Consider the following 57,671-nt stretch of genomic DNA (forward strand, 5'->3'; position numbering starts at 1 on the left):
CAGGTGGCTGAAAAGCCGTGGCACCAGACTCCAGGATGGCTGCTGTACCAAATGCCTGATCTGGCCGCTCCGCTGCAAAGCCAGCAGTTCTCTGTAGCGATGGGCAGGTGCTCCGGTGATCGCCTGATGCACCTCTTGATGACGCCGTCTTGTCAGATCCATGGCTGGTTCACTCCTTGCCCAAGGCTGCTTTGGCCATCTTCAGCACAGCCAGGGAACACGCTTCCGGGCGGGCCAAGATCCGATTCGCCCAGACTCGCGGGTCCTTGTCGGTGTCGCCCGAAATCACCTGAGCCAGGTCGCGCACGCGTCGTTGCCCTTCCCGGCGCCCTTGCTCCCAGTCTTGCGGGGAGGTCAGGGCCAATCGAGGCGGCGGGATTTCTGCCCACTGTCCTTTGGCCAGGTGATCTCCCAGCACTTTGTGCCAGCGTTGTTCCAGCTGCGTGTAGGCCTGATTCAGCATGTCAAACTGTCCAATGCTGATTGCTGCGTGATAGATAGCCGGGTGTGACCACTCGCCCATTTCTCCTCGCACTCGTGCCTGCATGCCACGCACGGCCTGGAAAAAGGCGGTTTCTGGCTCCAGTTGAGGGCGGCACGCACGCAAGAACTCCGGCAAGCTGGGGGGCCAATCAAACATGCGACGGCAATTCTTGATGCCTAGTGCCACGTCATTGGGCGAGACACCTTCCTCGTCAAAAGCTTCGGCCCAGGCCTGTTTCCAGTCTTCAATGGCTTGCTTGTCCCGAAAGTTGGAGCGGAACTTGTTCGGATAAATGCCATTGAGCCGGTTGTACAAATGGTCCATCAGGCTGATGCCTTCCAGCTTGGTATGACGCAGCAGCCAGGGGTTGGAAAAATCAGATATCGATGACATCGTCTATCTCCTCGCGTTGCCGATGACGGTTCACATAAGCCAGGGGATCAAAGCCCGACGCCTGACCTGCACGGGGCTCGTTGCGTCCTTCCAGCCAGCTGGCCTTGCCCCCGCGCCAGCCACGCAACATGCACTCGGCCAGAAAGTCGTCCACGCTGTAGCCCATTTCCAAAGCACGGTGGGCTTCGGTGCCCAGGCGGTTCAGGGCGGTTTGCGTCAAGGGTGCTTTGATCTCGCGGCGATGGCGCAGATAATCTGCGATCACTTCGGCACGGGGTTCAGCAGGCCAGGCAGAGAACTCCAGCGCCGGAGCCTTGCGACGCACGTTTGTTTTTTCTTTATCTTTTTCCGTATCTGTATCTCCTTCTTTATCTGTCTCTTTATCTAGCGCGTTACCCGGCCGTTTCGGTAACGTTACGGACGCGTTACTGCCTTCGTTACCGTCTTGTTCCTGTTTTTTTCTGGCCCGAAACCGCGCCACCCGCTCCGCGCTGCTGTCGGATTTCATCTGGCGTTTGTCCCACGCCAGAGGCTGCAAAGTTTCCTGGTCGATCAGGCCCACTTCGCTTAAGCGGCGCACCACATCGTCCAAGGTACGCAGGTCCAGGCCCAGCTTGACGGCCACCTTGCGCAGCATCAGCGTGTCTTCGCTGTCTAGCACGCCCTGCCCTTTAAGGCAGAGCAAGGCCACGTAATGCCATCTGTCCTCGAAAGCCAGCAGACGCAACTTCTCGTCGTCCACCATCTCGGTATAGGCGCGAAACCACGGCATATTGCTCATAGGCACGCTCCTGACTGTGTGAGCCATCGACAAGCAAACTCGTGTCGATGGTTGTGAATACGTGTTTTCATGGCACCCCCGCCTGAAAAACCGCACGCCTCTGATGTATTTGCAAAAATATGACGCGCAGCAGGACCCCTGGCCCAAACAGGCCACGAACATCCGATTGATAGGCAATGCCCAAAGGGCACAAGAACTGCGTCACCCCATGACGCAATCGAACTGTCAGGCATGGCTTGCAAGCCAAACCCGTCGTAAATGCTTAGATATTTCTAGAGCTTTCTTTGGGTGCTGGGGCGGGCACCACCGGGTTCATGTGATGGAAGACCAGTTGCCAGACGCGCGGTATGACACCAGCCTTCTCCCATTGAGATATGCGGCCTTTGCTCAAGCCCGTGATACGCAATACGGCTCGGCGACCGCCCATTTCTTCGATGATGTGTTTAGCATTCATGCATTGAGTATAGATAGTTCTAAACGTAAAGAAAAGAAATATCTAAACCTATGTTTAGTTTTTTCTTGTTTTAATGTCGGGTATGGATATTTACTCGATTCGCCGCAGAAACCTGCAACGCCTGATTGAAGACCGCGCTCACGGCAACGCGGCTGACTTTGCGCGCTCTATTGGGCGCACACGGGCGCAACTGGCCCAGTACCTGTCATCCACCTACAACGGTGGGCGCAGCATTGGCGAACGAGTGGCGCGAGCCATAGAAAAAGAAGTGGGTCTGGAAGCGCATAGCCTGGATCAGCAAGGCTATGGTTTTGGGGCCAAGCACGGTTTTGACTCCAACGTGCAAGACGCCATGATGGGCGAGCGGCGTATCCCCCTGCTGAACTATGTACAGGCAGGTGTGTTTAGGGATCCCGGTCAGAACTTCACATTTGAAGAAGTGGAATATCTGCTGACAGACCTGTGTCTGTCCGAGCGTTCCTTTGCCTTGCAGATCAAGGGCGATTCCATGTTGCCGGACTTCAAGGAAGGCGACCGGATTATTGTGGATTGCGAGCTTACGCCCCGCCCCGGTGATTATGTGGTCGCCAAAAACAGCGAAGAAGAAGCCACCTTCAAGAAGTACCGGCTCTTGTGCATAGATGAAGGTGGGCAAGAAATCTTTGAGCTGGTGCCGCTGAACGAAGACTATCCTTCCATTCGCAGCGACCAGCATGCTATTGAAATCATCGGCACCATGGTGGAGCACCGGAAATACTATCGGCGTTCGTAAAAAGCTGGCAGCGCAGGCTGCCTTGCATGATGCGGCTTAACGCTTTTTCATTTCCTGATCGACCTTCTCCATCCAGGCCTGATCACAAGGGACGGGCTGTGCTGAGCGCTGACCATACAAACGGATATGCACCACGTTGCACCACTCCTGCGAGCCATAGTCAGGGCCATGCCCTTGTCCATCGGAGACAGCCAATTGACGATCCACCTTTTCCAGCCAGGCCTCACTGCCGACTTTCTCTGTGGGCACCGTAGTTTGGCAAGCGGCTAACAATAAAGCGGGGGCAAGCATCAAGATTCGCATGACAATATCCAAATAAAACCTCTGCTATAACAGAGCATCAAAAAACTATTATTTTTCAATGCCCCTTTTATAACAAGACCATTGGGGACTCAAGCTCGTCCCTGGCATGTGAGACAAGAATGAAATGGCTGTTCCTATGCCTGATCATGGCATTGCTACCTCTGAGCACGCAGGCAAGAAACACTCCCTGCTCAGGCAAAAAAGGTGGCATTTCCCACTGCGAGGGGGAAATCTTTGTATGCCGTGATGGTTCAGCCAGCGGCAGCAAGCGGTCGTGTCCTGCGTACACCGGCACTGCAGGACAACGTTCGCAGTCCAGGCCACAGGCGCTGCAATCCAGCAGCGTTTGCCCCTGCTCCAGTGGAACCTATTGCACCGGCCCTCGTGGAGGGCGCTATTGCGAAACCAGCACAGGTAGCAAACGCTATCAGCGCAAATAAGGGGGCAGCCTGCGGTACTTGCTTAGCAATTGCCCTTTTTAGCCTGGCCGGGTGGACAGTGACGCTGCCCATATCCACCGTAACCATCCGGATCCACAATCACCGAACCCCTGGGAGTATGGACGGCACAGGCGGAAAGAATAGCTGTCATGGTCAAAGCCAAAATAAGTGTTTTCATCATTATTCTCTGGGTTTTAGACGCGCTCATTGTGCTCCAAGGATAAACAACAAGGTGCTACCAATCGCGAGCAAATACAGTTGGGCCTCCAGATGCTTGAATCTCTTGCTCTAGCCGTGGCTACGCTAGGCACAAACACAGACTTTATGTAATAATTGCGGACTTGTTGCCCCTCTAGCTCATGCTTGGTTAGAGCAGCGGACTCATAATCCGTTGGTGCCGTGTTCGACTCACGGGGGGGGCACCATTTCATTCCTCTTTCAAGCATCGGCCCGTACTAATAATAGCAATGCCGAACTCGCTTGTTCCCTGCCGTTTGGCTTGCACCCAGCAACAAACCTGAAGCCCGGGCTTCTTGCTGTTTGAGCAAGTTACCCAGGCCTGAAAAGCGCTTATTTATCCGCCGGCAAGAGCGAAGAATGGTGGCTGACAATCAGCCAATCCCCCCCGTTCCATTGATAGGTATAGGTGTAACGCGCGCCTACGTCCTTGCCGCTGCTGCCCATATGAAAGGTATACAGCCCCGAGTCCACTGCCATATTGCAGCCTAGGGTGATCTGTCGTTGCGTTACCCTGCCCTGCGGCTTGCCAGCCAGAAAGTGGTCGAAATAATCTTCTTTCTCTGCCTTGGTGATGCGGTTTACCCCAGACAGCGTGGGTAGCAGAATCGAGCGCTCTGCATAGTTGTTAACGACGACCTCGGGTTTGCCGGTTTGTAGCGACTGGTTCCAACGCTCAAACAAAACGGCAACACCAGCCTCGTCTATCGGTGCACAGCTTGGTGAAGATTGGGCACTCAGGCTGCGTTCTCCCTGGGTCTGTGCCGCGCAACCCGCCAGCACCAGCGTTCCCAACAACACCATGATTTTCTTGCTCATTTCCCTTACCTCCCTCTCGTTTTTATGAGGCGGATAGTAGCATCGGTGCCTAATCATTAGCGTTTAACGCTGGTCGAGGCGACGTACTACAAACGTTCGGGAATGAGTGGGACATTGTGGGGCTGAACCTCCTTACTTAGTCTTGATCGTGCCCGCCCAGGCCTTTTATCTATGTGTAAGTGCACCAACAACAATTGTTAAAGTTTGTTTTATACAGGAACCCTTCGCTGCCTAGTCATTAAAATCGCTTCTCTTTATATAAGTAGAAGGGGAAGTTCATGACTTTTCGTATGGGTGCATTGGCCGCTATGCTGGCCGTCGCTGGCCTGACTGCAGGCTGTCAGACAATGGATGTGGGTGGCATGGTCGGTGCCGGCAGCAAGGCTGTCCAGGCGTTCAATTTGTCCGATCAGGAAGTGATTGCTCTGTCGGATCAGTCCTGCAAGCAGATGGATGCTGAAAACAAAGTGGCCAGCCCCAACAGCAAGTACAACAAGCGCCTGCAACGTGTCGTCAAGCCATTGGCGAAACAGTTGAACGGTCAAACACCGAACTTCAAGGTTTACCAGACTCAGGAAGTGAACGCCTGGGCCATGGCTAACGGTTGTATCCGTGTGTATGCCGGTCTGATGGACAAGATGAACGACGACGAACTGCGCGGCGTGATCGGTCACGAAATGGGCCACGTTGAACTGGGCCACAGCAAGAAAGCCATGCAAACCGCCTACGGCCTGTCCGCTGCTCGTGACGCTGCTGCCGCCACCGGTAACGGTGTGGTTGCTCAGTTGAACTCCAGCCAATTGGGCGAGCTGTCCGAAGCCTTCCTGAACGCTCAGTTCTCGCAATCGCAAGAATCCGACGCTGACGACTACTCCTTTGACCTGCTGACCGAGCGCAAGCTCAAGACCCAGGGTCTGGTTTCTGCCTTTGAAAAACTGGCAGCTCTGGACGGCGGCGAAAGCAGCGTGATGAGCTCGCACCCCGGTTCCAAAGAACGCGCCCAGCGTATGCAACAGCGCATCGACGCGGCTAAATAAGCCCCTCCGACGCAGCGAATCGCATGCCGCTAACCCGTCCGCTTTTGCGGGCGGGTTTTTTTATGGGGATTCCAGGGATCACAAGTCAGGATGCAGCACAGCATCGGGCCGCCGCTACCAAACGCTGTATGCTCGGCCAGGAACTTTTTACCCGTACGATGAACCAATCAGACATTATCAACACCCGTACTCCCTCGAACGCCCCTGCCTGACAAGCAGTCCAGCTACAGCAAAGCCTGGTCTGTAAATCCTTACTTTTCGTCGCGGCAGCGCCATAAACCAATACCTGCTTTCAGGTATGCTTGTGCCATTCTTTGGTCTTGGCAGTTACGCTCTTGAAAAAGTCTTCCTCTTCAAAAAATTCCTGTCCCTGCGGCAATCCCAAAACCTACGAAGTTTGTTGCGGCCCTTGGCACCAAGGCCCGCAGTACTTGCAAGCCCCCGATGCGGCTACCCTGATGCGCTCGCGGTACAGCGCTTTTGTGCGCGACGATCTGGACTATCTGCTGGCCACCTGGCATAGCTCCACCCGCCCTCATTCGCTGGAACCCAATCCGGAAGGTTTGCAATGGCTGGGCCTGGATGTGCGACGTCATGAACGTGTTTCCGACACGGAAGCGATTGTGGAATTTGTCGCTCGCAACCGTCTGAATGGCCGGGCGAACCGTCTGCATGAAGTCAGCCGTTTTGTCCTTGAACAAGGCCAATGGTTTTACGTGGACGGAGATTTCTCATGAGCCAAAGCAACGATTTTGGGCAAGCGGAACAGGTCCATGGCTCCAGCCTGCCCATGGCTTTGCTTCTGGAAGCTGATCCCAGCACAAGTCTGATTGAAAGCTACAAAGACACACCGCACGCCTGGTGCATTAAAGATCAGGAACACATCGTGGCGGCTGCTATTTTGCAGCGCAGGAACGCCCAGGATTGGGAGCTGATGAACATCGCCGTTCAGCCCTCGCACCAGGGTCATGGGTTGGGTGCCAAGCTGCTGTCTGCCCTGATTAGCTATGTACGCGAACAAGGTGGTCAAACCTTATATGTGGCCACCGGCACCATTGGCTACCCCCTGTTTTTCTATCAGCGCGCCGGCTTTCGAGTGGTGGCGGTAGAGCCCGATTATTTCCTGCACCATTACGACGAGGCCCTGTTTGAGGACGGCTTGCAGCACAAGGACCGCCTGATTCTGAGCCTTGCCCTGAACTAAAAGACTGCAATGATGCTGTCCCTTCCTTCTGGTTGATATGCTGAGCACCCTAAGCAATTTTGCAGAACAGGCCACAGCCCTGATCAGCGCCAACCCCCAATGGGTGGCCCCCGCTGTATTCGCTTTGTGCCTGGTCGAGTCCCTGCCCTTTCTGGCCCTGATCATACCGGGTACAGCCATCCTTTTATCCGTCGGTGCCCTGGTCGGCGCCGGGGAAATGAGCTTGCTGCCGATCTGGCTGTCCGTGACACTGGGCGCCGGCCTGGGCAATGCCATCTCGTTTTTTCTGGGCCAGCGTTACGGCGGCAATCTGTTTCACTTCGAGTGGGCCCGCAAGCGCTTGCATCTGTATGCAAAAGCGCAGGCTTTTTTTGCACGCTGGGGATGGTTTAGTATTGTGGCCTGCCGCTTTGTTGGTCCCTTGCGCTCAACTGTCCCCTTGATTGCGGGCACCTGTGCCATGTCGCCTCTGAGTTTTCATATCTCATCCTGGGCCTCGGCCGCCTTGTGGGCCAGTGTCTTGCTGCTACCTGGCTGGTTCAGTTTCCAACCCTGATTTTCAATGACCCCTGTAAGCCTCGCCTACCTGCATTTATTCATCGCGATTCTCTTCGAGATCATCGCCACCAGCTTGCTGCAGCGCTCCGAACAGTTCACGCGCCTGATGCCCAGCGCCTTCACCATCATGTTCTACGCAGGTGCGTTTTACTTCCTGTCGCTCAGCCTGCGCGTCATGCCGGTTGGGGTGGCCTATGCCATCTGGAGTGGCGTGGGCATTGTGCTGATTTCCTTGATTGGCTGGGTGGTCTTCAAGCAGAAGCTGGATTTGGCCGCTATGATTGGCATCGGTTTTATTGTGGTGGGTGTGCTGATTGTGAATCTGTTCTCCAAATCTGTCGGCCACTGATTTTAGTGAATAAATATGATTGCCTTGATTCAACGGGTACGCCAGGCCCAGGTCGATATTGAAAACCAAACTGTCGCAAAAATTGGCGCAGGCATGGCCGTTCTGGTCTGTGCCGAGCACGGTGACACCCGCGAGCAAGCCACACGCTTGCTGGATAAATTGCTGGCCCTGCGCATTTTCTCGGACGAGCAAGGCAAGATGAACCTGAACTTGCAGCAAGCCGGTGGTCAGCTATTACTGGTTAGCCAGTTCACCCTGGCAGCCGATACGCGCAAGGGCAACCGTCCAGGATTCAGCCGCGCTGCGCCCCCTGCAATCAGCCAGCCCTTGTTTGACGAGCTGGTAGCCATGGCCCGCACCCGGCTGCCTGATACCCAGTGCGGCGTATTTGGTGCCGATATGCAATTGAGCCTGACCAACGATGGGCCAGTCACGATTCCCATACATATTGCGCCCGACACAGACCCAAGCTGACGATTGCCTTAAAGAGGCTCCATCCCTATAATTGCGCAGGGTGTTTTGCTGGCATGGTGCAGCAAGGCAGGTTAATTACATACGCAAGGTCGGGCCGCCTTGTGGAGATTTGCCGACCATGTCCCACCCTTCTTCCGGTGCGCCTTTGCCGCGCGCCCATGTTCTGACCCGCCAGTTGCAAGCCCAATTGCAACGCCTCCTGCATATCGAGGCCCTGGGCGGTGTGGTCTTGTTGATGGCTGCCGCCATAGCCCTGATCTGGGCCAACTCTTCATTTGCCGATAGCTATTCTGCCCTGTGGCACACCCAAGTGACCTTGGAGCTGGGCTCCTGGCGTTTCTCGCAAGATCTGCATTTTTGGGTCAACGATATTCTGATGACCTTGTTCTTCCTGGTTGTCGGGATGGAGATCCGCCGCGAGATCCATGACGGTGCCCTGTCCGACTGGCGCTCGGCCATGCTGCCTATCTGTGCTGCCCTGTCCGCCATCACCCTGCCCGCGCTGATCTACGCCGCCATGAATCCCGACCCGAAGGTGCTGATGGGTTGGGCCATTCCGACTGCCACCGATATTGCCTTTGCAGTGGGTGTGCTGGCCTTGCTGGGCCGCTCCCTGCCCCCCAGCTTGCGGGTGTTTTTGTTGGCGCTGGCCATTATTGATGACCTGGTCGCCATCCTGATCATTGCCTTCTTCTACTCGGGTGGCCTGGACTACAGCGCCTTCCTGATTGCAGCCGTTGGTATTGTGGCCGTCCTGAGTCTGCAAAAAATGGGCATAGGCTCGGCCTGGGCCTATGTCGTTCCCGGTGCGATCCTGTGGTTTGGCTTGTTGAAGACAGGTGCTCACCCCACACTGGCCGGTGTGGTTCTGGGCATGATGAGCCCTGTGCGCGCCCTGCCCTTGCCTCGCAAGGCCCGTCACCTGAATCTGGAACTGGCCACCAAACTGGAAAGCCAGCATGACACCCACGAAGTCATGCACACGCTGCAGAAAATGCAGTTGGCTCAACGCGAGATTCTGCCTCCGGTCCAGCGTATTCCTGCACTGCTGCACCCCTGGGTAGCGTTCATCATCATGCCGGTGTTTGCGCTGGCCAATGCCGGTGTCAGCCTGAATGGTCTGGACCTGAATGCCGCCGGTGCACAAAGCGCCCTGTTTGGTGTGGCGATTGCCCTGATTGTGGGCAAGCCCCTGGGCGTCTTGCTGGGCACCTGGTTGCCCGTACGCTTGGGGCTATGTACCCTGCCTGCCGGCATGGATTGGGCCGGCGTCACCCTGATTGGTTTGCTGGCCGGTATTGGCTTTACCATGTCCATCTTTGTGGCCAACCTGGCCTTTGCCGAGCCCGTTTTGCTGGATGCTGCCAAGCTGGGCGTTCTGTGCGGCTCTTTGGCGTCCGCCGTTCTGGGCTTGGCGTGGGGCCTGATTGTGCGTCGTCGCTATCAGCAGTCTGCCAGCCAGGCAGCTTATAGCCAGGCATAAACAGCCAGACATCAAACAAACAGGCCCACGCTAGCGTGGGCCTGTTTGTTTTAGGGGCTGATCAATTAATCAATGGTCAGCACGCGTTCGTTCAGGATACGGCGGCAATCCATTTCAAACTCCAGATCCTTGACGGGAGGACGGGCCAGGTGCCAGCCCAAGCCATGGTTGATCGCACCGCGTTGAGCCAGTTCAGTAGCCATGAAAGGATGCAGATTGTGCACCGTGTACGCATGGGTGGCCGTCGTGTCAGCCCACTCATGGCCCAACACTTCCAGACGACGCTCCATTTCACCCAGAACCCATTGCGCCTTCTGCAACAGCCCTTCAGGCGACACGTCCTGGTAGGCCACAATGCTCTCTATATAGTCGTCGGGCGTTTCGGGGACTTCGCAGCTGCCTGCGATCACAAAGGTGGCTTCTTCAATATCGGTTTCCACCGTGTAGCTGAAAGCGTAAAAACTGGGCTCGGCAGGTGCGCCTACCAGCGGCGACACGTTGCTGCGGGCGACCGGATTATGCTTGCCTTTGACCAGGCCCCACTCTTTCAGCGTTTCCAGATACAGCTCATTGAACTTGTTGAAGTCGCTGTCGCTAACTGGCTCGGGCGAGCGCAGCTCGCAGGCGCACAAGGCTGTCAAGGGACGCTCTTCTGCTTCCAGCACGGCCTGAATCAAGTCAAAACCTTCTTTCAGTGGCACGGGGGCAGAAAACACGACCCGGCAGATCTCGTAACCGGGCTGAGCGGCCACCCCGCCCGAAAAGCGGTTCACGCCGGTCGGAATGAAGCGGTAGTTGCCTTTGTCAAAATTAATCGCATTGCTCATGGTTGTTCCTGATCGTGTAGTGGGCCTTGGCCCGCCGGGGTCGAGTCGCCGTTATGCGGCAAAGCGGGCACTATAGCACCCTCTGAACCGTCTCGAGTTCGGTGCAGGGGCACAAGCCTCACCTTAACAGCACAAATCATTTTTTTGCGCATCATTGCAATCGCTTTGACTTCCAGCGCAGACCTCCCTACGATGGCGATATTCTTCATCACGCTGAGTTTCAGCTTGGTAGTGCACTGAGCGGTTCTATGGGTAAATCATGGATCGATTCACAGACATACTTAGACCACAGCATCAGCAATTTCCCAGACAAAATGCAGCGGCTTGGCGTTTCCTGCGCCCGGCTTGGGAAGCACGTATCCGCAAAGAACGCTATCCTAGCGAGTTTCGTGCGAACTGAGCCGGTTCGCTTTACGGTCTGTTGGCCCGGTGCCAACCTCCTGAACTCAAGACCCTGTACCTGCACGCCCACTGGAGTATTGCATGTCCACGCATCCATCAACTGAGCTACTTGGCCCCCAAACCCCGATTGCCGATATTGTTCTGGCCCTGAATCAGCTGGAGCAACGCCCCGCGCTGCTCGCTGCCCAGGAGCTGGATAACGAACGTCTGCAAGCCTTGCTGGAAGTGCCGGAGTTGCGTTGGGCCAGTGCGCTCTTGATGGAGCTGACACGTCCCGAACGCCTGCCAGTGCTGGAGCAACTGGCCGAAGACCGAATGGCCGACTTGCTGCAAGACCTGGACCATGAAGACCAGGAGCAGATTCTTGGCCGCCTGACCCAGCGCACCCGCACCTCCATCATGCGTCTGATGCACTATCCGGCAGACACAGCCGGCGGCATCATGACTACCGAGTTTCTGCAAGTGCCCATGAGCTGGAATGTGGCACAAACCTTGCAGCACATTCGGGAAGTGGAAAGTACCCGCGAAACGGTCTATGCCATCTATGTGGTCAACGACAAGCAACAACTGCAATTTGTGGTGCCTTTGCGCAAGCTGGTGTGCGCCGACCCGCAGGCGGCCCTGACCGAGTTGTGGAGTGGCGACAGCCCCATTGCCGTGCAGGCCCTGACGGACAAGGAGGCCGTGGCCCAACTGATACGCCGCCACGACTTTCTGGCCATTCCAGTGGTGGACGAGGCCAATGCCATCATCGGCATTGTGACGGTAGACGACGTGATCGACGCCCTGATGGACGAGGCCGCCGAAGACATGAACCGCTTCGGGGGTGCCGAACATATTGGCAAACCCTATCTGCAAGCGGGCTTTAGCACCATGATTCGCAAACGGGGAGGCTGGCTGGCCATTCTGTTCCTGGGTGAAATGCTGACCGCCAGTGCCATGCAGTACTACGAAATACAGCTGGAAAAGGCCGTGGTCCTGGCCATGTTCATTCCCTTGATCATGAGCTCCGGCGGTAACTCCGGCTCGCAGGCCACTTCCTTGCTGATTCGCGGTCTGGCCCTGGGTGAAGTCCGGGTGCGCGACTGGTGGCGTGTCCTGCTGCGCGAATTACCCGTGGGTCTGGTGCTGGGCACCATGTTGGGGGCGATCGGCTTTATTCGTATCGAAATCTGGCAACACCTGGGCCTGTACGACTATGGCGAGCACTCCTTGCTGATTGCCTTCACCATCTGGCTGGCTCTGGTGGGCATTGTGACGTTCGGTTCTTGTATTGGCTCCATGCTGCCCTTCATCTTGCAGCGCGTCGGTTTTGACCCGGCCAGTGCCTCGGCACCCCTGGTGGCCACGCTGGTAGACGTGCTCGGTTTGGTGATTTACTTCTCCGTGGCCGCGATGTTGCTGACAGGAACCTTGCTCTAGCCATGAATTTTTTTGTTGAATCCATACAAAAAAGCGCACAGTAAGAGACAAACTCGGTAACCTATCCGAATTTCACCGTTACATTCCCTCTGGCAGGCAGGGGGAGCCTGACACATTTCGTCTAACTTGGCCCCCTATGGGCCGCTTCGGACATCAGCACCTATGCGGATACTCGACCAGTTCTTCATCAGTGCAGACCAGATGGCTCCCTTTTTGGTTGGCAGCTATAACAGTGGTCTGGTCATCCTGTCGCTACTGGTTGCCATCTTCTCCTCGGGCATGGCCTTGCAAACGGCCCATATTGCTCGCATGGCTGATTTGCGCATACACCGCCAGATTGCCATCTGTACGGGTGCCATCGCCCTGGGCGGTGGCATCTGGACCATGCACTTTATTGGCATGTTGGCGTTTGAACTTTGCACCAGCGTCCATTACGACCCGGCCATCACCATGTTGTCGGTTCTGCCCAGCGTAGGGGCATCCTGGGTCGCCCTGCAAATTCTCTCGCAAGCCCGTGTACAACGCTCGCACCTGATTGTGGGCGGTATTTTGGTAGGTTTGGGTATAGGCACCATGCATTACAGTGGCATGGCTGCCATGCGTATGGCGCCGGTGCTGCGCTATGAACCCATCACCTTCTTCCTGTCGATTGTGCTGGCCGTGGTACTGGCCACGCTGGCCTTGTGGATACGTTTTCGCCTGCATCGCACCCGCCTGACCTTGCTGCAACGCGTGGTCATCAGCGGCATTGTGCTGGGCCTGGCCATTTCCGGCATGCACTATACCGGCATGGCGGCCGCCCGCTTTATAGGCCAGACCACACCGCCCGATGACATGATCATCTTCAACAGCACCTTTGCCTCCATGGTGCTGTCCACCTTCACCATTACGGTGACGGTACTGGTGACCGCGGCCAACGGCCTGCTGCGCTACCGCCAGTTGTTCTTGAAGATGGAAGAAAGCGAATCGCATAACCGGGCCATTGTGGATACCGCGATTGACGGCATTATTACCATCAACAGCCACGGCACCATTCTGGACTTCAACCATTCAGCCGAACGCCTGTTTGGCTGGAAGGCTGGCGAGGTGCTGGGGCGCAATGTGAACATGCTGATGCCCGAGCCGGACCGCTCGCGCCACGACAGCTATCTGTCCAACTATTTACGCACCAACGACCCAAAAATTATTGGCGTAGGCCGGGATGTCACCGGTTTGCGCAAGGATGGCAGCTTGATGCCGATGCGCCTGGCCGTGGGCAAGGTACGCCAGCCGGGTGACCCGCTGTTTGTCGGTTTTGTCACTGACATGAGCCGCTACAAGGCACTGACCGAATCCCTGCGTCAAAGTGCGGAAAAAGCCGAGCAGGCAGCCCAGGCCAAGACGGCTTTTCTGGCCAATATGAGCCATGAAATCCGTACCCCACTCAACGCGATTATTGGCTTTAGCGACTTGATGCTGAATGATCAGATCAATGCGCAGCAAAACAAGCACCTTGCCATCATCAACCAGTCCGCCCACTCCTTGCTGGCCTTGCTGAACGACATTCTGGATACCACCAAGCTGGAACGCGGCTCGGTCGAGCTGGAGCAAGTGGATTTTTCGCTGATTGAATTGTGCAATCAGGTCGTGGCCTCCTTGCGTTTGGCAGCGGATGCCAAGAACCTGGAGTTCCGTCTGAACCATGCGCCCGAGCTGCATCAGTTTTACAAGGGCGACCCGATGCGGATTCAGCAGGTGCTGAACAACCTGATCGGCAATGCCATCAAGTTCACCCAAAGCGGAGCGGTGCATGTGGATGTCAATCCCGAACCAGGGCGCAATACCGTCTCCATCCGCGTCACGGACACCGGCATTGGCATGACTCCTGAGCAGTTACGCCATGTGTTCACCCCCTTTACACAGGCCGATGTATCCATCAGCCGCCGTTTTGGCGGTACCGGCCTGGGCGTATCCATTGCCCGCCAGTTGGTGGATCTGATGGGCGGCACGCTGAAGGTTGAAAGTACCCTGGGTGTGGGCAGCGTCTTTGAAGTCCGTATTCCCCTGGAACCGGGCAAAGAACCCAGCCTGAGCCCGGACGATCAGACCGTGCCCCGCCTGCCGCCGCTGCGCATTCTGGTGGCCGATGACATCAGCCTGAATCAGGAACTGCTGACCTTGGCCCTGGAGCAGCACGGACATTCCGTGACAGCGGCCGACAACGGTCACAAAGTGCTGGAGCTGCTGTCCAAAGAAGATTTTGATGTGGCCTTGCTGGATGTGCACATGCCCGAGATGGACGGTCTGGAAACCGCCCGCCGGTGGCGCGAACAGGAACGCCGCGAAGCGCGTCTGCCTTTGCCACTGATTGCGCTGACTGCCAGTGTCATGGAGTCCGACCGTCATGCGGCCCAGGAGGCTGGCATGAATGGTTTTGCCACCAAACCGCTGGATCTGCCTTCTTTGCTGCAGGAGATTGCCATGGTGATGGGTCTGCCCCCCACTGGCCCCCTGGAGCACAGCGTCGAACCACAAGAGAGCAGCCTGATCGATTGGGAGTTGGGCCTGAACCTGTGGGGTTCCCAGGTCCGTCTGCGCCGCGCTCTGCTGAGCTTTCTGTCTGACCTGCATACCCGCTACCCACTCGATGAAATCAAGCAGGCATCCCCGAACTGGGAAATTGTGCTGGGCAGCCTGCATGGCATTCGCGGCACCGCCGGCAATCTGGGCCTGCCCCAGGTGTCTGCCCTCAGCGCCGAGCTGGAAGAAAAAATTCGTCGTGGTCAAACTCGCCAGATGCGTCGCCGTATTGAACAGTTGCAGGAAATGTTCAACCGCATCGCTCAAGAACTTAGCCACAACGGCCCACCGACTCCTTATTCAGACCCTCAACACGTGGTGGTGCATACCCCAGACGTTGCCTTGAACCATCTCCACATTCTGCATAGCAGCGTCTTGCTCAACGAGCTGGACGAACCTGCCTTGCAAGTGGTCTGTCAGTATCTGGAAAGCACAGGGCAAACCGATACCCTGAATGATCTTAATAAAACCATCGACGTGTTCGACTTTGCTCAAGCCAGCCTGATCCTGTCCAAGCTGATCAAAGACCTGAATGCGAGCTTGGCCAAGGATCCGCCACGCCATGAATGAATTTACCTCACCGCGCCCCACCCTCTTGCTCATCGATGACGAGCCCGCCAATCTGCAGATTCTGCGCCATACGCTGCAACAGGATTTCCGGCTGCTCTTTGCAAAAGATGGCATCAAGGCGCTGGAGCTGGCACAACGGGATCTACCGGACCTGATCTTGCTGGACATCATGATGCCGCAAATGTCGGGTTACGAAGTCTGTCGGGCCTTGAAGGCGGACCTTAAAACCCGCCACATCCCCGTTGTTTTTGTAACCGCGCTCTCGCAGCCGCAGGATGAGCAAATGGGGCTGGACATGGGGGCGGTGGACTACATCTCCAAACCCTTTAACCCGGCAATTCTGAAGGCACGCATACGCAACCATCTGTCCTTGGTACAAATGCAGGAACTGCGCGACAGCCGCCTGCAGATTATCCGTTGCCTGGGGACAGCGGCCGAATACAAGGACAACGAAGTTGGCCGCCACGTCATCCGCATGAGCCACTACACGCGTATTCTGGCCCATTGGCTGGGTTACTCCAGCGAAGCGGCCGACGAACTGCTGCACGCCGCGCCCATGCACGATATTGGCAAAATCGGCATCCCGGATTCCATCCTGCAAAAACCCGGCAAGCTAACACCCGAAGAATGGGAAATCATGCGTACGCACACCTTGATTGGCGCCCGCATTATTGGCCAGCACTCGCATGGTTTGTTAAAACTGGCACGCACGATCGCGCTGTATCACCATGAAAAATGGGATGGCAGTGGCTATCCCTATGGTTTAAAAGGCGAGAATATCCCCCTGCCCGCCCGCATCGTGGCGGTGGCCGATGTGTTTGATGCCTTGGCCAGTGAGCGGCCCTATAAGAAAGCCTGGAGTGTAGAGCGCTGCATCAACTATCTGCGCGAACAATCCGGCCAGCACTTTGACCCGCAACTGATCGCCCTGCTGGACAAATGCCTGCCTGAAATGCTGCATATCAAAGAAAAATGGGCCGACGATCCCCAACTGATGGCAAAGACTTGAACCGATTGGCCCGATAAGCAGCAGGTGGGCCAGGTCCCGCGCTCCTCAGCCCTGCGGGCTTGTCTTACAATGACGGCTTTACTATCTATCCCCGCTTCTACATGGCCGCTTTGCGTATTCGCCAAGTCCGACTTCATAAAAAACTGTCTCTGCGCAAGCTGGCCGAGCTTGCCCAAGTCTCCCCCGGCCTGATCAGCCAGGTGGAACGCGGTTTGACCCAACCCAGTCTGGATACCCTGCGCCAAATTGCACGTGCGCTGGATACGCCCTTGTTTTCCCTGCTGGATGACAATGTGGAGCAAGTGGCGGTGGTGCGCCAGAACGAGCGCATGAGCATTCAATCCGCTTCGGGCGTGCAGTACCAGCGGGTGTCACCGGGCTTTGGCAGTATTGAAATGCTGGCGGGCTTCTTGCCGCCGGGAGGAAGCTCAGTCGGGCAACGCTGGAGCCACCCTGCCGAGGAATGTGTGCTGGTGACCGAAGGCCAGCTGCTGGTCGATGTAGGGGATGATCAGCACTGTCTGCAAACGGGCGATAGCTGTTATTTCAACTCCAGCCTGCCCCATGCCTACCGCAATCCTTACGACACGGATGTGCGCTTTATTGTGGCGATCACCCCACCCAGCTATTAAGCACGAGCAGCACTAGGCGGCGCTGTGCAACTGGGCCTGGATCAGATCCAGCTCGGTTTCATGGCAACGCTGCAAACGTAGCCAGCGGTTTTCATCCATGTCTGCACCGCGTGTCGCCAGCATGATCAAAATGCAGGAATTCTGATCCAGCGGCTGCACCATGGCGCTGATGCGCGGGGTACGTTGCGTGGCGCTACCTACCCAATAGCGAATCAGCCCTTGCTCGGCCAGAATCTCCACGCTGACATGGGTTTGGCCACCATCAAACAAGGACGTCCCCACCACCAGGCCAGGCTCCACCGTTTCGGTGTCAAAGCAGCCCAGAGACCAGCGTCCCAGCGCATCCAGATCTGCCATATAGTCCATCACGACCTTGGCGGATCGTTCGATACGACGGCTGGCCTGATGAGCCCAGGTTTGGCTATCCATATCCCCTCCTCCTTTACCAGCCGGTTTGCAAGGTGTCGCACAAGCGCAGTACATCCTGCTCGGTGCAGACATTACCGGGCGACAGACGCAATACGCCATCACGCTGATCGCAATAGAGTTCCTGCTCACGCAGCTGATCCACCATAGCCTGAGCGCGCTGGGCACTGCTGGCGCGCAACATGATGCTGCCGCCGCGCTCGTTCTCGGCCAATGGGGTCAGCACGGGCCAATTGGCTTTGGCCGCACGATCCAGCAAGACCGCCGTCAATGCCCGGTTTTGCTCCAGCAGTTTTTCCACGCCGGTTTCCAGCACGAAACGCATGCCAGGCAGGGACGCAATACTTCCCAAAATAGCCGGTGTGCCGTGGTCGAAACGACGCGCGCCGTCAGCATAGCTGAACTGGTCCAGATTCCAGTTAAAGGGGTTTTCCTGGCTGAACCAGCCGCGAAACTCCGGCTCGCACTGCTCGATCAAATCTGCACGCACATGCAAGAGGCTGGCACCGGACACGCCGCATGCCCACTTCAAGGAGGCCGACAAGGTAAAGGCCACACCTTCATGCACGGTGAACGGCACCAGCCCGGCAGCTTGTGTCAAATCCAGCGCCATCAGGCTGCCGTGCTCCGTCGCACATTGCGCCATGCGATCCACATCCACCCGGTGCGAGGACGTAGAGCTGACCCAGGTCACCAGGGCCAAACCCACACTGTCATCCCAGGCATTGATGAAATCATCGTCCGTCACATAGGACAGGCCCGCACTCAAAGGTACGGTGCGCAAGGTGAAGCCCAGGCGCAAGGCCAGTTTTTGCAACAGGAAATGCAGGCTGGGAAAGCAATCGGCCGCAACCAGCAAGGTACGTCCTTTAAGCACATGCGAAGGCAAAGAACCCAGAATGCTGTAGAGGCCGCCAGTGACGTTTTCACTTAGCGCAATATCCTTGGAATCAGCACCAATCAAACGGGCCCAGGCATCCATGAAAGCCTGTTTCTGGCCCAGAGCGTACCCCCACTGGGCATCGTCCTGCGCCGACCAGACCTGGCTGAACTGATCCAGCTCGGCGCGCATGGCCGCTTCCTTGCCCTCGAACATGCCAATGGAGTGATAAAGAAAATATCCGGACATCATTTACTTCCTTGAAAATCAATCGGCCAACTGACGGCCAGAGGTTTCCTGCACCGTGCTCAAAGCCACAATCCCGATCAGCGCCACTACCATCACGTAAAAGGCAGGTGCCATGCTCGAACCGGTCAGGCCCGTCAGCCAGGACGCCACGAATGGCGCCGTCGCTCCACCCAGAATGGTGGCGATGTTAAAGCCCAGCGACACGCCGCTATAGCGCACTCGCGTAGGGAACAATTCGGCATACAAGGGGTAGCCCACGGCCTGCACTACGATGAACGGCAAAATGGACACGGCCACCGCGATCACCGCCAGCGGGAAACTGCCCCAGGAGGCGACCCACATCGTCAGCGGCACCAGCACCAGATAGCCCAGCAAGCCAATCGTCAGCAAGGGTTTGCGGCCAAAGCGATCAGACAGGCCACCGGCAAAAGGCATGATGAAAGCCGAGCACAAGGTGACCAGGGAAATCAGCCAGAACACCGCCGTGCCGTCGTATTTCAGGGTGTGAATCAAATGGGTACTCAGATAGACCACGCCCACGTAGCCTGCTGCATTCTGCGCAAATCCAATGGCAATGACTTGCAAAAGGGGACGGCGGTAATCACGCACAATCAAGGACAGGGGCGAGTGCTCGGGATGATGGCTTTTGAGCATTTCCTTAAAGCGCGGCGAATCCTCGATACGTGAACGAGCCCAGACACACAGAATGATCAGGGGAATGGACAGCAGAAAGGGAATACGCCAGCCCCAATCCAGCATGGCTTCCTTACCCACCAGCGCCGTCACCAACCCCGCGACGCCGGTGGCCAGGGACAAGCCCAAAGTGGCGGCGGCCGGGTTGAACGCGCCAAAGAAACCGCGCTTGCCGGGGGGCGAGCATTCCGCCACATAGGTAGCTGCGCCCGTAATTTCACCACCGGCAAAAAAGCCCTGCAGCAAACGACACAGCAATAGCAAGGCCGGTGCAGCCAGGCCCAGCGTGGCGTAGGTAGGCAACATGCCCATCAAGGCGCTGGCCACTCCAATGCCCACAATCGTGAACATCAAGGCAGCGGTACGGCCATGCTTGTCGCCAAACCAGCCAAAGAAAATACCGCCCAAGGGGCGTGCCAGAAAGGCGCCGCCAAACACGGCCAATGTGGACAGCAAGGCCGCGTTCTCATTGCCGGCGTGAAAAAACAGCACACTTAGCGTCACAGCCAGGACGCCGTACAGCTGAAAGTCGTAATACTCGATCATGGTGCCCAAACCCGCTGCGCTGGCAGCACGCCACGGCGATACGGGGGCCTCGTCCTGTGAGGACTGTTTCTTGCTCATGTCTCATCCATCCTGATACGCATAATGCGCCTATTCTGTTTAGTGTGGCTAAACAAATTATACGGATGAATATTTCAGCTTTCAATCACTGGGAAAACCCTAAAGGTCGGGGTCTTCGGCCCTGTCCTTGTCCATGGCTTCCTGAACCCAGCGTTGGGCCGGATGCAGACTGATGCCCTGTTGACGCAAGCGCCGCAGAATATCGAGCATAAGGTTGCTGCGCACCCGGCGCTGGACTCGCATGGTATTGATGAAACAACGGGTGCTGAACGCCACCCCATCCCCAAAAATTCCATCGCAAGACAAGATAGGGGCGGGCTCGGTCAGAATTTCCGGCTCGGACTGTACGGCCTCACGCAAAATCTGCATGACCGCATCCGCGTCCACATCCAGCGGAAACAGCAAGCGGGACTCAATCGCGCCCAAGGAGGTCGGGGTGTAAGTCAAATTACGCACCTGCCGCCCCATCATCTGGGAGTTGGGGACCATGACCATGGTGCGATCAAAGCGCTCAACATAGGTCGCCCGCAAGCGAATCTGGCGCACATTGCCTTCGCTGCCCTCTACCTCCACCCAGTCTCCCACTTTGACGGGACGCTCGACCATCAGCATCAGGCCAGAGGCAATGTTCTGCACAATGCCTCGCAAGCCAAAACCCAGACCCACCGTCAAGGCCGTAAAGATCCAGGTCACCGATTCAATCGGCACACCCAGCATGGACAGGCAGATCACCAACAGAACAAAATAGGCAACGTACCCAACCATGCCCACGATCGCATTTTGCAGGCCCGGCTCCAGCGTGGTGTTAGGCATGTAATGCTGACGCAGCCAGGTGCGCAGAAAATGAATCAGGACGGCCCCCACCAGCATCACGCCCAAGGCAATCAGCCACAAGTCCAGGCGCCACTGCACCGCTCCCAGACGCAAGGCCTCACGCGAGACATCCAGCCCCGACTCCAGCATCTGTTTGGGCTCAGTTAACCAATCCCCACTCACCATCCAGATCGCCAGAAGCAACACGCTCATCCGGGCGATAGCAAAAAACACAACGATGAACTGGCTTTGCACGCGAATCGGCGCGGCCTCTGGATCATGGCTGCGGTTACGCAAATAGGTCAGCAAGGAATCCGCAATGTCCTGCAGCCACACCATACAAACGTAGGCCAGCAGCCCCAGGATCAAGGGCATGGTGATGAAATGCGACATCAAGTCATCCGACAGGCCTTGCCAGCCGCCGATGAACAAGCCCAACACCAGGATGTAAACAAGGACGCCGCCTTTAAAGGCCAGACGAGCCCAACTGCGTCCCGTTCGGCTCGCCCCCTGCCCCGCGACATCAGTACGATTGAACAGCTCGTCTCGCAGAACCCACAAACCATAGCCATACAGGATCAAATACAGCAGGCTGCTCACACCATCAGCCATGGACTGAAATGCATCCGATAAACCTATCGATCCCCGAAAAAAACTGCTTGTGATGTCCGCATACACCAGCAGGAAAAAAGCGGGTGCAAAGTAACGCAGCCTATGCTGAGTCTGAGTGGAAACGGGAATCAAACGCCAGGAAGCCCGAGGCTGAACCACCATACTCTTGAGGCAAGCCAGCGCCACTGCCGCAGCCCAAGCTCCTACTTTCAAATAAGCCAGAAGCTCAAACTGGGTGGGAGAAAGGCCTGGCCGTTGAAACACCAGTTCAACCAGCTGGTCCACTACCACCCAGGTAGCGATAAACCACAGGAAGAAATTAGCAATGATCAGACTGGAGCGACGCAAGCGTCCGGCTGGCAGATAACGGCTTACCCATAGGGGCATGACGCGGAACAAAGCCAGCATCACAAGCAGAACCGCCGCCGCCATCCACAATGAGGCGCTGCTTTGCTGCCAACTGCTATTGCTCCATGTTCCTCGCCACTGCTGGGCAAAGTCAGATAGTTTGGAACGGTCAGCGGGCCAGGCCTGTGCAAGTTCGGGCAAACTTTCCAGCAGGACCAAAGAGGCATTGCGTCGCCAACGCTTCGCTTTCTCATAGCGCACCGTCGCCTCTCGCAGCAACTGACGGGCTTGTTGCGCCTCCACCTGCACCAGACGCGCTACGCGCAGATCAGCCCGCAAGGCAGCATCGGCACGGCGCAATTGCATGCGTTCGTTATGAACGATGAGCTGCTCGGCCTCATCGCCCGAATCTTCGCCCAGCTCCTGCAAACGTGCCTTCAACAGGCGGCTGCGCCGCTCCAGAGACTGCACCACCCGTCCGGACAGCTCCTGCGTTCGCACCAGCTTTTGATCTTCCTCGTAGCTGCGCTCGGGCCGTATCGATACCTGGTTGCCTTCCAGGCGGTACTGCATCAGGCGGATTTCATCCTGGGCCTGCTGCAGCTCTCGAATCATCTCACGCTCTTGCTCTACCTCGGACAAGGCTTGTGCCTGTGCCTGTGGCCAGGCCCCCAGCAGAGCCAGAAACAAGAGCAAGACCTGCACACCTAGTCGTAGCGTCTTCATGGCTGTTGTCTCCCTGGGGCCTGCCTGTTGTTTTTATCGAGGTTCAATCATTCAGCAAGGGGTTGCCGCTTTCATTCTGGCTGGCGACCGGTGTATTGGGCAACACCGTCATGGTCTGAGTATGGTGCAACGCCAGACCTTCCTTGCGTAATTCATCCAGAATATCGAACATCAGGACACTGCGTACCCGGCTGCCAATGCGAGGCGAGCTTACATAGCAGGTCGCCGTGAACTGCAAGCCGTTGGCATCAAAGCCATCCAGCGTCACATCCGGCGCCGGGTCGGCCAGCACGTCGCTGTAGTTCTGCATCACATCCAGCATGATAGAACGTACCCGTTTAGCGTCTGTGTCGATAGGCATATTGATCTTGACCTTCACTACCCCCAAGGGATTGCTCAAGGTCACATTACGCACGGTTTTGGTGATGAATTCGGAGTTCGGCACGATCAAGGTGGAGCGGTCGAACATTTCAATTTCCGTCGCACGGGCATTGATCTTGCGTACATTGCCCTCTACCCCGTTCAGGCTGACCCAGTCCCCAATTTTGATGGGACGTTCGGCCAACAAAATCAGCCCCGATACAAAGTTCTGCACCACCGCTTGCAAGCCAAAACCGATACCCACCGACAAGGCTGAAATCACCCAGGCCATGCGCTCCAGACCGATTCCGAGAGACGAAATCGCCGTAGCCACCACAATAAAGTAGCCCACATAGCTGAACAGATTAGCAGTAGACACTCGCATACCCGGATCGATACGCGTGGCGGGTAAAAGCTGGTTGGCAACCCAGCGCTGCAAGGCTTTAACAAACAAAATGCCCAGCACCAGAATCAGCACGGCCAGCAGGACCGAGCTGGGTTTTAACTGAACCTGACCTAAAGAAAAACCTTTAACCAAAAAGCCCAGACGGCGCTGCAACCACTGCGTGGGGTCTTCCCCAAAAGGCAGCAAGACCAGGGTAATCGCCGTAATAATCAGGCATAAACGCAAGGCTCCGGACAGCACGATCACGATCTGGCTGCTGCCACGCAATTGCGTACTGGTCCATTCATTAGCGGCGCGCTTCTCTTTAAATTGCAGCAAGAGGCTTTGACCGATATCCGCAATCAGCGCGACCAGGACATAGCAGGTGCAAATCACCAGACTCAGCCACAATACCTCTTGCACAATCAGACTGCTCAAGGCGATGTAACCCAGCAAGAAGGCAATCATCCCCAGCCCAATGACCACACCCAGGGTGATAGGAATGGCGCGTAACCAGGTCGCCCCCTGCTGAACCGGAGCCGTTTTCTGCGGGTCCTCGCCGCCCTCTGGAACGGGGGTCTTGTCCCGTCCCTGGCTCAAGTTCCAGGCTGCAATGGCAATAAAGATGCTCAGTGTCAGCGTGTTAAAACTGTTGACCAGCAAGGTAGTGCTGAGCGTGGCATTGATCAGGCCCAGCAACTGCTGCGACATCCAGGTCAAGGCCACCATGATGCCCAGAGCAATAGGCAACCATGCCAGCTTCAAAGCCACATTGCTGGGAATGGGAGGCAAGCGCCAGCTAGGACGCTGCGCCGACAAAAGCACACGGCCCATCCCGGTCACAAAGCCACCCAGATACAAGGCGAATACGGACTTGGACACAAAGCTGGACAGATCCGGAGCCAGATTGCCGTTCCAGTAAAACAACCCTGCCGCCACCGATGCCAACAAACCGGGCGTCAGGCTGTAAAGCACAATCAAAGCCGTCGCATAAAAAGAGCGTCGCAAGCGCGAGGGCTTGGTGTGGTTGATGGTAAAACGCTCCAGCCCCCGTACCGCCCAGACCGACAAAGCCAGCAAGACCAGAGCCAAGGCTCCTGCCGACCACAGCACATAAGCGGGCAAATCTGTTACCCGCTGGGCCAGATCCTTGCGCATGCGCTCGACCCTGGCCAGATCACCGGGCAAATCGCGCGACACATTGCGCCAGAAGCGTGGTGTCAACACGGACTGCGACTGCCGACCCAATTCCGCTTGGAAAATTACGCGGCGCTGCTTGGACACCTGATCCAGGCCTTGCGTTGTTTCCACGCCGATCAAACGGGCCAGCTTGATCATGCCGTCCAGCTCGGTCACTGCCTGCTGCAATTGAGCACGCTGGCGCGCAATGTCCTCGGACTCCCCCGCCGGATCATCCACAGGCCCCAACTGATTCAGACGCGCGGTCACGCTCAACAGCTCAGGCTCCAGACGCACACTCATTTCCTGAGCCTGCTCTTGCGCCAGCAGCAACTGATTGCGCAAGGCAACCAGATCGGAATCGCCCAAGCCATCATTTTTCTGCAAACGGTCTTGGACAGTTTGCAGCGTGTCACGCAATTCATTCAGGGATTCACTGGCCTGCGCAGGCGTCAATACCACCGTCTCGGCCGTCACAGGGACAGCGGTAACAGCCAGCACCACAGCCAGCAGCCATAAGGACAAAAAAGCACACAGGCGCGAACGGCGAAAAGCGTGCATCAATAAAACTCCGGCTAAACAATGAGGCCCCAAGCATGAAACCGCCAGGGCAGCAGAAAACATGCACAGAATACCGAACTATTGTGGGCTTGGCGCATGAGGTATTCACGAGAACCCTGTTTTTTTAGGCGATAAACGCCCCGAACTGCTCACTTTTCAGGTTCCGGCTCCTTTACTCCCCCTCATCCCCCCTTCTGGCTGAATGCCAAGAAGCAAAAAAAACCGGCCAGAACAGGTGCAAAACACCTACCCCGGCCGGTTGTTCTGCCTGCAGGCATCAAGCCTCAGGCCCAAGAACATGCAGGATTAACGAATCTGCTCCGCCACCATAAATCCGGACGCTCCCGCCAGACCTGGGCCTGGATGGGTGGACGCACCAATGTGGTAGACATTCTTGTACGGTGTGGCGTGGGAGCGGGCACCGTTACTGGCTGCAAAGGGGCGCATCCAGAAGAATTGGTCAGGGGAGCAGATGCCCGAGTAGGGGTCGCCGCCCACCAGATTGCAGTTGATGGATTCCAGGTCGGCTGGCGACAGCACTTTCTGACCCACGATTTGTTGACGCAAACCGGGCATGACGCCTTCCAGTTGGTCGATGATGCGCTCGGCCACGGCCTGGCCGACTTCTTCGGTCCATTTGCCGTCCTCCGGCACGTCGATCTTGCCAGCAGCATCACCGCGCAGCTTGGACGGCATGTCCTGCATCTGCATCCACAGTATCCATTTGCCTTCCGGCGCACGGCTGGGATCCAGCGAGCATGGCTGACCGATCGCCACGGTGAACTTGGCCGGGATCAGGCCGTTATTGGCCTGGGCCACGCTCATGCTGACATCTTCCAGGCTGTCGGACAGGTGCAGCAACGGTACTTTCAGCAGCTCTGGATCGCTCCAGTTAGGCATGCTGTCCAACGCCAGATGAATTTGCATGTCGCCACGGCCAAAGCGGTAGGCATTAGCTTGTTCACGTACTTGAGCGGGAGCACCCGGCAACAAACGACCATAGAGCTGTGGCGGTGTAACGTTGCACACCACATGGCTGGCTTCGTAGACTTGGCCGCCGGCACGCACGCCACGGGCTTTTTGTCCTTCCAGCACAATTTCTTCCACTTCGGTGTTCAGTTGAATACGGCCACCGGCTTTTTCAATAATGGCGCACAGAGCACGCACCAGATTCTGGCCGCCGCCTTTCACCACGGGCATGCCACCGGCGACCACAGCTGCAAAGGTCAGCTTGCCGATCAGCGCCGAGCAGGCGTCGTCAGGGCCCAGGCCCGAGTGCAAGACCCAGGGAGCCATCATGCCGCGCACACGGTCATCTTTAAGTTCACGGTCAGCCCAGCGGCGGAAGGATTCCAGGGACTCGCGTCCGTACTGGACCATGCCGTCCATGCGGCGCTTGCGCCATTGCGAGAACAGCAAACCCAACAAGCCACGGCTGTATGGCTCGGTGCCCAGCAAGCCGAAGGTCAGACCTGCATCGCGCTCGAACAACTGGCTGCACATGGCACCAAAGGCATCACCATCACCAGCTTGCAAGCCATTGATACGCTGAATGGAATCGCCCACATCGTGGCGCAGGGCCAGGCCTTTACCATCGCTGCCCACCACGCCGGTGGTGTAGCCGTTTTCCAGAAACTCCACGCCCTGGGCGGCCAGATCGTCTTTCAAACGGGCATAGGCAGCGCCGGATGTGAACAAGGGGTACCAGGACGACAGCAACTCATGGGTAAAGCCCGGAAACAGCTCCTCGGTACGGATACACCCGCCCGCACGGTCGTTACGCTCCAGCACCAGGACCTGCTTGCCCTTTTGCGCCAGCAAGGCTGCACACACCAGGGAGTTAATGCCACTGCCCACCACAATGACGGCATACGATTTTTTATTTGTTGAGTCTGTCATCCCACACCTTTTTTAAATTGCCCTGAACGGGGTCAGGGCTTGTGAACACGCCACAAGAAACAGCTGTTCACAAGCCCTGGACATCTTTTACCGCACTTTTCTATTTATGAGCCAGACGACTGCGCCTGCCAGCGTTCAAACCAGTGACGGGGCGACTTGCCCTGCTCTGGCCCGAGTACGGAAAAGCCACCATCGACGGGCAGATCAATGCCTGTCATCCAGGAAGCCGCTCCCGACACAGCAAACAGCACCACCTGGGCGACCTCTTCACCGGAGCCGACTCGCCCCAAAGGATGAACTTGTGCCCCTACCTGATTGGCCAGCTCGCGCGAACCACCGCTCATGCGCTCAACGGATGGCGACCAGGTCCAGGCGGGCGAAACTGTCAGTACGCGAATCCCCGAGGGAGCCAATTCCACGGCCAAGCTTTTTGTAAATTGCAGGATGGCCGCTTTGGAAGCCGGATACAGCGCGCGTCCGGCCACACCGAATTTGCCACCTGTACTGCCCATATTGATGATGACCCCACCCTGCCCCATATGCGGCGTGGCTTTCTGGGCCAGAATCGCGCTGGAGATCAGGTTCACATCCAGTGTCTGATGCCAAAGCTCGCGGCTGGAGGCCAGGCCTTCATCGCCATAGGAGCAGGCATTGTTCACCACAATGTCGATGCGTCCGGTTTGTGCCAATGCGGCCTGCACGCAGGCATCCAGTTGCGCATCATCACAAATATTGGCGGCCATGAACTGTGCCTTGCCCACGGCCTGCAAACGCGCCTCGGTACGCTGGCCTTCTTCCTGACTGCGACCCACGATCAGCACCCACGCACCGGCGGCACACAGAGCCAGGGCGATATCTGCCCCCAGCCCTTGCGTGGACCCGGTCACGATGGCGACCTTACCTTGTAAATTCACCTTCATGTCCTGCTGCATGCGCTTCTCCTACTGTGCTTGTGGTGCGCCGAAAACCGTCGCCCAATCCTCATCCCGAACAATATGAGCAATCAGGCTCATGCTGGCCAGGGAGGCTTCATGTGTGGCCGGTGGAGCACCGCAAGCGCTGGCCACCACCGCCACTTCATAGCCCATATCCACTGCGTGACGCACCGTGCTTTCCACCACAGAATGGGTGGCCACACCGGCTATCACCAGGCGCTCCACGCCCAAGCGACGTACAACCGGTTCCAGCGCAGAGCCAAAGAAAGCGTTGATACGCGTGTGGTGGACTTCAAACTCGTCAGGCAAGGGAGCCAGCCCGTCAAAGAACTGGGCTCCCCAGCTGCCAGTCTGCATGGCACCGATTCGTTTCACATTGTGCAGAATCGGCGCATTGCACAGCAGGTCGGCATAGTCAGGCCGATAGCCCACCCGCACATGCACAATGGGCACGCCCTGTGCGCGGGCCTGCGCCAGCAAACGGCCTGCGGCCTCGATCAAGGCCTGACGCTGGGGGCTATTGGCCTCTACTCCCACGCGGATCAGGCCATCGGCGTGCAGGACGTCGTTTTGATAATGCAGGGCCAGCAAGGCTGTGTGATGGGCTGCCGACATTAGATGTACACCTGAATAGCGCCGTGAACCGCGTCACGATCCACCAGGTTCACCTGCTTCATGCGCAGTTTCCAGCCACCGCCCTCCTGGGCCTGCAGCTTGTGAATCAGGCTGCCCACACGGTAGACCGGATCCTTGCCACGCCACTCCATGGAGTGGAAGCTGGAACGCACCACCAGATAGCCTTCCGGATCAGTGCCATCAATCATCACATTGCCCAGCACACGGCAGGATTGCGTAATTGGCTGCTGGGACCAGTTGCGGTGGTTTTCCAGACGACGGATACGCAGTTCACGCAGCAGCTTGTTTTCCCAGCACAGGGAAATGTGCTCGTAAGGGCTTTCCTGATCGTAGCTGTGAGGAATCCAGTACATGCCCTCCTCAGTCCACAGATCCAGCCATGCTTGCCAGCGACGCTCGTCCAGCAAACGAGCTTCGTGATAGATGAACTGCTCCACTTCACGGATGGCTTCCAGGCTCAGGTTCACAGGCGTGACCTGATCCACGCTGACGTCAAAATCAATATCAAACAACATAAGAATTCTCCTTGGCTCGGACAGCAGCCCGCTTAAGCCTGTGTTGCGGGGGCGATGGGCTCACCAGAAGCCGAACGCACCGTGGCTTTACCACTGTCTTCCGACTGCGCAGGCGCGTCGTACAGACTGGTAGTCATGAAATGCTTCCAGGCGCGGAACTGATTGCGCATGGGCAATTCGCTGGTGCCGTTGGTGGCGACCATACCGCCTTCGATAGGCTTGTCGGTGCCGTCATAGCGGTGCATGCTGATCCAGTCTCCGCCATTGGTCTGGTTACCTTCCTGACAGCGGCCATAGACTTCGATATCGTCCGGCATCACGTTGGACGACGGCGAGTTGATCAGGTTGGCGTACATCAGGCCGCGCTTGTAAATATCGTCCGGTGCGCCCTTCAGGCGGAACAACTGAATTTCCACGTGGGTGCGGTCCACCGCCACCGGGCGAATCACACGGAACTGCTGGAATACGGTGTGGGGCGAGCCACTGCCGTAAATAATGCTGTTGTGACGGTTCTCGCCCAGAATGTTCAAGGCTTTTTCTTCACCGTAGGCTTCTTTCAGCGTTTCGTAGTGCGCCTTGGTGATCGGGTCGGTTTCGATGGCACCTGGATTGAAAATCCCTTCCATATAGCCGTGGCCGTTATCAAAGGCATACAGGTCCAGCTTTTCCCAGAAACCGTAGGGCTCGCCGTTACCGTCCATGATGTGCAGTTCCAGCGGCATGGAGCCGTAATCTTCGGCCTGCTCGCGGGCTGCCACGTAGGACGACTCGTGCGTCACGTTGGCGTGCATGGTGTCGTGCAGGTTCTCGTAGAACACCTTCCAGTTGGAAGGCTGCCAGACTTTGAAGCTGCCACCGGCCACTTCCACTTCACCCACGGGCGAGCGATCGCACAGATTGTCGATGGAGGTGATGATGGGACCCAAAAACTCTTTCAGGTCCGGGCCGTGGGCGCTTTGACAGGCAAAAACAAAACCACGGTAGCTTTCCACACGAGCCACACGGCGCATGGAGAAGTCCGGGTGCTTGGGATCAAAACAGGTGTTTTCCAGGCCGTTTTTCATCGGAGCGGCCAGATGCTGACCGTCCAGCTTGAACGTCCAGGCGTGGTAAGGACAGCGAAAGAACTTGCCCGCGTTGCCACAGCCATCGGCCACTACTTTCGCACCCTTGTGCGGGCAACGGTTGTAGAGCACGTACACCTTCTTGTCGCTGCCGCGCACCATGATGACGTCCTGGCCGCCCAACAAGGTGGTGTGGTAATCGCCGGGATTAGGCACCTGGCTGTCGTGGCCGATGTAGATCCAGGCACGGCCATAAATGCGTTCCATCTCCAGACGGAAGATCTCGGGGTCGGTATAGACCGATTTATGTACGCTGTCTCCCCGCACCAATGCGGACAGCTGTTCGTTGCTATAGCTCATCATTACCTCCTTGCTGCCGGATGCTTGACGCACCCTCTTTATGACTTTTCCATCTTGCACTGCGGTGCAAAATGATCCTGGAACTGCTCGAATACGGTGGACACAATCTTGTTGCTCATCTGGCCCTTGTCATTCGGGGCCACTTCACGCATGTAGTAGGTCTGCACCGGATACTGGTTGTTGTTAAAGGCAAAGGCGCCGCGTACAGACTCGAACGGTGCACTGCGCAAGGCTTTACGCAGGGCTGCGCGGTCGGTAGCGGCCTTGGGGTCAGCCTTCAGTGCACCATCCAGCAACAAGGCGGCGTCGTAGCCCTGGGAGGCGTACATGGAAGGCAGGCGACCGTAGGTCTTTTCAAAATCCGCCACAAAGCGTTTGTTGACCGGGTTATCCAGATCCGGCGACCACTGGGCGGCATTCGCCATGCCCTTCATGGACTCGCCAATCGCGGCAATCGTGTCCTGATCAGCCGAGAAGCCGGGGGTATACACCGCCAGTTGCGTGGACAGGCCCGAGTTGATCAGCTGCTTGATAAAAGACACGCCCATTCCGCCAGGCAGGAAGAAAAACACGGCATCCGCACCCGAAGCTCGCATTTGTGCCAGCTCGGCGGCGTAATCCATCTGGCCGACCTTCACATACACTTCGTCGGCAATCTCGCCCTTGAACAGACGCTTGAAGCCTTCAATGGACTCGCGACCACCGGGGTAGTTGGGGGCAATCAAATAGACTTTCTTGTGCGCCTGATCGGTCACGTACTTGCCCATGGCAGCGGGAATATCCTCGTTCTGCCAGGACACGCTGAAGAAATTGGGGTGACAACGTTCGCCCGCGTAATCGGCCGGGCCGGTGTTGGCGGAAATGTAGACCGTGTCACTGTTCAAAATCGTCGGCATCACGGGCAGCAGCACATTGGAGAAAGCCATGCCGGTAATCACATCGACCTTGTCACGCTTGACCAGACGGTCCACCGCCTGGCGGCCTTCCATTGGTTTTTGCTGATCATCCAGCACCGTCAAGGCCACATCCACACCGCCGAGCTTGCCACCCGAGTGGTTCAAGCCCAGCTCGAAACCATCACGGATTTCTGCGCCAATGGCTGCACCAGGGCCAGACAAGGTGGTTAGCAGCCCCACCTTGAATACTTCCTGACTGGATGCCGGGCTACAGGCCAGGGCCAAGGCCAGCGTGCTCATACAGAACGCCACTTGTTTTTTCATGTTTGTCTCCGTCCTCTGTCTTTCAAAAAACTGGACTTTAGTTCTGCCTTGGACCACCCCCAATACGCCGGAAGCTGTGTACCACTGACGCCCGTGATTTTTGCGGCGCTTGTCCTGCAAGCCAGAAAAGACGGGCCCAAGGGACTACGTGAATACAGCAATTCCCAGTCGTATCCCAATCTGCTAAGGTGCCGGGACAGGACTACTGTTTTAGGTTTGAAATACATTAGACCGGCGCAGAATGGGCGGCTATCCAGATATGGCAAGCCTTATCCCGAACCGGCAAAAATTTGGAGACACACATCATGCAAGCGTGGTTTATGTCAGGGCTGGCCCCCTTGCAACACAGTGCGCCGCGCTTTGAATCGCGCTGCCCGGACCAGACACGCAGCGAGACGGCCGGTTTTTTAACCGAGCACCGCTTGACCTGGAATGACGGCCCGGTCGATGCTTCCCTGCGCTATGCCAGCAGCCACAGCTTTTCCTTTGTCTTGCTGAAATATGGCGCGGCGGTGCAGGTGTCGCCGGGGATTCTGGAGGATTTCCTGCTATTTCAGGTGCCTATACAGGGACGCTCCTGTATTCGGGTTGGTCGGGAGTACGTCCAGGCCAACCCCAAAATCGCCAGCGTGATCTCCCCTTCCCTGCAGGTTGAACTGGATTGGGAACAGGGCTGTGAACAGTTTTTAGTGAAGATTCCACGCCACAGGCTGGAAGAAGTGGCCCGTCAGACCTTGGGCTTGAGCCTGGATCGGCCCATTGAATTTGCCGCTGGCATGTCTCTGGATTCGCCGCACGGCTGCGCCTGGCAGCACCAGATTGGCAGCTTGCTGGCTTACGGTGGGCATTTGCCGCCCGAAATGGACCAGTGGTCGCGTCAGGCCGAGGACAATCTTTTGCTGCATCTGTTTCATACCCAGCCGGGTAACTACAGCCAGCAATTGCAGCAAAGCGTGCGCCCGGCCAGTTCACGCCGGGTACAAAGAGCGGAGGATTTCATGCGGGCCAGCCTGGACGAGGCCCTGACGCTGGAGCAGATTGCCACCGCGGCCTGCGCCAGTGTGCGCAGCCTGACCTTGGCCTTTCGCAACGAACGGGGGTTGAGCCCCATGCAGTTCTTGAAACAGATTCGTCTGGAAGCGGCCCAGCAAGCCATTCGTCATGCCGTGCCGGGTACCCAGGTCAGCGAGATTGCCTTGCGCTGCGGCTTCAACCATTTCGGCCGCTTCTGTGCAGACTACAAGTCCCGCTTCGGGCGTTCACCCTCGCAGGACTTGCGTATCGTGGATTAGTCCTTCAAGGCTTTGCCAGGAACCCACACACGGCCATCAAACAGGCGACGCGCCGTACGATAGAAAGAACCGGCCTTGGCAAACCACTGGCCGTCTTTCTTTTCCACTTCCGCGCCCACTGTCAACACACCGGAAGGCATGCCCAGACGCAGTGGACCTTGAGGGGCAACCGAGTCAGACAGACATTGCGAAGGCAGGCTGCCCGTCAAACGAGCAGCCACAGCGGTGCACAGCGAGATCGTCAAGGGCAAGGCGCGGTGCGGCTGGCCATTGGAAATCACGCGGGCAACCAGATCAATCTCTTTGGCAGGAACCACGTCGCCAGACAAAGTCGGGTTGTCCTGAGCCGGCGACACGATGCAAACAAAGGGCACGATGCGAATCTGACGTGCGGCTTCCACATCGGGAGCAATGCCCATGCGTACCGACGCCTGCACACGAATTGCGTCCAGACGCTCCAGCACTTCAGGGTGAGCTTCCAGCCAGTCGGGCAATTCCAGACCGGTCAGGCCTACATCAGCCGCGCGTACAAACACCGCTGCGTTGGCCGCGTCCACCAGCGACACCTCGATACGGCCTACGCCAGGCACATCCAGCCACTCGGTCAATTCACCGCTAGGCAGCAAGGAACCAGTAGAGGCACCACCAGGTTCCACAAAGTCCAGACGGATAGGCGAGCCCGTGCCGCCTACGCCGGGAATGGACAGATCACCGTCGTACCGGGGCTGACCATCTTCAACCGTGAAGTGGGCGTGAATGATCTTGTTGGTGTTGGTATTCAGAATGCGTACGCACGCTTCGCCATCCTCAACCTTGACCATGCCCTGCTCTACTGCGTAAGGGCCGACGGCCGAGCTCATATTGCCGCAGTTGCCACGGTAATCCACCTTCTCTTCCTTGATGGCTACTTGCGCAAAGGTATAGTCCACGTCCGCGTCCGGATGGCTGGACGGGCCGATAATACAAACCTTGGACAAGGAAGAAACACCACCGCCCATGCCGTCCAGTTGGCGACCATAAGGGTCCGGCGTACCCATGGCAGCGGAAAACAGAGGCGTCCAGTCGTCGCGCTCGGCAGGCAGGTCTGCAATATTGAGCATCAAGGCTTTGCTGGTGCCACCACGCATGAACACGGCGGGAAGGGGTTTTTGCTTCATCACGTTATTCCTGGTTCTTGGCTTGCGCCATTAAAGAAAATTGCGCCGTCTCCTCCATGGGTTCGGCGTGAGAGACCATCGATTCACTAAAAGCGCCGGGCTGGCTGCTGCGTTGCTGCTGCTGCCGCTCCAGCTGCTGTACTTTCTCTTCACTGGCATTGCCCAGATGGCGGGCCAGCAGGGCGGAGGCCTGAGCGCGTTCGCCCTTTTCCAGCAAATCCAGAATTGCCAGATGCTCCAGGCATTGGCGACGAATACGTTCCCGATCCAGGGTTTCCTGATATTCCAGCAAGCGCCGCAACTGGTTCTGGCGTGTCACGGTCTGGGCGATAAAGCGGTTACCGGACAAGGAGGCCAAGGCTTCATGGAAGGTGGCATTGGCCTGATACATTTCCGCGTGTCCGGCATGACGCCAGCCCCCGTCGGCCAAGGCCTGCTGCTGCAAACGCACCCGGCGCAAGACAGTGGAGTCAATGGCGAAGCCCGGCAGCAGCATGGCAGCGGGTTCCAGCATCTGGCGCAAGGTATAGCTTTCTTCGCAGGCCTGGGGGCCGTCAATCATGGGCAGAAAAGACCAGCCCTTGCTGGCGCGTTGCTCCATCCAGCCTTCATTGGCGGCACGAGCCAGAATGCGGCGCACACGCTCGCGCGTCAGGCCGTATCGACGCATGGCGTCGTTTTCTGACAAGGTGTCACCCCAAATGCCCGAGAGCTTGTCGCGGGCCAGTTGCAAGTAGATCTGGTCGTCCTGGCTGGTGCCCAACTCTTCTTCGATCACACCAAGCTGGTCGGCTCCTTTCAACAGATACAGGCCGCGCCGGGGCGGCTGCGCGCCCACAATGCCTTTTTCCGCCAGATAGGCCAGTGCGCCGCGTATGGGCGAGCGCGACGCACCCAGCGCTTCGGCCAGCGATTGTTCCGTCAAATGATGCCCGGCCTGCAAATGCCCTGCTCGCACGTAGTCCAGCAGGCGATGCGCCAAGGTGACATGCAAAGAATTGGATTGGCTTTTCATGCCGACATTCCTAAAAATCGAAGCGATCCTGGATCGTTTTATTGTATTATATACAAACAAAATACAATTTAATTGTTTTATCAAGGCTCCAGACGCATAATTTTATTGATTATTCTTGCTCAGGTTGGCCCCGCTTTCCTGGCTTCTTATTACGGATGAATCGTTTGCCATGTCTCAGTCTCTTGCCCTAGAAACGCTGTCCCTGAACGGACGTTCCGTACGTTACGTTCCTATCGCCGACATCCCCGGTATTGAAAAGCTGCCGTACTCGCTGCGCGTTCTGCTGGAAAACCTCTGTCGTCAAAAGGCCGTGCGTCACGCCGACGTGGATCAGGAAATTGACTCCCTGCTCCAGCGCAAGGTGGGCGACGGCATCACCTTCTACCCTGCCCGCGTCTTTGGTCAGGACATTCTGGGTTTGGTGATGCTGCTGGACATGGCCGCCTTGCGCGAAGGCGTACAAGCAGCCGGTGGCGACGCCAGCCGCGTGCGCCCTCAAGTCCCTATCGACGTGATTATTGACCACTCCCTGCAAGTGGACAGCTGGGCCAACCCCAAGGCAGCCGACATCAACCTGGCACGTGAATACCAACGTAACGGCGAGCGCTTTGCCTTCCTGCGCTGGTGTTCCAGCAACTTTGACGGCGTGAAAGTGGTGCCACCTGGCAAAGGCATCATGCACCAATTGCACATCGAGCATATTGGTCAGGTTGTATGGACCGAAGAAGGCAAGGACGTGGATCTGGTCTACCCCGACAGCTGTGTCGGGACCGACAGCCACACGCCTATGGTTAACGGCCTGGGCATTCTGGGCTGGGGTGTCGGAGGTATTGAAGCCGAAGCCGTGATGGTAGGCCTGCCCGTCGCCATCGCCCTGCCTGCCGTGGTGGGTATCGAGCTGACTGGCAAGCTCAATGACGGCGTGCTGCCTACCGACCTGGTTCTGGTCATTACGCAAAAACTGCGCGAACTGGGCGTGGTGGGCAAGTTTGTCGAATTCTTTGGCCCCAGCGTGGACGAGCTGTCCCTGGGCGACCGTGGCATGATCGCCAATATGGCACCAGAGTACGGCGCAACCGCGGTGTTCTTCCCCATCGACGACGCTGCCCTGCACTACATGCACATGACAGGCCGTCCACAAGAACAGATTGATCTGGTCGAGCAATACAGCAAGGTTCAAAAACTGTGGCGCGACCCGGCCGCTCCCGCTCCTGTTTACGACACCGTGTTGAAACTGGACCTGAGCAGCATCAAGCCTAGCCTGGCTGGCCCCAGCAATCCTGAAGATCACCTGGATCTGGACACCGCAGCCCAGTCCTTCCCCGCCCATCACCAGAAAATTGCTGGCCGTCCTTACGACCCGCAACGTGCCGTACCCGTGGAAGGCGAGGACTTTGTGCTGAATGATGGCGATGTGGTCATTGCCGCCATTACTTCCTGTACCAATACCGCTAACCCCGCCAATATGATGGCCGCCGGCCTGCTGGCCCGTAACGCCGTGGCTCGTGGTTTACGCAGCAAGCCCTGGGTCAAGACCTCGCTGGTGCCTGGCAGCCAAGTAACAGCTGACGTGTTGGAGCGCGCTCAACTGCAAGACGACCTGGACGTGCTGGGCTTTAACATTGCCGGCTTTGGTTGCACCACGTGTAACGGTGGCTCGGGCCCACTGCCTGCCAATATCGTCAACGCGATTGAATCCGAAAAGCTGATTGCCACCGCCGTACTGTCGGGCAACCGTAACTTTGAAGGCCGTATCCACGCCAACGTGCGCGCTGCTTACCTGGCATCGCCCGCCCTGGTTGTGGCCTACGCCCTGGCCGGCAACCTGAATGTAGACCTGACCCGCGACCCGCTGGGCAAGGATCAGGACGGCAAAGACGTCTACCTGAGCGACATCTGGCCCAAATCGGCAGAAGTTCAGGAAGCCATCCACGGCGCGTACGACCGCGACCTGTTCATCGAACGCTATGCCGAGCTGTACGACGGTGGCGAACCCTGGGATGCCCTGGCCCGCGAAAGCAATGGTGGCCACTACCCATGGGAAGCCGACAGCACCTACATCCGCAAACCGCCTTACTTTGACGGCTTGCAGCGCGAACCGGCTCCCGTGGCCAACCTGCGCGGCATGCGTCCGCTGGCGATTCTGGGTGACTCCATCACCACCGACCACATCTCGCCATCGGGTTCGATCAGCCTGGGTACGCCTGCTGCTGACTTCCTGCTGTCCAAGGGTGTGGAGCAAAAAGACTTCAACAACTACACCACGCGCCGTGCCAATCACGAAGTGGTCAAACGTGCGACCTTCGCCAACATCCGTCTGCGCAACAAGATTGTTCCCGGCGTGGAAGGCGGCGTCACCAAGGTGATGCCGGAAGGCGAAGTGATGCGTATTTTTGAAGCGGCCCAGACCTATCAGGAACGTCAGGTTCCCTTGCTGGTGATTGCTGGCAAGAACTACGGTTGCGGTTCTTCCCGCGACTCCGCCGCAAAAGGCCCTGCTCTGCTGGGCGTGAAGGCGGTGGTTGCCGAAGGTTTCGAGCGTATCCACCGCACCAACCTGGTCGGTATGGGTGTGCTGCCCTTGCAGTTCCAGGACGGCACCAATGCCGACACCCTGGGTCTGGACGGCACCGAAACCTTTGATGTGAAGGGCCTGGAAGAAAACCTGGGTGTGCGTTCACAAGCCGAACTGATCATCCACCGTCTGGATGGCAGCACCCAGTCCGTGCCGGTGATTGTGCGTCTGGATACGGTCGAGGACATGGAGTACTGGCGTCATGGCGGTATCCTGCCACGCGTCTGGCGCAAATACCTGGAAAACTAAGCCTTTACAGGCTTAGCTTGTCCAGTTAGCGGTATCAAACGCCAGGGGTCACACCCTGGCGTTCTTGTTTAACCAGCCGCAACCAATGCTCGATGCGCAGCAAGGCATGATTCGCACTTTGCTGGCGGATTTCATCCCGCGTGCCATCGAAAACAATCGTTTCCGTATAGACGACCAAAGGATCAAATTTATCCTGTGGCTTGAACAGCCAGGCAAAACATTGCGTGCCGGCCGGAATCTGCGGCTCCGCAATATCGTCAGCCACCCCCGTATTGGCAATGATCAAATTGGCCGGGGTCAATTCCGCGGCTCCTTTGGCCATGGCCCGCGCCACTGCCTCACTGCACAGATTGTTTTCCGCCAGCACCCGCTGATCGACGCCCAGGCAGCGATACTTGGCCTGCGGAGAATACGTCACAAAAGCACAGTCCAGTACAGCTGCCGCCCCCGCTTGGTCAGCCAGCGTGGACGCAATCAACCCTGCCGTGCAGGATTCTGCGGTTGCCAGCGTCAGCTGGGCCTCGGTCATGATTTTGACCAAGCGTGCAAGATCTACATCGTTCATGGCATACCCTCCTTATTGCTGAAACAAGGACGGTTTATTCAACCATAAAGTAAAAAAGCAGGAAACCAGCTCCTGCTTTCTGCTCACCATCTGGAACATGCGCTTACGCCGCCCAGGAACTTGATCAATCCCCGAACAGGCTGGACATATCCGTTGCTTCCAGCCCCAGATTGCTGGCCAGCGCGTCAAAACAACGCAAGGCCGCTTCTATATCTGCGTCCGCAATCCCTTCAAACAGGGGAGCACGGGATTGGCGCAGCAATTCCAGCAGGCGTTCGTGAAAGTCCCGCCCTTTTTCAGTCAGACACAACAGGCGAGCGCGCTTGTCCTGCTCGTCGGGCACACGCTCCAGCAAACCGCCAGACTCCAACTGGTCGATCAGGCGCACCAGGGTGGGGCCTTCCAGACGCATCATGCGTGCCAACTGCCCTTGCCGTATGGGTTCCCCCAACTGGGCCAGATAGCGAATCGGCAGGATGGTGGCCTCGGACACGCCATAACGCACCAGCGTCTGATCCAGTTCACGACGATACAGGCGCGCCAGCACAATCATGGACAGGCCAAATCGTTCATAAAGTTGGTGATTCATCAGGAAGTCTCCACAGCGCGCGGCGTAGCATCAGGCGGGTAAGCATAAACCAGAACCGCTTGCGCCCCCTGCAAGGACTGCGCCACATCCATGATCGCCTGCCTCAATACTGTGTCGGTACAGGATTGGCTGATACGCAGCAATTGCTGGGCCAACTCCACGGGCTGATGCTCAAACCCTTCCAGCAACTCACAGACCAGCTCCACACAGGCTTGCTGCTCCGGTCCGCGTTTGGCCAGCCGCTTCAGCGCGACCACGCCATGGCCCAGGTTGATCAAGGACAGCAAACCATGAGGGGTCTGCTCGCCCATCCAGTGCCAGAGACGCACCCATTGACGCGCTACCCGCGCACGCCAGACCCGGAACAGGCGTGGGCGCGAACGCTTGATCAAGGGATACAGTTCGCGCACCACACGTCTGACCAAGGCTTGGCCACGAGGATGAGTCCGGCGAGGCAAAAGAAAGAAAGCACTGCACACGATCGCGGAGCCCGCCAGCAAAGGCAAGGACTCCTTCAAGATGATGGGCCAAGTAACCGCCGCCATCCCGGCCTGACTGGCCAGCTGGAAACACATATTCGCGTCCAATGCCCAGGTCGACGTAGGACGGTTGGCACGTAACAAACCGCCGATCACCAAAAAAGGAAGCACGGACAGAATGACCTGCCAGTCCGCAACCAGGTGTACCTGGACGAAATAGCGATAAAAGCTGGCTACCAGCACGCCCACGGCAATCCCGGTAAACATGGTTCGGCTCATCAGTTGCGGACGCGGCATGGAGCCCAAAATAATGGAGAACGTACACACCCCAATCGCCATCAACTCCAGCGCGGGGCTGGCCAAAGCGTAAGCGATACCACCTGCAGTGAAAGCAGCCAGGCCACTGACCAGGCCTGTGCGGATTGCCAAGGGCCAATCCACCGAAACAGCAGGCGTCGTCAGAAAACGGTGCCGTCTGGGCTGCACCCGTTCAGCGAACAACCCCTGCTCCGCCCTTTGTATTTGACCCATTGCACGGCGCAAGCGCGCCAGACTGATCTGCCCCTCTTGCCGCAAGGCTGTCTTGCCCAGCACCCGCAAACTCAGACCGTCCTGCAAGCGTTGTGCCTGTTCCTGCAAGTCGCGTGCATAATCCGCGGCAGGCGAGAGGCCCTGCTCCCTTTGCTGGACAATCAGCGCGCTGGCGGCCAAAAGCTCAATCACGGCGTACAGAAACGCATCCACATAAGGCAGGCGTCGATAAGCATCCAGAGAGCCTGCCGCCAGAATACGGGCTTGGGCATCCAGATCCACAATCTCCTGGCGAACACGGCTCCACGAGCTTTGATCCGGCTGCTGATAAGACGGCCCCAAAGCATGAGCAGCGATGCGCAAGGCATCCGCCGCCAGGACACGTACGCGCTCGTAATACGTTTTGCGCTGACTGCGCGGCGTTGTCCGCGAGCACAGCAAGGTGGTGACCACGACCCCGATCAGCGTGCACTCCACTCGCGACAAGGCCAAATCCAGTGACGCCTCCGGAGCCAGCACCGAGGGCAAGACCACCACGCCAATCGTGATCCCCGCCAGCATGGGCAAGTAAGAAAAAGCGCCCCGAAACACATGGGTCAAGGCCGAGGCCACCCCCACCACCAGGGCCATCCCCAGCAATTGCAGATAAGGATTGGGCAAGTGCAGGAACGCCAATCCCAAACCGGCCCCCACCAACGTTCCCAAAATCCGCCACAAAGCCCGCTCGTACACCAGCCCCCGATACGCTTGCGACAGCACCCACACCGGCATGGCAGCCCAAAACGGGTTATCAACGGAAAGCAGAACAGCGATGGTGAACGACAGCCACGCTGCCAAGGCCAAATTCAGGCCATGCAGGAGCGCAGGTCGATCCAGCTGGATCCAGGAAAATGAGGGGAGCATAAAAGACAGGAGACAAAACAAAGGCTAAAGCATGATTATATAGATAGCTTACCTACCTATTCAATTACAGCTAGCTGAATATCGTGTTTATGGCAGCTCCGGCCCTGCCCGCCAGACATAAGCTTCAAGGCGGAACACGCTGTTTCATGCTGCACCGCAACAGCCTCCCTGGTTTCCATCACGCCTTTCAAAGCTAAACAATTTGCGCCCTGCCCCGCCCTTTTTCAGCCACTCCATGGTTGTTTGTTAGTTTTCATAAACTATCGCCATCCAGGCATGGTCAAACCGTACGGGAGCGTTCTATGATGTTGGCAGCCTGACCGGCAGGTACCCGAAATCCTGCCCGTCACCCCGTTTTCTTGGCAGGAGTCTTTATGCAAAAGTGGCTGACACGCTACACCGCCTTCTACATCATCATTGGCCTGACCGCCTTTTTCTTGCTGCTTTCCTTGTTCAGAAGCGCAAGCTGGCTATGGCTGGCGATACCAGGGCTGGCCCTGTGCATTCAGGGCTTGGTGGACATCACTCAAACTCGTCACGCCATTCGTCGCAACTACCCGGTTATCGGCAATCTGCGCTTTATCTTTGAAGCCATACGCCCTGAGATTCGCCAGTACTTTCTGGAAGGCGATGAGCAGCAACTGCCTTTTTCGCGGGCGGACCGCTCCCTGGTGTACCAGCGCGCCAAACAGCAGGTCGACAAGCAGCCTTTTGGTACTCACCAGGAGGTCTACAACAATGGGTACGAGTGGATCAACCACTCCATGACGCCCAAGCACATCAAAGACTCACAGTTCCGTATCACGGTGGGTGGGCCGGACTGTACCCAGCCTTATTCGCTGTCGGTGCTGAATATTTCGGCCATGAGTTTTGGGGCGCTGTCGGCCAATGCCATCCTGGCCCTGAACAAGGGTGCCAAGATGGGCAATTTTGCGCATGACACGGGCGAAGGCGGCATCAGCACCTATCACCTGCGTCATGGCGGTGATCTGATCTGGAATATTGGCTCGGGCTACTTTGGTTGCCGCGATGAACAAGGCAACTTTTCTCCCGAACGCTTTGCCGAACGAGCCACTCAGGATCACATCAAAATGATTGAAATCAAGCTGTCGCAAGGGGCCAAACCTGGCCACGGCGGCATCTTGCCCGGCACCAAGGTCTCGCCTGAAATTGCCCTGGCACGCGGTGTGCCGGAAGGCGTGGACTGTAACTCGCCCCCCAGCCACAGCGCTTTCCATTCTCCCGTAGAGCTGCTGGAATTCGTGGCCAAGCTGCGTACCTTGTCCGGTGGCAAGCCCGTGGGCTTCAAACTCTGTATCGGACATGCCTGGGAATGGTTTGCCATTGCCAAAGCCATGCTGAAAACAGGTATCACACCAGACTTTATTGTGGTCGATGGTGCGGAAGGCGGTACCGGTGCCTCCCCCGTGGAGTTCATTGACCACGTCGGCACCCCCTTGCGCGAGGCTCTGCGCCTGGTTCATAACACGCTGGTGGGTATCGGTTTGCGCGAACAAATCCGCCTGGGTGCCTCGGGCAAGATCATCAGCGCCTTTGATATGGCCCGCATCATGGCCCTGGGTGCTGACTGGTGCAATAGCGCGCGTGGTTTCATGTTTGCCGTGGGTTGCATTCAGGCCCAGGCCTGTCATACCGACAAGTGCCCCACTGGCGTGGCGACACAAGATCCGCAGCGTCAAAAAGCCCTGGTGGTTGATGACAAATCCCTGCGCGTGGCCAGCTTCCATGGCAATACGCTCAAAGCCCTGGCTGAACTATTGGGTGCGGCGGGCCTGGAACATCCGGACCAGCTACGTCCTCACCATATTGCCCGCCGTATCAGCAACGGCGAAGTGCGCGTGATGTCGGCTCTGTTCCCGGATCTGAAAAAAGGCGAACTCTTGCGCGGCCACTATCGTCAAACGATTTTCCGTGTGGGCTGGCCTATGGCCAACCCCGACTCCTTTGAACCGGCCTATAGCCTGAGCAAAGCCTTGTCGTACTTGAATGATGAAGCTGATCCTGAGGAAATCATGAAAAAACAGGACGCAGCTGATAGCGCAGGCCAAGCCCTGGCCTGACGCGGCACGCGGCAGTCTCCCTAGCGGGACTGCCGCACCGTCCCTACCCCTGCATCCATTTCCCCATAGATTTCAACGCCGGAAGGTCGACTCCAGCTGCTGTCTGCAGAGCGATCCGGTGTTGAACACGCCGCCAGCCCCAGCACCATGACCAAGGCGCTCAGCACCCCATAAATCTGTCGCATATCAAGCTCCTTGATGACAGGCGTCTACTGTGCCACAGAATCTGGGCAAACTGATTTCCATCTGTACTAGAATGCTCTGATCATGATCAGGCACTGCGCATTCCCCACCTCAGGTACTCGCAGCCGGTTTTTACTGGTGCTGGCAATCTGCGCCCTGCTTTTGCGTGGTCTGATCCCCAACGGCTACATGCCCAGCGCCGACCCGGCCAATGCAGCCGCGCTCAGCCTGTGCGTTCAGGGCGACCCTTTCCTGGCGCAATGGAGCAGCCAGCTACCTGGTGGCCCAAAGCACGACGAGCAACACAGCCTGCATGCGGCCTGTCTGTTCGCCCAGGCCCAGGCGCAAAAAGCCCTGAATGATGATCCCAGCCCTGCCTGGAATCTGACACCTACACCACGACATACCTGGGACACTGCCCAACAGGCGGCGGCTCCCGTTCTTCCCCTGACGGGCCCGCCCCTGAGTGCGCGCGGTCCCCCCTCCACGCTCGTTTCCTGACCAGCCTCGGCTGCCCGGCGCAGCCACCTTATGTTGTCAATTAGCGGGATATTTCTATGAACGCCTCCTTCTCACGCCGCCAGCTCCTGCTTGCCATGCTGGCGACTCCTCTGGTCCTGAGCGCCTGCGGCGACAAGGCCCCCAAGCAGCCCGCCTTTCGTAATCTGGAAGGTGTAGACATGAGCAGTGCCGACTTTGCCAAGGATTTCAGCTTGCTGGATACCGAAGGCCAACGTCGCACCATGGCCGACTATCGCGGCAAGATCGTGCTGATCTTCTTTGGTTTTACCCAATGCCCCGACGTCTGCCCGACAGCCCTGACTCGTGCCGTCGACATCAAGGAACAGTTGGGCGAGGATGGCGACAAGCTGCAAGTCTTGTTTATCTCCATTGACCCGGAGCGCGACACGCCCGAACTGCTGCAAGCCTACATGCAGGCTTTCGACCCCAGTTTCGTGGCCCTGCGCCCCACCGAGGAAGAGCTGGCCAAAACCGCCAGCGACTTCAAAGTCTTCTATCAAAAGGTTCCTACCGGCTCCAGCTACACCATGGACCACAGCGCCTTGACCTATGTGTATGACACACAAGGCAAGTTGCAGATCGCCCTGCGTCATACGCAAACGGCTGAAGAAGCCGTGGCTGATATCCGCCAGGTACTGGCTCTGAGCAAGTGAACCCCAACAGGATTACCAACATGAAACGTACTATTGCTCGCTCTCTTTTTTCCCTGGCCGCCTTGCTGAGCCTGCCCACCCTGGCCCAGGCCGAAGTCACCGTTACCGATCCCTGGGTTCGCGCCACGGTTCCCGGCCAGCAAGCCACCGGCGCCTTCATGGTGCTGCAATCCACCGACAACGCCCAATTGCTGGGCGCCAGCAGCAGCTTGAGCAAACAGGTAGAGGTACACGAAATGGCGATGGAAAACGAAGTCATGCGCATGCGCCAGGTTGAAAAGATCGACCTGCCCGCTGGCAAGGCTGTGGAACTGAAACCCGGCGGCTACCACATCATGCTGCTGGGTCTGGACAAACAGGTTGAGGCGGGCAGTTCCGTGGATCTCACCCTGGAAATCCAGAATGCCGCCGGTCAAAAGGAAGAGCTGAAAATCAGCGCTCCGGTCCGTGCCTTGAACACCAAGGCTGGCCAGGGTCACCAGGGCACACACGGCCACTAAGGCCCTGTTCCCACCCCTTCAAACCGCCTGTTTTACCGGTTTGAAGGGCTTTGTTTCAGACTTCCGGGTTTTCCATAATTGGCTGGTTTTGATTAGCTAACGTACATTGAAACCACTGACATAGTGTCAGTAAGCTGTCTGAAACACAGCTTTCCCAAACTGTCATCATGACAGTTCACCGCCGCCAGAGCGGCCCATAGGCCCTACCGCAACGGTAGGGCCTTCGTGTTTCTGCAGCAGGCTCTTTGCATATCACTAGGCCCTTGCCCAGGTCTGGAGTAAAGTTAAGACCGTAGCGTCGGTTTAACCTTGCAAGGAGTACATAGATGGCTCTAAGTCCACATGACAACAATCGCTCTGAGTTGCTACGTCAACTGCCCTTGAAACCAGGATGGTTTATTGGTCTGGGCATCGCCCTGATTATTCTGGGTCTGATCGCCTTGATCTACGTGGTTGGCGCCACGGTTGCCAGCGTGGTGTACGTCGGCATCCTGATGACCATAGGCGGCGTGCTGCATCTGGCTCATGCATGGAGTTCCAAAGGCTGGCGCGGCTTTCTGTTCTGGAGCTTGAGCGGCATTTTGTACCTGTTCGCCGGTTTGATCGCCATCAGCAACCCCTTGGTAGGCGCCACCGTCCTGACCCTGATTTTTGGCGCCTTCCTGATTGCCTCCGGTGCATTCCGACTCTGGATCTGGTTCCAGAATCGGGCCCAGGCAGGCGGCGGCTGGATGGCTTTCTCCGGCCTGATTACACTGGCAGCCGGTTTGATCATTGCGGCAGGCTGGCCCGGCAATAGCGTATGGATTCTGGGCCTGATCCTGGGTATTGACTTGCTGACCCAAGGTTGGGCCAGCTTGTTGATTGGTATGGCAATCAAGCGCAATCAGAACTGAACCATCGGCCAGGATCAAACCCCTGCGTCGGGATTGATCTCCGCTGACTAAATCACTGCAAATCACTCCGAAAAAATGCCCGACCAGAAGCAGATTCTGGTCGGGCATTTTGCTATCTTGATCTCCCGCCCTGGACCGTAGATCTGCCACCAGGCTGCCAAGCCTGCAACTAAAGCGGTACAGAGCAAACCCTACAATCGACTATCGGACTTCCAGCGCTGGCAGAGCGGCATCCCTTCCCCGCAGCCAGGGCTGACGCGTATGGGCCAGCATCTGCGCATCACCGGGGCTATCACCATAGGCCATATCCAGCTCCACGGGTTTATCGCCCAGCCACGCCTGCAAGCGATTCACCTTCTCCTGCCCCCAGCAATTGGCGCTGGCCATGCCCACACAACCTTGTTGATCATCAAAGGCCAACTCTGTCGCCAGCACCTGAGCCATTCCCTGTGCTTGCGCCCAGGGCTGTAAATAAATGGACGGCGAGGCACTGACCAGCACCACCGTATCTCCCCGCTCTCGATGGGCACGGACTCGTTCCATCATTTCCGGGCGGACAATCTGCGGCACATAGTCCCGCACATAGGTGTCGGCTAAAGCCTGAACCTGCTCCCGGCTCAAGCCACCCAAGGCACTGCGTAGAAAACGATGCTTGATCGCCTGACGACGCTGCGGACCGCGATCCCAGACCAGGACGCGAGGCACGCAAGCTAAATAGGCACGAATACAGACCGGCCAGCCTCGCATGCGACGTATGAAGTCCTGCAAGCTGTCCCGGTCTGTAATCGTGCCATCAAAATCAAATGCGACCAGCACAGGTACCCCTTTGGTTTTCAGAAAAAGGGCTAGTGTAAAGGGGAACACCAGCCCTTCCCAAGCCCTGCTTTATAAGGCCCAGCCACCCAGGTAGAAAACAACCAGGGCAATGGCAATCAGAACCGTGCCCACATTCAGGCGACGCAGTTCACCCGAGAACAGGCGACCCAGCACCAGCGTGCAAAAGCCCAGCATGATGCCTGTGACGATATTGACGGTCAGCACGATAAACACGGCGCACACCAGACCCGCCATGGTGTCGACCGTATCTTCGGTATTCAGATGACGCACGCCGCCCAGCATCAGCAAGCCCACATACATCAAGGCAGGCGCAGTCGCATAGGAAGGCACCAGACCGGCCAAAGGCGACAAGAAGATCAGCATCAGGAAACCCAGGCCAACCACCACCGCGGTCAGACCGGTACGTCCCCCGGCGGCTGTGCCGGCAGCAGATTCAATGTAGGCGGCGGCAGGCGAAGCCCCCAAGCTGGCAGACACCAAAGAGCTGAGCGAGTCCGTCGTCAGGGCGCGGCTGCCATTGATGATCTGGCCATCCTTGTCCAATTGCCCGGCATTGCCCGCTACCGCACGAATCGTGCCGGTCGCATCAAACACGGCTGTCATCACCAGAGCCAGCACACTGGGCAGGACGACCGCATTCAAGGCCCCGCCTATGTCCATGGCACCGATCAAGGAGTTCTCGCCCAGCAAGCTAGGCATGGCAAACAGGCCAGTAAAGCGCACATTGGGATCGAAGATCAGGCCTACCGCCGACAGACCCAAGATCACCAGCAAGATACCGCCCGTGACACGACGGCGCTCCAGGCCAAAAATCGCTGCCAGACCCAGCACACTCAGCCAAACCGGCATGGACGTGACGTCCCCCAGGGCAACCGGCAGACCTGCGCCCGTATTACGGGTCACCAGACCTACCTCGTTGGAAGCGATCATCAACAAGAACAGGCCAATTCCGATACCCGTGCCATGCGCGATGCCCAGGGGCAAATTGCGCAGAATCCAGGTACGAATCCCGGTAGCGGAAATCAGGGTAAAGATCAGGCCCATCAGGAACACGGCACCCAGGGCGACGGCCGGGCTGAGTTGCTGACCCAGCACCAAGTCAAAAGCCAAGAACGCAGTCAAGGACAAGGCACAGCCCACCGCAATGGGCAGATTCGCCCACAGCCCCATCAGCAGGGAGCCAAAAGCGCTGGTCAGACACACGGCCACAAAGACCGACGAGGTATCAAAGCCCGCCTTGCCCAGCATGGACGGTACGACAAATACGGAATAAACCATTGCCAGGAATGTCGTCAGCCCTGCCAAGACCTCCTGACGCAGAGAACTGCCGCGCTCTGTATAGGCAAAATGTTTCTGCAACCAACCGCCAGCAACCGGAGGGACCAGGGCCTCCTGCCCTGGCCGCAATGCGGATTCTTGCTCAGCCATACTTCATGCTCCTTTATCAGTATTGTGATGTCTGAAACGGTACGTTGCCGTCATCAGGAATCAGTAATGGACAGTTCCAGCCCCAAAGGGGGCAAAAGACTTCTCACACGCTGAATCAAAGAAAACGCCGAGCAAAGACGAGTCCTGCCCTGCCCGCAACAAGGTGCAGACATAGGCAGAAAGAAGTAGGTATGCGGGGGTGTCTCCGACCGAACCGAGGCCTTTGCGGCGCTTCTTTTGATCCCGATAATGGGAAGTGAGGCCCATTCTACGAGCCGTCAAGGACGGGAAAATCACCTTTAGGTAATGAGGGTTATCAATCGCTTCGGTGGCGAGATACAGGCATATAGGCTTGGCCGATGAACTGCTGGCGCAACTGCTGCCATTGACGTTGCATATCCTGGGCCTGCTGCTGGTCGGGTCGCAAACGCTCTGGTTCCAAGTGCATCAGAGCCAATCCATATTTGGCCGCCGACAGCTCCTGCGCGACGCTGGCTGACTGCTGCACCGCCTGGGCAGGACGTTCCTGCCATAAGCTGCCCAGGCCGCTCAAACTGTCAGAAGCCTTGGCCAAACGCTGACGTACCGAACCTGCAATACTGACAGGCCAGATCTGGGTAAACATCACGTACATCACCGCATTGCCCAGCAAAATACCGATCACCCGATCACGGGCCGAATCCAGGTCAAAGCTGGGACCAAAGCCCTGCAAGGTCACCAGATAAAAGGCAAAGGCAATTTGAATGCCGGCATACGAGATACGTTCCGGGCCATAAAATACCCAGGCCCCTAACAGGGACACCAGAAATACCACGACCATCAAGCCGCCAATATCCAGCAGATGCGGCATCACAAACAAGATGGTGATAAAGCCCAGCGCCGCCCCCAGCAAACAGCCCACAATCCGCAAGGTCAGCTTGTGTACGGTTTCCCCGGTAGAGCCCAAAGCGGCCACGTAGCAGGTAATCATGGCAGTATGAATGCCCTGCCAGTCTGCCGCGCTATAGATCAGATAACAAAGCACTGCAGCTGCCGTCGCCTTCAAGGCATGGTGCTGATAAACCGGATTACTAAAGGCGTCGGGCACCATGAAGGAGCCATGTTCCGGATCCGTTTTGCCAATAGACACCGCCCCCGACAAGGCCAGCAAGGCATCGCGCAAATCTTGTTCGGCCAAAGAACTGGAGGCTGACAGCTCGGGCAGATCATCCATCTGCGGCAAACGCCCTTGTTCAATATCCTGTGCGCTGCGTTCGCACATCTGGGCAAATGCTGTGGCCTGCTCATTGTCCAGATGCTGATCGCGCAAGACGGCAACCGCCAGCAAGGCTCGGTAGGTATTCAAGATGGCCTGATCCAGTTCTGCCTGCTTTTGTGCAGGCCGCAAATGAAACAGCCGTATCCAGCCCAGTCGCTTCTGTTGTGCACTGACTCCCAAAGCCAGTTCGTCCCACAAATCCTGCGTATCTGCCTGCCCCATCAAACCCTGGGCCGACAAACGCAAACGCGCTGCCAGTTCACGGCGCAACACCTTGTGCGGGTACAAACCAAAACAGAGATTGAAGATCAGCACCAGGCCCATGGGGGCGCAGGTCATTAACCAGGCATAAAGCACGGCACGGGTAGCAATCTCGCCAAAGGGCACATAGCCCAACAAGGTCAGCACAAAGGCGATGACCAAGGCAATAATCCCGCCCAAAGGCCCCAGCTTGCTGGCTACCCCGAGAAACAACAGCACAAAGGAGGTCAGCACCATGGCCAGCAAACGCCAGGCCGGATACTGAATCGTGACCTGAATCAATGGCACCATCAGCAGCACCACAATGGACACCAGCACCACCAGAGCCAGCGCCAGTACCGAGCTTTCGCCGGCATCGGACTTCATCACAAAGAAGATCACAAAGCAGCTGACGGCAGACTCGGGAATACCGTAGTTCATGGCCAGCAGCACCATCAAGGCGCACAGCACTGCCACGCGCCAGCTTTGCGCCAGACGACCGGGGGTGGGCTGCAAGTCTTGCCAGACCAGCCGCGCCAGACCCGACACGCCGGTCTTAGCAGTTGCCATCGCGATGAATAATGGTGGTGGCCGAGGCACCCATGCGCATCAAGTCCTCGGGCGGGGCATCCAGACGGATACGCACTGGAAAGCGTTGCGCTACCCGTACCCAGTTCATGGATTTCTGAATATAGGGCAGGCTGCGCGGCAGATTGATCTGCTCCTGGCTGCTGACGCCCCAACCAATTTCCTCTACCTTGCCCGAGAGCTTGCGCGAAGGATCGGACATCACATACACCGTGGCGCAGGCACCAGGCTTGATCTCTTTCAGATCCGTTTCACGGTACATGCCCGTGACATACCAGGAATCCGTATCCAGCAAGGTAAAGACAGACGTGCCGGGCATCAGATGTTCTCCCGAGCCGATACGCAAGCCCACGATACGACCGTTGTGCGGTGCCTTGACCTGAGTATGTTCCAGATCACGCTGGGCCATCGCCAAACCTGCCTGTCGCGCTTGCACCATGGCTTCTTCTGCCTGCGTATTGCCGACCAGAGCCTGAGCGGCCCCGGATTGCTCTGTTGCCTGTTTCAAGGTGACTTGAGCATCACGCAGCAAGGTATTAGCTTCATCCAATTGCTGTTGGGAGACATAACCCTTGGCCGCCAGATTCGCCAAGCGACGCTGGCTTTGCGTGGCCATCGTCAAATTGGTTTTAGCGCGGGTAATCTGATCATCGGCAATAACGGCGTTATGCCCTTCTGCGCGCACAGCCCGTTGCTTCATGTCCAGCGTAGCCTGAGCCAGCGCCAGTTCAGCTTGGGCCTGTTCCAGACGCAGCTGATAAAACACCGGGTCTACGGTAAAGAGCAGTTCATCGCGGCTGACAAACTGACCGTCACGCACCATCATGCGCTCAATGTGTCCAGGCAAGGAGCTGGAGATATGCACCACATCGGCACCGATCACCGCGTCTTCGGACAAAGGGTTGTTGGCAGAGCGCTGCAAATACCACCATGCCAAGACAATGGCGGCGACAACAATCAGCACGCTCAGCAGGCGGGCAGCGCCTTTACGGGGGGAGGATTTCTGTGCCTGGGTCATGGCTCAGTCACTCGAAGAAAAGAAGAAGTGCGGCAAAGGTCAGTGCCAGCGTCAAGCAGGCATAGACAGGCAAACGCATGGGCAGGGCATCATCCACACCTGCACGAATCAGCCCCCAACGAATCAGCAAGGTCAGCAGCACGGCGCCCAGCACACACACCAGCCAGGCCGGGAAATACGAACCCGCCATATAGACCGAAGGGGCAAGAGAACATCCCCCCAACAAGGGCAAGACAGCCAGACCGGCTAGTAGCGCACGCATGCGTGGCATCTCCCTGATTATTGTTAAACCGATCTGCGCATGGCGCCCTGATCGCTGCGACGAATTGTACCTGAGCCCTTTCAAAGACATCATTTATATCTCTGCCGGATTAAGCAACTGTGTATCTATGATTTTCACGAGTATAGTGACAAACATCTTTCTGATAGGGTCTCAATAACCTCGGTTATTTACACAGAGTTGCCATGGATGACGTAAACCTGACTTTAAGCATGCTGGCCGCCGTTTTAATCAGCAACAGCGTGGTCAAGATAATACCTGTTGCCATCCCTGCCCCTCTCGTACAGATTTTGCTCGGCTTTCTGATTGCCGGCTGGTTCAATCATGGGATGACCCTGAATCCGGATCTGTTCTTTTATCTGTTTCTGCCGCCCTTATTATTTCTGGATGGCTGGCGCATTTCCAAGGAAAGTTTAATTCGGGACCGAATTGGCATTCTGGTTCTGGCTTTTATTCTGGTCTTTTTAACGGTATTCGGATTAGGCCACGTGCTGCACTGGCTCATTCCTGCCATGCCTTTGCCAGTGGCCTTCGCCTTGGCCGCCATTGTCTCACCAACTGACCCAGTTGCCGTCTCGGCCATTACCCGCCGCGTGCCTCTGCCGCCACGACTGCAGGCCTTGCTGGAGGGTGAATCCCTGTTCAACGATGCCAGCGGTCTGGTTGCGTTTCGACTTGCTGTAGCCCTGGCCCTGGGCGGCTCTTTCTCCATCACGTCTGCCAGCCAGAACTTCCTGTGGCTAACGCTGGCCGGCCTGGTCGTGGGCGTAGTGACCACGCGTGCCCTGCTTTTTCTGCGTAATCTCTTTGTGCGCCGCTGGGGCGAAGAGCCAGGGCCAGAAGTTCTGTTCAGCCTGCTCCTGCCTTTTGCGTCCTACTTCCTGGCTGAACAAATGGAGGCCTCTGGCATTCTGGCCGCTGTCGCGGCAGGCGTGACCATGAGCTACGCCGAGCTCTCGGGCAATGCACTGGCGGCCACCCGTATGCAGCGCAAGACCGTCTGGGACACCTTGCAACTTAGTTTGAATGGCATGATGTTCGTCTTGCTGGGCGAGCAACTACCCGCTATCTTTCGCGGCGCGGTACAGGTTGTCCAGGAGACCGGCCACCATAATCCAGCCTGGCTGCTGGTCTATGCGGTCGCCATGTGTACCACCCTGATTTTGCTGCGCTTTCTATGCGTTTACGCTTACCTGTGGCTACGACGCGGCCTGTCCCTGCTGGGCTTGCATCATGATGCTGAGACCGCCCAAGCCAACCCGCGCCTGGTGCTGGTGCTGTCCATTGCCGGGGTACGAGGTGCCGTCACCCTGGCCGGTGTCATGACCTTGCCGCTCACTCTTGCCGATGGCAGTCCTTTTCCTGCCCGAGATCTGGCCATTTTCCTGGCCTCCGTCGTCATTATCGTGTCACTGCTGACGGCCAGCCTGGCCCTGCCACCCATCATGAAACGAGTCAGCTTCCCTGCCCTGCGTCGACGTCAGGAGCAGGAAGAACGGGCCGAGCAAGCCGTACGTCACGCCAGCGCCCAGTCGGTGGCACAGACATTGAATGACTTGATTGCGCACAATCCCGAGTCCTCAGGGGCGCGTTACACGGCCATGGCCGACCGCGTCCTGGGCACTATTGCTCACAGCCCTCAAGGTGACGGACTGGAGCCGGATCTGGCAGAACAAGCACTGGAAAAAGACATGCAAATCCGGGCCATCCACGCCGCGCGTGAGGCCGTTTACACCTTAGCTCGCACACACCAGATATCCGATGAAATCGCTCGCGAACGGGTCCGCCTGCTGGATCTGATCGAACTGCGTATGTCTTGAGTCCGCCTTCCTTTCATTTATCGTTGATTTTTTAGGACGCCATGCAGACTTACTCCTACCTGGGCCAGTCCCCTGCCCTGCGCCAACAACGCCAAGCCTATCGTCACGGCTTGCCAGCCTGTGTTTGTGCCCACCCCTCCATTCCCTTCATTCACAAGCGCTTGAGTGCATCAGCCAGTTTCGCCCCCAGCGCGGTCCCTGCAGGCCCGGCCTTCCAATCCAATAATGCCCTGGATCAGAAACCCATCGCCCTGGCTCCCAAACTGATCCTGAGCAATCTGCGCCTGTTTGATGGTGAAACAACAGAGCTGAAAAACGGGCTGGCCGTCCAGATTGACCAGGGCCGCATCACTGCCGTCATGCCGATTGCCGAGATTCCGGCCGACGCCACCGTCATGGACTGCCAGAACAAAGTCTTGATGCCTGGCCTGATCGACGCCCACTGGCATAGCCTCTTGTGCGCTGTCGACCAGATGACCGCCATGATGGCCGACCCGGCTGACCTGCATTTGATTGCCAGCAAAGAAGCCGAGCGCACCTTGCTGCGCGGTTTTACCACCGTGCGCGATGCCGGTGGCCCCAGCTTCTCCTTGAAACGCGGTATTGATATGGGCTTGCTGCATGGCCCGCGCATCTATCCTAGCGGCGCCATGATTGCGCAAACCGGCGGCCATGCAGACTTTCGTATGCGCTACGAAGTGCCACGCGCAGAAGGCGAGCTAAGCCATACCGAACGAGCAGGTGTAACCTGCATTGCCGATGGCGCCGACCAAGTCCTGCGTCGTGTTCGTGAGCAACTGATGCTGGGCGCCAGCCAGATCAAGCTGATGGCCGGGGGTGGTGTCACCTCCTTGTACGACCCACTGGAAGGACTGCAATTTAGTGATGCCGAACTGCGTGCCGCGGTGGGCGCCGCCAGCGACTGGGGCACCTACGTGATGGTGCACGTGTACTGCGCTCGTGGTATCCAGCGTGCGATCAAGGCAGGCGTGAAATCCATCGAACACGGCCAACTTGCCGACGAAGAAACCGCCCGCATGATGGCTGGCGAAGGCGTGTGGTGGAGCCTGCAACCCTTTCTGGCCGATGAAGATGCCAACGTCCAGCACGACCCGCGCAGCAAGGCCAAGCAGCAACAAGTGGCCGTGGGAACCGTACGTGCCTACGAACTGGCCGATAAATATCAGATCCAGACCGCCTGGGGCACGGACATTCTGTTCACCCCCGCCCATCTACCACACCATGGCCGCATGTTGTCCAAGCTGACCCGTTTTTACAGCCCACTCAAGGTGCTGAAAATGGCGACCGGAGATAATGGCCGGCTGCTGCAACTGTCGGGCCTGCGCCAACCGTACGAAGGCGAGCTGGGCGTGATCCGAGCCGGTGCCCTGGCCGATCTGCTGTTGATTGATGGCGAACCCGAACAAAGCCTGAGCTTTCTGGAGCAGCCCGAACAGAACCTGCTCTTGATCATCAAGGACGGCAAGATTTACAAGAACGCCCTGCCCGCCTGAAACCTCATCAAGGAGCTCCCATGCCCAACGAAGTGATGCAGTTATTCAAATTGCTCGGCCTGGGGCTGGCATTTTTGCTGCCCCTGGCCAATCCCCTGACTTCAATGGTGATGTACCTGTCGTTGGGCGAAACCTTGAGCGCAGCAGAAAAGAAGCAGCAACTGCGTCAGGCAACGCTGTATGTCATTCTGGCCTTGCTGATTACCTACTACGCCGGTTTGTGGATTACTTCGGCACTGGGCATTTCCATGGTGGACATGCGCATCGGGGGCGGGCTGATCGTGGCGTATATCGGCTTTCGCATGTTGTTTCCCCCCACTGTCAGCGACGTGGTTTCCAAAGCAGCCGATCAGAACACCGCTGCCCACAACAATATCGCCTTCGTTCCACTGACCCTGCCCTCCACGGTCGGTCCCGGCACTATGGCTCTGGTTATCAGTGCCTCCTCCAAAATGGCTGGCATGCGCGGGCACTATGCAGAATGGGTGCTGGTGGCCACGCCCATCATTCTGGCCATCCTGATTGGTTTGATCTTTTTCATTTGCCTGCGCTCCTCGCTCAGCATCGTGCGTGTGATCGGGCATAACGGCGTCGATGCCATTTCACGCATCATGGGGTTCTTGCTGGTCTGCATGGCCGTACAACTCGTCCTTGAAGGCGGACAGCAGTATGCTGCTACGCTGCTGACTCATTCTGCTGCCCCCTGAATTTATGTCTATGACTTGTTTTCCTGCATTGCGTCTGACTCTGGCTGTGACGGCCGCCCTGACTCTGGCCGCCTGCGCGGCGCCTGATCACAAACCCATGGCCCAGGCCATGCCCGAGCAAGATGCGCCGGAACCACCTCGCCTGACATTGGCCGATTACAGCGGCCCGGATCAAAACCAGCCAGCGCCCCGCGTGCAAGCCCATCACGAATACAGCCTGCCAGAACTGATCGACCTGGCGCAACGCCTGAACCCCAGCACCCGCATTGCCTGGGGCGAGGCCCAACAAGCCGCAGAAGCTGCCGGTATGGTGGAAAGCACCTACCTGCCCTTGATCTCCGCCAGCGTGGTGGGCGGCTATATGCGCAGCGACCGCGACAGCAGCGTGCACATTCTGGGTAGAGAAGTCGATGTGGACTACGACACCCATTTAAGTGGCGCCGTCCCTTCCCTGACCTTGAAGTGGCTGCTGTTCGACTTTGGCAAACGCGCCGCCTTGCAAGAGGCGGCCGACAAACTGGCCATGGCCAGCCGGATTACCTTCAGCGGTGTGCATCAAGCCGTGATTGCGGAAGTATCCATCAGCTACTTCAACTACAACTCGGCCCGCCAACGCGAGCAAATCTCTGCCCAAGGGCTGAAAAATGCGGCACTGATTGAAGATATCGCCCTGGAGCGGCAGCGCAATGGGCTAGGCACCCAGATTGAAGTCGCGCAGGCACGACAACTGAAAGCCCAGGCACGTTTGCACCATGTAAATGCCAGCACTCTGGCACGTCAGTCTTATCAAACGTTGCTGGGTGCAATTGGCCTGTCCCCGGAAACGGAGCTGAAAGTCGCCGATAGCGCCAGCCGCCCCCTGCCCAAGGATCTGGATATCCCTGGCAATGACACACTGAAAAAAGCCATCGCGCAGCGGCCCGATGTACAGGCCCTGCAAGCCGCCCATCAGGCCAGTCTGGCAGGCATAGACTCAGCCGAAGCCAGTTTCATGCCCAAGTTGGCCTTGATGGGTTTTATTTCCAAACGCATGGGTTCATTAAGTGTAGGCAGCCTGCCCGAAGTCAGCCCGCAATCCTCCTCCCGAGGCGCCGTGCTGGCCCTGAATATCCCGATCTACGACGCTGGGCTACGCAACAAGCAAGTACGCGAAGCCCAGTTGCGTGCCGACACCGCGCGCGAACGCGTCGCCAAAACCGAACAAGACGCCTACAAGCAAATGATCATCGCTGCCGACGCGCTGCGAGCTGCTCTGGAGTCTCATCAAGCCGCCACCAGCCTGGTCGAGGCGGCACAAATCACTTACCAAGGTGCGCTGGAATCCTATAAGGAAGGTCTGACCGGCATGACCTTGCTGACCGAAGCGCACAGCGGTCTATTGGGTGCACAAGAAGCCCAGACTACGGCTCATACTGCAGGTTTGGTCGGCTCTGTAAACCTGGCCTTTGCCATGGGTGAACTCAATCAAGCCCCCAAAACCCCTGGGGATGCCACTAAGTAGTAGGCAAAGAAGAAGCAAGCCACACTCTACTTGGGAGCAAAAATAAAAAGGGAGCCATGCAAGGCTCCCTTCTCATGTAGCAACCGCTACTGCAGCAACTTACTGCTCTTCAATCGCATCCAGCGCCTTGGCAAGGCGCTCCACCGAGCGCTCCAGATTGTTCAGCTTGTCCAGACCAAACAGACCAATTCGGAAGGTCTTGAAATCGGCAGGTTCATCGCATTGCAAAGGCACGCCCGAGGCGGCTTGCAAACCAGCCTTGGCAAACTTCGCGGCCGAATGTATCCCGTCGTCCGTGGTGTAGCACACCACCACCCCCGGCGCTTCAAAACCTGGTGCCGCCACGCTGCGGAAACCATGTTCGCTGAGCAAGGCACGCACCTTGCGGCCCAGCTCCAGCTGACGATTGCGGATCCAGTCAAAGCCCAGAGCTTCCGTCTCGGCCATCGCCTCTTGCAGCACCTTCAAGGAGTCCGTCGGCAAGGTGGCATGGTAGGCATGAGCCCCGTTCTCATACGTTTCCATGATCTGCAGCCACTTGCGCAGATCGCAGGCAAAGCTGGTGCTGGTCGTGGTTTCAATGTGCTGACGAGCAC

53 protein-coding genes and 1 tRNA gene (2 of these 54 only partly in view) are annotated in these 57,671 nt (G+C 57.4%); 25 read left to right on the forward strand and 29 right to left on the reverse strand.

Going from position 1 to position 57,671, the window contains the following annotated elements; translation table 11 throughout:
- The 3 genes in view from OSH04_RS13405 to OSH04_RS13415 are tightly spaced (at most 7 nt apart) and all read right to left on the reverse strand, a layout consistent with a single transcriptional unit that may run on beyond the window.
- On the reverse strand, nt 1–162 hold the 5' end (the start) of the coding sequence (locus OSH04_RS13405; RefSeq protein WP_060186042.1) for a KH domain-containing protein. The gene continues 162 nt to the left of window position 1, outside the view; the window shows 162 of its 324 coding nt (coding positions 1–162); it begins with the start codon at nt 160–162; the stop codon falls past the left edge of the window.
- 7 nt (nt 163–169) lie between these two features.
- Nucleotides 170–877 (reverse strand): replication protein P, encoded by a 708-nt coding sequence (locus tag OSH04_RS13410; RefSeq protein ID WP_060186043.1) that lies wholly within the window; start codon nt 875–877, stop codon nt 170–172.
- Nucleotides 861–1,658: a hypothetical protein gene (locus OSH04_RS13415; protein WP_266108664.1), complete on the reverse strand. Its 798-nt coding sequence runs from the start codon at nt 1,656–1,658 to the stop codon at nt 861–863. The genes OSH04_RS13410 and OSH04_RS13415 overlap by 17 nt, the downstream gene beginning before the upstream one ends.
- Before the next feature lie 103 nt (nt 1,659–1,761).
- Here OSH04_RS13415 and OSH04_RS13420 point away from each other — a divergent pair, with 103 nt between their 5' ends.
- Nucleotides 1,762–2,241 (forward strand): hypothetical protein, encoded by a 480-nt coding sequence (locus OSH04_RS13420; protein WP_266108665.1) that lies wholly within the window; start codon nt 1,762–1,764, stop codon nt 2,239–2,241.
- A complete protein-coding gene (locus tag OSH04_RS13425) occupies nt 2,195–2,884 on the forward strand; it encodes a LexA family protein (RefSeq protein ID WP_088453217.1) in 690 nt (229 codons plus the stop codon). The genes OSH04_RS13420 and OSH04_RS13425 overlap by 47 nt, the downstream gene beginning before the upstream one ends.
- A 36-nt stretch (nt 2,885–2,920) precedes the next feature.
- Here OSH04_RS13425 and OSH04_RS13430 read toward each other — a convergent pair whose 3' ends face one another.
- Nucleotides 2,921–3,187, reverse strand: a complete 267-nt coding sequence (locus tag OSH04_RS13430; protein ID WP_083053805.1) for a hypothetical protein — start codon at nt 3,185–3,187, stop codon at nt 2,921–2,923.
- Nucleotides 3,188–3,973: 786 nt separating this feature from the next.
- On the opposite strand from OSH04_RS13430, the gene OSH04_RS13435 reads away from it, so the two are divergent.
- Nucleotides 3,974–4,052, forward strand: a tRNA-Ile gene (locus OSH04_RS13435).
- Between the two features lie 145 nt (nt 4,053–4,197).
- Here the strand turns inward: OSH04_RS13435 and OSH04_RS13440 are convergent.
- The gene (locus OSH04_RS13440) at nt 4,198–4,683 is read right to left on the reverse strand and encodes a DUF4440 domain-containing protein (protein WP_266108666.1); all 486 of its coding nucleotides are present in this window, start codon (nt 4,681–4,683) and stop codon (nt 4,198–4,200) included.
- A gap of 278 nt (nt 4,684–4,961) precedes the next feature.
- Between OSH04_RS13440 and loiP the strand changes: the two genes are divergently transcribed.
- From loiP to nhaA, 7 genes are all read left to right on the forward strand, one after another.
- The gene (gene loiP, locus OSH04_RS13445) at nt 4,962–5,720 is read left to right on the forward strand and encodes a metalloprotease LoiP (RefSeq protein ID WP_009459460.1); all 759 of its coding nucleotides are present in this window, start codon (nt 4,962–4,964) and stop codon (nt 5,718–5,720) included.
- A gap of 335 nt (nt 5,721–6,055) precedes the next feature.
- Nucleotides 6,056–6,457: a YchJ family protein gene (locus tag OSH04_RS13450; RefSeq protein ID WP_009459461.1), complete on the forward strand. Its 402-nt coding sequence runs from the start codon at nt 6,056–6,058 to the stop codon at nt 6,455–6,457.
- Nucleotides 6,454–6,924 (forward strand): GNAT family N-acetyltransferase, encoded by a 471-nt coding sequence (locus tag OSH04_RS13455; RefSeq protein WP_035268297.1) that lies wholly within the window; start codon nt 6,454–6,456, stop codon nt 6,922–6,924. Before OSH04_RS13450 ends, OSH04_RS13455 begins: the two co-directional genes overlap by 4 nt.
- A gap of 37 nt (nt 6,925–6,961) precedes the next feature.
- Nucleotides 6,962–7,480, forward strand: coding sequence for a DedA family protein (locus tag OSH04_RS13460; RefSeq protein ID WP_009459463.1), 519 nt, complete (start codon nt 6,962–6,964; stop codon nt 7,478–7,480).
- A gap of 6 nt (nt 7,481–7,486) precedes the next feature.
- Nucleotides 7,487–7,831 carry a DMT family transporter gene (locus OSH04_RS13465; RefSeq protein WP_009459464.1) on the forward strand — a complete coding sequence of 115 codons (345 nt, stop codon included), beginning with the start codon at nt 7,487–7,489 and terminating at the stop codon, nt 7,829–7,831.
- 15 nt (nt 7,832–7,846) lie between these two features.
- Entirely contained in the window at nt 7,847–8,305 is a 459-nt protein-coding gene (gene dtd, locus OSH04_RS13470) for a D-aminoacyl-tRNA deacylase (RefSeq protein ID WP_035268299.1), read from the forward strand.
- Nucleotides 8,306–8,423: 118 nt separating this feature from the next.
- The gene (gene nhaA / locus OSH04_RS13475; protein WP_266108667.1) at nt 8,424–9,788 is read left to right on the forward strand and encodes a Na+/H+ antiporter NhaA; all 1,365 of its coding nucleotides are present in this window, start codon (nt 8,424–8,426) and stop codon (nt 9,786–9,788) included.
- 65 nt (nt 9,789–9,853) lie between these two features.
- Here nhaA and cnbZ read toward each other — a convergent pair whose 3' ends face one another.
- Nucleotides 9,854–10,615, reverse strand: coding sequence for a 2-amino-5-chloromuconate deaminase CnbZ (gene cnbZ, locus OSH04_RS13480; RefSeq protein ID WP_009459468.1), 762 nt, complete (start codon nt 10,613–10,615; stop codon nt 9,854–9,856).
- Nucleotides 10,616–11,098: 483 nt separating this feature from the next.
- Between cnbZ and mgtE the strand changes: the two genes are divergently transcribed.
- The 4 genes from mgtE (at nt 11,099) to OSH04_RS13500 (ending at nt 17,209) form a co-directional block, all read left to right on the forward strand.
- Nucleotides 11,099–12,439, forward strand: a complete 1,341-nt coding sequence (gene mgtE, locus OSH04_RS13485; RefSeq protein WP_035268303.1) for a magnesium transporter — start codon at nt 11,099–11,101, stop codon at nt 12,437–12,439.
- Between the two features lie 162 nt (nt 12,440–12,601).
- Nucleotides 12,602–15,568, forward strand: coding sequence for an MHYT domain-containing protein (locus OSH04_RS13490; RefSeq protein ID WP_266108668.1), 2,967 nt, complete (start codon nt 12,602–12,604; stop codon nt 15,566–15,568).
- Entirely contained in the window at nt 15,561–16,577 is a 1,017-nt protein-coding gene (locus tag OSH04_RS13495) for a response regulator (protein WP_035268306.1), read from the forward strand. The genes OSH04_RS13490 and OSH04_RS13495 overlap by 8 nt, the downstream gene beginning before the upstream one ends.
- Nucleotides 16,578–16,636: 59 nt before the next feature.
- Nucleotides 16,637–17,209 (forward strand): helix-turn-helix domain-containing protein, encoded by a 573-nt coding sequence (locus OSH04_RS13500; RefSeq protein ID WP_235332425.1) that lies wholly within the window; start codon nt 16,637–16,639, stop codon nt 17,207–17,209.
- Nucleotides 17,210–17,221: 12 nt separating this feature from the next.
- Here OSH04_RS13500 and OSH04_RS13505 read toward each other — a convergent pair whose 3' ends face one another.
- The 11 genes from OSH04_RS13505 to OSH04_RS13555 all read right to left on the reverse strand — a co-directional run bounded on the left by OSH04_RS13505 (nt 17,222) and on the right by OSH04_RS13555 (nt 31,694).
- Entirely contained in the window at nt 17,222–17,638 is a 417-nt protein-coding gene (locus tag OSH04_RS13505; RefSeq protein WP_009459478.1) for a hypothetical protein, read from the reverse strand.
- 13 nt (nt 17,639–17,651) lie between these two features.
- A complete protein-coding gene (locus tag OSH04_RS13510) occupies nt 17,652–18,767 on the reverse strand; it encodes an aminotransferase class V-fold PLP-dependent enzyme (RefSeq protein ID WP_266108669.1) in 1,116 nt (371 codons plus the stop codon).
- Nucleotides 18,768–18,782: 15 nt separating this feature from the next.
- A complete protein-coding gene (locus OSH04_RS13515; protein ID WP_266108670.1) occupies nt 18,783–20,081 on the reverse strand; it encodes an MFS transporter in 1,299 nt (432 codons plus the stop codon).
- A 99-nt stretch (nt 20,082–20,180) separates the two neighbouring features.
- Nucleotides 20,181–22,580 carry a mechanosensitive ion channel family protein gene (locus OSH04_RS13520; protein ID WP_226349539.1) on the reverse strand — a complete coding sequence of 800 codons (2,400 nt, stop codon included), beginning with the start codon at nt 22,578–22,580 and terminating at the stop codon, nt 20,181–20,183.
- Between the two features lie 43 nt (nt 22,581–22,623).
- Nucleotides 22,624–25,065, reverse strand: coding sequence for a DUF3772 domain-containing protein (locus OSH04_RS13525; RefSeq protein ID WP_266108671.1), 2,442 nt, complete (start codon nt 25,063–25,065; stop codon nt 22,624–22,626).
- A gap of 306 nt (nt 25,066–25,371) precedes the next feature.
- Nucleotides 25,372–26,964, reverse strand: a complete 1,593-nt coding sequence (locus OSH04_RS13530) for a phytoene desaturase family protein (protein WP_203144905.1) — start codon at nt 26,962–26,964, stop codon at nt 25,372–25,374.
- A gap of 104 nt (nt 26,965–27,068) precedes the next feature.
- Nucleotides 27,069–27,896, reverse strand: a complete 828-nt coding sequence (locus OSH04_RS13535; RefSeq protein ID WP_042488955.1) for an SDR family oxidoreductase — start codon at nt 27,894–27,896, stop codon at nt 27,069–27,071.
- 9 nt (nt 27,897–27,905) lie between these two features.
- Entirely contained in the window at nt 27,906–28,514 is a 609-nt protein-coding gene (locus OSH04_RS13540; protein ID WP_266108672.1) for a cysteine hydrolase, read from the reverse strand.
- Entirely contained in the window at nt 28,514–29,050 is a 537-nt protein-coding gene (locus OSH04_RS13545) for an aromatic-ring-hydroxylating dioxygenase subunit beta (protein WP_035268326.1), read from the reverse strand. Before OSH04_RS13545 ends, OSH04_RS13540 begins: the two co-directional genes overlap by 1 nt.
- A 32-nt stretch (nt 29,051–29,082) precedes the next feature.
- Nucleotides 29,083–30,474 carry an aromatic ring-hydroxylating dioxygenase subunit alpha gene (locus OSH04_RS13550; protein ID WP_035268328.1) on the reverse strand — a complete coding sequence of 464 codons (1,392 nt, stop codon included), beginning with the start codon at nt 30,472–30,474 and terminating at the stop codon, nt 29,083–29,085.
- 38 nt (nt 30,475–30,512) lie between these two features.
- The gene (locus OSH04_RS13555) at nt 30,513–31,694 is read right to left on the reverse strand and encodes an ABC transporter substrate-binding protein (protein ID WP_266108673.1); all 1,182 of its coding nucleotides are present in this window, start codon (nt 31,692–31,694) and stop codon (nt 30,513–30,515) included.
- Between the two features lie 305 nt (nt 31,695–31,999).
- On the opposite strand from OSH04_RS13555, the gene OSH04_RS13560 reads away from it, so the two are divergent.
- Nucleotides 32,000–32,986 (forward strand): AraC-like ligand-binding domain-containing protein, encoded by a 987-nt coding sequence (locus OSH04_RS13560; protein ID WP_026484711.1) that lies wholly within the window; start codon nt 32,000–32,002, stop codon nt 32,984–32,986.
- Here OSH04_RS13560 and OSH04_RS13565 read toward each other — a convergent pair.
- Complete coding sequence (locus OSH04_RS13565; protein ID WP_266108674.1) at nt 32,983–34,143, reverse strand: 2-methylaconitate cis-trans isomerase PrpF family protein; 1,161 nt, start codon at nt 34,141–34,143, stop codon at nt 32,983–32,985. The genes OSH04_RS13560 and OSH04_RS13565 overlap by 4 nt on opposite strands.
- A gap of 4 nt (nt 34,144–34,147) precedes the next feature.
- Nucleotides 34,148–35,158: a GntR family transcriptional regulator gene (locus OSH04_RS13570; RefSeq protein ID WP_083053816.1), complete on the reverse strand. Its 1,011-nt coding sequence runs from the start codon at nt 35,156–35,158 to the stop codon at nt 34,148–34,150.
- A gap of 169 nt (nt 35,159–35,327) precedes the next feature.
- Here OSH04_RS13570 and acnA point away from each other — a divergent pair, with 169 nt between their 5' ends.
- Nucleotides 35,328–37,982: an aconitate hydratase AcnA gene (gene acnA, locus OSH04_RS13575; RefSeq protein WP_115635035.1), complete on the forward strand. Its 2,655-nt coding sequence runs from the start codon at nt 35,328–35,330 to the stop codon at nt 37,980–37,982.
- 34 nt (nt 37,983–38,016) lie between these two features.
- Here the strand turns inward: acnA and OSH04_RS13580 are convergent, their stop codons facing one another.
- The 3 genes from OSH04_RS13580 to OSH04_RS13590 all read right to left on the reverse strand — a co-directional run bounded on the left by OSH04_RS13580 (nt 38,017) and on the right by OSH04_RS13590 (nt 41,049).
- Entirely contained in the window at nt 38,017–38,547 is a 531-nt protein-coding gene (locus tag OSH04_RS13580) for a CinA family protein (protein WP_026484714.1), read from the reverse strand.
- A 124-nt stretch (nt 38,548–38,671) separates the two neighbouring features.
- Complete coding sequence (locus tag OSH04_RS13585; protein WP_009460957.1) at nt 38,672–39,136, reverse strand: MarR family winged helix-turn-helix transcriptional regulator; 465 nt, start codon at nt 39,134–39,136, stop codon at nt 38,672–38,674.
- On the reverse strand, nt 39,136–41,049 hold the full coding sequence (locus OSH04_RS13590; RefSeq protein WP_266108675.1) for an FUSC family protein: 1,914 nt from the start codon (nt 41,047–41,049) through the stop codon (nt 39,136–39,138). Before OSH04_RS13590 ends, OSH04_RS13585 begins: the two co-directional genes overlap by 1 nt.
- A 374-nt stretch (nt 41,050–41,423) precedes the next feature.
- Between OSH04_RS13590 and OSH04_RS13595 the strand changes: the two genes are divergently transcribed.
- A complete protein-coding gene (locus OSH04_RS13595) occupies nt 41,424–43,130 on the forward strand; it encodes an FMN-binding glutamate synthase family protein (protein WP_035268337.1) in 1,707 nt (568 codons plus the stop codon).
- Nucleotides 43,131–43,150: 20 nt separating this feature from the next.
- Here the strand turns inward: OSH04_RS13595 and OSH04_RS13600 are convergent, their stop codons facing one another.
- The gene (locus OSH04_RS13600) at nt 43,151–43,315 is read right to left on the reverse strand and encodes a hypothetical protein (RefSeq protein WP_157664272.1); all 165 of its coding nucleotides are present in this window, start codon (nt 43,313–43,315) and stop codon (nt 43,151–43,153) included.
- Nucleotides 43,316–43,397: 82 nt separating this feature from the next.
- On the opposite strand from OSH04_RS13600, the gene OSH04_RS13605 reads away from it, so the two are divergent.
- From OSH04_RS13605 to OSH04_RS13620, 4 genes are all read left to right on the forward strand, one after another.
- Nucleotides 43,398–43,814, forward strand: a complete 417-nt coding sequence (locus tag OSH04_RS13605; RefSeq protein WP_035268339.1) for a hypothetical protein — start codon at nt 43,398–43,400, stop codon at nt 43,812–43,814.
- 56 nt (nt 43,815–43,870) lie between these two features.
- Nucleotides 43,871–44,488 (forward strand): SCO family protein, encoded by a 618-nt coding sequence (locus tag OSH04_RS13610; protein ID WP_026484718.1) that lies wholly within the window; start codon nt 43,871–43,873, stop codon nt 44,486–44,488.
- A 20-nt stretch (nt 44,489–44,508) separates the two neighbouring features.
- Entirely contained in the window at nt 44,509–44,988 is a 480-nt protein-coding gene (locus OSH04_RS13615; RefSeq protein ID WP_266108677.1) for a copper chaperone PCu(A)C, read from the forward strand.
- Nucleotides 44,989–45,314: 326 nt separating this feature from the next.
- Nucleotides 45,315–45,884, forward strand: coding sequence for an HdeD family acid-resistance protein (locus tag OSH04_RS13620; protein WP_009460967.1), 570 nt, complete (start codon nt 45,315–45,317; stop codon nt 45,882–45,884).
- Between the two features lie 201 nt (nt 45,885–46,085).
- Here OSH04_RS13620 and OSH04_RS13625 read toward each other — a convergent pair whose 3' ends face one another.
- The 5 genes from OSH04_RS13625 to OSH04_RS13645 form a co-directional block, all read right to left on the reverse strand.
- A complete protein-coding gene (locus tag OSH04_RS13625; protein ID WP_035268864.1) occupies nt 46,086–46,700 on the reverse strand; it encodes an HAD-IB family hydrolase in 615 nt (204 codons plus the stop codon).
- A 69-nt stretch (nt 46,701–46,769) separates the two neighbouring features.
- Nucleotides 46,770–48,149, reverse strand: a complete 1,380-nt coding sequence (locus OSH04_RS13630) for an NCS2 family permease (protein WP_035268349.1) — start codon at nt 48,147–48,149, stop codon at nt 46,770–46,772.
- A 316-nt stretch (nt 48,150–48,465) separates the two neighbouring features.
- The gene (locus OSH04_RS13635; protein ID WP_266108678.1) at nt 48,466–50,217 is read right to left on the reverse strand and encodes an FUSC family protein; all 1,752 of its coding nucleotides are present in this window, start codon (nt 50,215–50,217) and stop codon (nt 48,466–48,468) included.
- Complete coding sequence (gene mdtN, locus OSH04_RS13640; RefSeq protein WP_021446781.1) at nt 50,204–51,253, reverse strand: multidrug transporter subunit MdtN; 1,050 nt, start codon at nt 51,251–51,253, stop codon at nt 50,204–50,206. Before mdtN ends, OSH04_RS13635 begins: the two co-directional genes overlap by 14 nt.
- Nucleotides 51,254–51,260: 7 nt before the next feature.
- Nucleotides 51,261–51,515, reverse strand: coding sequence for a YtcA family lipoprotein (locus OSH04_RS13645; RefSeq protein WP_170978589.1), 255 nt, complete (start codon nt 51,513–51,515; stop codon nt 51,261–51,263).
- Between the two features lie 203 nt (nt 51,516–51,718).
- On the opposite strand from OSH04_RS13645, the gene OSH04_RS13650 reads away from it, so the two are divergent.
- Genes OSH04_RS13650 through OSH04_RS13665 form a run of 4 tightly spaced genes read left to right on the forward strand, consistent with a single transcriptional unit; the run spans nt 51,719 to nt 57,075 of the window.
- Complete coding sequence (locus OSH04_RS13650; RefSeq protein ID WP_060186963.1) at nt 51,719–53,353, forward strand: Na+/H+ antiporter; 1,635 nt, start codon at nt 51,719–51,721, stop codon at nt 53,351–53,353.
- 41 nt (nt 53,354–53,394) lie between these two features.
- On the forward strand, nt 53,395–54,867 hold the full coding sequence (locus OSH04_RS13655) for a metal-dependent hydrolase family protein (protein ID WP_266108679.1): 1,473 nt from the start codon (nt 53,395–53,397) through the stop codon (nt 54,865–54,867).
- Between the two features lie 20 nt (nt 54,868–54,887).
- The gene (locus OSH04_RS13660) at nt 54,888–55,574 is read left to right on the forward strand and encodes a MarC family NAAT transporter (protein WP_266108680.1); all 687 of its coding nucleotides are present in this window, start codon (nt 54,888–54,890) and stop codon (nt 55,572–55,574) included.
- 10 nt (nt 55,575–55,584) lie between these two features.
- Nucleotides 55,585–57,075 (forward strand): TolC family protein, encoded by a 1,491-nt coding sequence (locus tag OSH04_RS13665; protein WP_266108681.1) that lies wholly within the window; start codon nt 55,585–55,587, stop codon nt 57,073–57,075.
- Between the two features lie 99 nt (nt 57,076–57,174).
- On the opposite strand, the gene OSH04_RS13670 is transcribed toward OSH04_RS13665, so the two are convergent.
- On the reverse strand, nt 57,175–57,671 hold the 3' end of the coding sequence (locus OSH04_RS13670) for an aminotransferase class V-fold PLP-dependent enzyme (protein ID WP_042489025.1). It continues 637 nt past the right edge of the window; the window shows 497 of its 1,134 coding nt (coding positions 638–1,134); its start codon lies beyond the right edge, outside the window; the stop codon is at nt 57,175–57,177.

The organism is Alcaligenes nematophilus (assembly GCF_026344155.1).
Lineage (GTDB): Bacteria > Pseudomonadota > Gammaproteobacteria > Burkholderiales > Burkholderiaceae_B > Alcaligenes > Alcaligenes phenolicus.

Coding starts and splice junctions, on each gene's coding strand:
- OSH04_RS13410 (WP_060186043.1), bottom strand. CDS start 877: ATGTCATCGATATCTGATTTTTCCAACCCCTGGCTGCTGCGTCATACC.
- OSH04_RS13415 (WP_266108664.1), bottom strand. CDS start 1,658: ATGAGCAATATGCCGTGGTTTCGCGCCTATACCGAGATGGTGGACGAC.
- OSH04_RS13420 (WP_266108665.1), top strand. CDS start 1,762: ATGTATTTGCAAAAATATGACGCGCAGCAGGACCCCTGGCCCAAACAG.
- OSH04_RS13425 (WP_088453217.1), top strand. CDS start 2,195: ATGGATATTTACTCGATTCGCCGCAGAAACCTGCAACGCCTGATTGAA.
- OSH04_RS13430 (WP_083053805.1), bottom strand. CDS start 3,187: ATGCGAATCTTGATGCTTGCCCCCGCTTTATTGTTAGCCGCTTGCCAA.
- OSH04_RS13440 (WP_266108666.1), bottom strand. CDS start 4,683: ATGAGCAAGAAAATCATGGTGTTGTTGGGAACGCTGGTGCTGGCGGGT.
- loiP (WP_009459460.1), top strand. CDS start 4,962: ATGACTTTTCGTATGGGTGCATTGGCCGCTATGCTGGCCGTCGCTGGC.
- OSH04_RS13455 (WP_035268297.1), top strand. CDS start 6,454: ATGAGCCAAAGCAACGATTTTGGGCAAGCGGAACAGGTCCATGGCTCC.
- OSH04_RS13460 (WP_009459463.1), top strand. CDS start 6,962: ATGCTGAGCACCCTAAGCAATTTTGCAGAACAGGCCACAGCCCTGATC.
- OSH04_RS13465 (WP_009459464.1), top strand. CDS start 7,487: ATGACCCCTGTAAGCCTCGCCTACCTGCATTTATTCATCGCGATTCTC.
- dtd (WP_035268299.1), top strand. CDS start 7,847: ATGATTGCCTTGATTCAACGGGTACGCCAGGCCCAGGTCGATATTGAA.
- nhaA (WP_266108667.1), top strand. CDS start 8,424: ATGTCCCACCCTTCTTCCGGTGCGCCTTTGCCGCGCGCCCATGTTCTG.
- cnbZ (WP_009459468.1), bottom strand. CDS start 10,615: ATGAGCAATGCGATTAATTTTGACAAAGGCAACTACCGCTTCATTCCG.
- mgtE (WP_035268303.1), top strand. CDS start 11,099: ATGTCCACGCATCCATCAACTGAGCTACTTGGCCCCCAAACCCCGATT.
- OSH04_RS13490 (WP_266108668.1), top strand. CDS start 12,602: ATGCGGATACTCGACCAGTTCTTCATCAGTGCAGACCAGATGGCTCCC.
- OSH04_RS13495 (WP_035268306.1), top strand. CDS start 15,561: ATGAATGAATTTACCTCACCGCGCCCCACCCTCTTGCTCATCGATGAC.
- OSH04_RS13505 (WP_009459478.1), bottom strand. CDS start 17,638: ATGGATAGCCAAACCTGGGCTCATCAGGCCAGCCGTCGTATCGAACGA.
- OSH04_RS13510 (WP_266108669.1), bottom strand. CDS start 18,767: ATGATGTCCGGATATTTTCTTTATCACTCCATTGGCATGTTCGAGGGC.
- OSH04_RS13515 (WP_266108670.1), bottom strand. CDS start 20,081: ATGAGCAAGAAACAGTCCTCACAGGACGAGGCCCCCGTATCGCCGTGG.
- OSH04_RS13520 (WP_226349539.1), bottom strand. CDS start 22,580: ATGAAGACGCTACGACTAGGTGTGCAGGTCTTGCTCTTGTTTCTGGCT.
- OSH04_RS13525 (WP_266108671.1), bottom strand. CDS start 25,065: ATGCACGCTTTTCGCCGTTCGCGCCTGTGTGCTTTTTTGTCCTTATGG.
- OSH04_RS13530 (WP_203144905.1), bottom strand. CDS start 26,964: ATGACAGACTCAACAAATAAAAAATCGTATGCCGTCATTGTGGTGGGC.
- OSH04_RS13535 (WP_042488955.1), bottom strand. CDS start 27,896: ATGCAGCAGGACATGAAGGTGAATTTACAAGGTAAGGTCGCCATCGTG.
- OSH04_RS13540 (WP_266108672.1), bottom strand. CDS start 28,514: ATGTCGGCAGCCCATCACACAGCCTTGCTGGCCCTGCATTATCAAAAC.
- OSH04_RS13545 (WP_035268326.1), bottom strand. CDS start 29,050: ATGTTGTTTGATATTGATTTTGACGTCAGCGTGGATCAGGTCACGCCT.
- OSH04_RS13550 (WP_035268328.1), bottom strand. CDS start 30,474: ATGAGCTATAGCAACGAACAGCTGTCCGCATTGGTGCGGGGAGACAGC.
- OSH04_RS13555 (WP_266108673.1), bottom strand. CDS start 31,694: ATGAAAAAACAAGTGGCGTTCTGTATGAGCACGCTGGCCTTGGCCCTG.
- OSH04_RS13560 (WP_026484711.1), top strand. CDS start 32,000: ATGCAAGCGTGGTTTATGTCAGGGCTGGCCCCCTTGCAACACAGTGCG.
- OSH04_RS13565 (WP_266108674.1), bottom strand. CDS start 34,143: ATGAAGCAAAAACCCCTTCCCGCCGTGTTCATGCGTGGTGGCACCAGC.
- OSH04_RS13570 (WP_083053816.1), bottom strand. CDS start 35,158: ATGAAAAGCCAATCCAATTCTTTGCATGTCACCTTGGCGCATCGCCTG.
- acnA (WP_115635035.1), top strand. CDS start 35,328: ATGTCTCAGTCTCTTGCCCTAGAAACGCTGTCCCTGAACGGACGTTCC.
- OSH04_RS13580 (WP_026484714.1), bottom strand. CDS start 38,547: ATGAACGATGTAGATCTTGCACGCTTGGTCAAAATCATGACCGAGGCC.
- OSH04_RS13585 (WP_009460957.1), bottom strand. CDS start 39,136: ATGAATCACCAACTTTATGAACGATTTGGCCTGTCCATGATTGTGCTG.
- OSH04_RS13590 (WP_266108675.1), bottom strand. CDS start 41,049: ATGCTCCCCTCATTTTCCTGGATCCAGCTGGATCGACCTGCGCTCCTG.
- OSH04_RS13595 (WP_035268337.1), top strand. CDS start 41,424: ATGCAAAAGTGGCTGACACGCTACACCGCCTTCTACATCATCATTGGC.
- OSH04_RS13600 (WP_157664272.1), bottom strand. CDS start 43,315: ATGCGACAGATTTATGGGGTGCTGAGCGCCTTGGTCATGGTGCTGGGG.
- OSH04_RS13605 (WP_035268339.1), top strand. CDS start 43,398: ATGATCAGGCACTGCGCATTCCCCACCTCAGGTACTCGCAGCCGGTTT.
- OSH04_RS13610 (WP_026484718.1), top strand. CDS start 43,871: ATGAACGCCTCCTTCTCACGCCGCCAGCTCCTGCTTGCCATGCTGGCG.
- OSH04_RS13615 (WP_266108677.1), top strand. CDS start 44,509: ATGAAACGTACTATTGCTCGCTCTCTTTTTTCCCTGGCCGCCTTGCTG.
- OSH04_RS13620 (WP_009460967.1), top strand. CDS start 45,315: ATGGCTCTAAGTCCACATGACAACAATCGCTCTGAGTTGCTACGTCAA.
- OSH04_RS13630 (WP_035268349.1), bottom strand. CDS start 48,149: ATGGCTGAGCAAGAATCCGCATTGCGGCCAGGGCAGGAGGCCCTGGTC.
- OSH04_RS13635 (WP_266108678.1), bottom strand. CDS start 50,217: ATGGCAACTGCTAAGACCGGCGTGTCGGGTCTGGCGCGGCTGGTCTGG.
- mdtN (WP_021446781.1), bottom strand. CDS start 51,253: ATGACCCAGGCACAGAAATCCTCCCCCCGTAAAGGCGCTGCCCGCCTG.
- OSH04_RS13645 (WP_170978589.1), bottom strand. CDS start 51,515: ATGCGTGCGCTACTAGCCGGTCTGGCTGTCTTGCCCTTGTTGGGGGGA.
- OSH04_RS13650 (WP_060186963.1), top strand. CDS start 51,719: ATGGATGACGTAAACCTGACTTTAAGCATGCTGGCCGCCGTTTTAATC.
- OSH04_RS13655 (WP_266108679.1), top strand. CDS start 53,395: ATGCAGACTTACTCCTACCTGGGCCAGTCCCCTGCCCTGCGCCAACAA.
- OSH04_RS13660 (WP_266108680.1), top strand. CDS start 54,888: ATGCCCAACGAAGTGATGCAGTTATTCAAATTGCTCGGCCTGGGGCTG.
- OSH04_RS13665 (WP_266108681.1), top strand. CDS start 55,585: ATGACTTGTTTTCCTGCATTGCGTCTGACTCTGGCTGTGACGGCCGCC.